Raw genomic sequence first — 57,671 nt, 5'->3', positions numbered from 1 at the left:
CAATAAATGATTATTAGGAACTAATTCAGAGATAGAAATTATTTCATATTGATCTCTTTTATCAATTGATTTATCCAACATAACAAACACCACTGCTATTTAATTTATATATTATAATATTTTTGCAGTAATGTTATCAGCGGTTTATGCCGACTCCTGCGGGAATAGCACTAGCCGAAGACTACAGGCTAAGGCAGTGCCCGCGGAAAGCGTGCATAAAAAAACTGCCAACAAAGTCGGAGACTCTGTCGACAGTCTAGACTAATTCATTTAATAAATGGATTAGTCCTTTTTGATCTTGTTTTTATATCCCAATATCCTTAACTTCAAGCTTTTTCAAGAAATTTTTAGATAAAGCGTCCAATACGTTTATCTGAAATACCTGCTTCATCACTATAAATTTCTTGCCCTCTTAAAATTGTACGTGTTACTTGGGCACCAATTTCACGCCCAATATATGGACTCATTTTGTTACGATAAGCTAAATCTTCAGCTTTTAATGTATACGGTGCGTCAGGTTTAATAAATACGAAGTCAGCATCTTTACCAATTGCAATACTGCCTTTTGTATCTAAGCCAAAGCGTTTAGCAGGTGCTGTCGCAATAATGTCAGCAAATTTTGTTAATGACATTTGACGTTTTTGAACACCTTCATCGAATAAAATATCTACGTTGTTTTGTAATCCAGCGATACCTCCCCATGCTTCAAATGCATTGTCTGTATCTTTTAAGTCTGGCGTACAAGGTGAATGATCAGATGTTACAAAACTAATATCACCGTTTAATACACGATCCCACATTCCTTCTAAGCGAGATTGTTCACAGATTGGTGGAGAACATTTAACAACTGGTCCAATGTCATCTAATTCTTCTTTGTAGAAGTACAAGTAGTGTGTACATGTCTCACAAGTAATGTCTACGCCTTCTTGTTGTGCTTTGATGACTTCATCAACGCCTTCTTCACAAGCCACGTGTACGATGTGCACACGACAACCCGTTTCTTTAGCAAATAAAATAATTTTGCGAATTGGTTCAACTTCTGTAAATACTGGACGACTATCCACGTAAGCGCTTAATGTCGTTTCACCATTTTCTTTTGCGATTTCACCTAATCGATCAGTGATTGTCGCATTTTCAGAATGAATTGATAAAATTTTACCAGTCTTAGCAATTTGCTTCATACCTTCATATAATGAATAATCGTCAACATTTTCAAAGTCACCTTCGATAGAACGGTCACCACAAGTAGCTAAGAAAGCTTTATAAGCCACAACACCCGCTTCATCTAATTCTTGAATACCGCCGTTTAAGTTATATGGTACTAAACCACCATAACTTGCGACATCCACTGATAATTCATCTTTCCCAGCGTCAAATTTAGCTTGGATAGACGCTTTGTCAGTTGTAGCTGGAACTTGGTTTAATGGCATTTCCACAAATGAAGTTACACCACCTTTAGCAGCAGCATTTGTTCCTGTAACATAACCTTCCCAACCGTCACGATAACCACCACCTGGTTCAGTAATATGCACATGTGCATCCACCATTCCAGGTGAAACAATTTGATTTTGTGCGTCAATGACTTGCTCAGCCTCTCCCAATGCTTGACCAATTGCGGCAATTTTACCGTTTTTAACACCAACTTCAACTTGTTGCTCCCCGTCTTCTAAAATGACTAAACCATTTTTAATAATCAAATCATACTTCATTATATTCTGCTCCTCCTTTTTTACTTTTATCTGCATGGAATACATAATGTAAAATTAAGTAAACACCACCGGCAATGATAAAGCCTATAAACCAAGAAAAGTCTGATATCACTGTGAATGCTGGTAAAAACCCTAGTATTGAAACGATGACACCAGCAATCGTTCCGATGTATGCAGAAACATTAATACGTGGTATTTTTTGTTCTTTATCTTTTAAGTCAAAATACAACTTATCTATATCAATGTGACATTTAGACACAATATAGAAATGAACAATCATTACACCTGCTACCGGGCCAAGTATAGCACCAATCGCGTTTAGGAATAAGAAAATACTGTCCTCCTCTTCCATCATCTTCCACGGCATAATGACTACACTCAATACTGAGGCAATAATTACACCGCGACGGTAATTAATCCATTTTGGTAAAAGTGCAGTGAGTTGATATGCTGCTGGAATGATATTACTTGTCGCATTTGTCGAAATCGTCGTCATCAATAACACGCCAGTAGATATCAGAATCGCCCAGAAGTTGCTCCATTCATTAATAATTGTTAAGATGTTCCATTCTTGATGCCCGAGATAAATCGAACCACCAATAATGATAAACACACTCGCAATCGCGAATAAAATGTGCGCAACAACGATACCTGAAATTTGACCAATCACCTGTGTTTTAGTAGATTTTGCGTTTTGTGTAAAATCAGAGACACTTGCACCTGGCCCTGCCCACACGCCTAAAAGCGAGTTGAATATTAAAATAAAGGATAAAATCGCTGGGTAAATGATACCATTTGATTTTGTAGAAATTTCATAATTTAATATATTTCCAACGCCACCAGCAGCCATAACGCCCCAGATAGCCATACCACCAAATACAATATAAATAAGTGGATTTAATATAGCTGTGAATTTATTTAAAATATCGCCACCGCCAAATCCAATCGCAAAACTAATAGCCCAAAATATTAAAAATGCAATGAGACCTGGAACAGAGATACCAAGTATTGATATACCTTGTCCAATGTCAGCAAAGCCTGGGAATATTTTATTTAATAATATTAATAATGCTTGTGATCCAGCAAATGTTTGTAGACCAAACCAAGCAATACCTGCTACAACACCACGTAGGATACCAGGTAGCTTCGCTCCTACATCACCATATGTATGACGTAATTGCATAGCAAATGGAATACCATATTTCGAGCCAGCATAACCATTACCTACCAATAATAAAGCGATTACAAAAGAACTTAATATTAATGCAAATATTACTTGTAATGGCGATAGCCCTATTAATAAAAATCCCCCAACTGCAGTATAGTTAGGTATATTATGTACAGCGCCCATCCATAGTGTAAAAAAGTTGAATGCGGAGTTATTTCTTTGTGCCGGTGTCTTTGGCATTATATCTTTATTATAACCGCGCTTTTCGAAAACCGCTTGTGATAATGCCGCATTGTTTTCCTGTCTTCCCATTCTATTTATATCTCCTTTACTTTAATAAGCTAATAACTAAATGTATAATCCTCAGTTATAAGTGTAGTATGAGTGTAAGCGTTTTTCTTTGTTATTAATGACATTTCTATACGATAAAATTATAGGAATCGGACAAAATAAGTGTATAATTAACGATATACATTAAATTTTTTGAGCACTTTGAACAATCGTTATCACAAATCGACAAAAACACTACTTTTTAAGATAAATACAGACAAATAGAATTTATTATTATATATTTTTTATGCATTTTCATAACGAGTGATTGTGTAAATTAGAAGCGGAGGACATAATTATGACTACTCTAAACGAAATTTTATCCGTTCCCCAATTTAAAGGCTTAAAATTGTTAAACAGCAACGGAGATTTATCAGCAGAAGTGACAAATTTGGACATTACTGAGAATAATGATATTAAGCATTTCACTTCAAATAATTCATTTATCTTAACAACTGGTGTCTTATTTCAAGATAATCAAGATAACTTGAAAAAGTTAATTAAAGATTTGAATGATATACACACTGCTGGACTTGGCATCAAAGTTTCAAGATTTTTACATGAAATCAATCAAGATGTCATTGATTTTGCGGATGCTATTGAATTCCCTTTAATTGAAATACCAGAAAGTTGGAATCTAGGTGAAATTACACATGAGATTTCTTCATTTATTTCAGATTCTGAAACAGGAAAGCTAAATTACGCATTACAAGTACAACAAGAATTAAACCAATTATTAATCAAAGGTTTCAGTATTGATACAATGATTGATCGCATGAGCAAATTACTAGGCGTACCTATCATCCTATTTGACCCATTCAAGGCACCTGAAGCATACAGTCGTCATTATAGACAAGGTAATGCCTTAATGACTGAACACACCAAATATTTCATGAACCATTATCAAGATGCGCTAACATATGATAAAAATAACCTCGTCTTTGAAAATAAAGACCATGTAATCTTCAAAGTATTAGGCTACACATACTTCCCTTACTATTTAATGGTTTCTCAAGTTAATAAGCTTTCCTATCCATTTAGCTTATTAACACTGGAACAAGTAGTCAGTGTGTTGAGTTTCGCCTTATACAAAAACACCAAAATACAAGAGGCCGAAGAAAATGATATTAATCGATTTTTCGAATCATTGGTCAATAATCAAAATGATCAAACCCTTTCGATTAAAAAGCATGCTGATTTATTAAGACAATATTATATTTATCCTTCTGACTATTATCAAATTATCATTTGCGGTATTGATACTAAAAATAATTTAGAAAATAGTTATTACCTAAATGAACGGCACCATCTCACATTCCTTTGGTTAAAGCATAAATTAACTGATATTGATTCTTATATAAGTATTTATAAATTACCTAGTAACAATCGTTTTGCGATACTCATTCAAAATCGTCACGAATATTACTTTGAATACCTTAAAAAAATACAGCAAAGTTATAGCGAGTACTTTGATGATACGATTTCATTTGGCATTGGAAATGAAGTAACAGAATTCACACAGTTACCATCTTCCTTTTTTGAAGCAAATGAAGCCTTTGAAAATGAATTGTTAAATAACGCAAAAGCATTTATCTCACAATATCATTCCAAAGATATCCAAGAATTATTACAGCTTATCCCTCAAGAAAAGTTATTACCTTTCGTTAAACATACTTTGGGCCCGCTGAGTTATCCAAAACAAAAAAAAGATTTAGAATTAAAACAAACTTTAAAAGTGTACATGGATAATCAATGCGATATAACTAAAACGGCAGATAAAATATTTATACACAGAAATACAGTGAAATATAGAATCAATAAATGTAGTAATATGATTGGCACAAATATTGAAGATCCTGTTCATTCTTTAAATATACGTATTGCTTTATATGTATCTGAAATGATTAGTTTCGATTAAGTGCTCAATCTATTTCAAAAAGCTACGTTGTTTGCATGGTTGTGCAAGCAGCGTAGCTTTTTCATTAATTGAACAACACTGACTTGTGCCACCTTTAAAACGATGTATTCCGACCTATATCATCTATCCATTATTTTTTTCTAGAAATCCTTTGTAAAAAATATTAATTTTTTAAACCGAATGGTTTGCTTTGCTAACTTAAAATAATTAAAATTTATCGATGGGATGTTATAAAAAGGAGATGCGTTTATAATGTCGGAGAATGTTATATCTAACAAAAAAAGAAATACGATTATATTAGTTATGCTAAGTAGTGCTTTTGTAGCAATGCTAAATCAAACATTGCTTAATACCGCACTACCAGCAATTATTACGGGATTAGAAATAACTGATACAACTGCTCAATGGTTAATTACAGGTTTTATGTTAGTGAATGGCATCATGATTCCACTAACAGCCTTTCTCATGGATCGATTTCATACAAGACCACTCTATATTTTTTCTATGAGTGCGTTCCTAATTGGTTCGATCATCGCAGCACTTTCGCCTACATTTGGCTTACTCATGTTTGCACGTGTGATTCAAGCTATTGGCGCAGGTATACTCTTACCGCTTATGCAATTCACTGTTTTCACACTGTTCCCTTCTGAGAAACGTGGATTTGCAATGGGACTTACCGGTATAGTAGCACAATCAGCACCAGCAATCGGACCAACCTTAACTGGGTTTTTAATTGATACATTTAGCTGGCGAGCACCATTTATTGTGGTAGCTTTTATTGCGATTATCGCATTTATTGTAGGTGCGATATTTGTAGAAAGTAATAACGAAACCAAACATACACAATTAGACAAAACCTCTGTTATATATTCAACATTAGGCTTTGGTTTAATGCTTTACGGCTTTAGTAGCGCAGGCAACTTAGGTTTCACATCACCAATCGTTATTATTTCACTTATTGTGGGAATCTTAATTGTTACCATTTTCGTAACAAGACAAATTAGAATCGATAATCCGCTATTAAATATGCGCGTATTTACAAATCGTACATTTTCACTATCTGCATTTGCATCTATGGTATTATTTATCGGAATTGTAGGCCCAGCATTATTGATTCCAATTTATGTCCAATCAGGCTTAGGTCTATCTGCAATTCTGTCAGGTCTTGTTATCTTACCAGGTGCAGTAGTCAACGCATTCATGTCCGTCTATACAGGGAAAATATATGATAAATATGGCTTGAAAGTATTGGCGATTCCTGGATTTGTACTGTTAATTTTTATGACAATACTACATTGTTTCTTAACATCAGAGACGCCTTATTGGTATATTGTCATCATTTACGCAATAAGAATGTTTGCTGTAGCATTGATTATAATGCCACTGAATACAATTGGTATTAACGCATTAGAAAGCAAAAATATTTCACACGGTACTGCGATTATTAACTCTTTAAGAATTATTGCAGGTGCGATTGGTACCGCCATTATGATTACAATTATGGCAATTATTCGTACAAATTATGTTCCAAGTGAAAATCAATCTAAAACAGACATTGCACAACAAGCGACCGTACAAGGTGTTGACGCAGCATTTGCATTCACTACACTTTTATTAATTATTGGTTTTATATTAACACTACTGATAAAAACAAAAAATAAAGCGGAAAATACGCGTGAAGTATAATATTAAATCTATTTAAGTGAAAGTAGCAACGTTTCAACAACTTGAACGGTGAAAAAACATACTAAGATTAGCTATGAAGAAATCTATGACGATAGATTTTTTCATAGCTATTTTATTATTCAATATTTCGTATTGTTGGCTCACTTTCTTTGGGGACAGCTTCAGCCTATAGTCTTCAGCTTGTCCTATTCCCTCAAGCGTCTCGCCAAAATACAACGTATTCATATGTAATTTCTCATTGAAGCACTTTAAAACAAGGCTCTATTTCAACCCAAAATGATGTTAAAAATTATTCTACATGCATACACCCAAAATTAATTTTTATGTTGCTGTTAGTGGCTATTACCATTCTTTTATAAGTTTAGCTTCAAATGATGTATTAATGCTAAACAACCTTTCGCAGGTCGTTAATATTTTATTGGTAATAAAAAACAAAAAAATAGGTGCAAATCCCGAGTCATAACTAGCAAGCTGACTTTGAATTTGCACCTTTAAAAGTGAATACACACATATAATTTCAATTATTGATTTTAAGACAAATAAAAAAAGACGAGCGTTGCTCGTCTTTTTTTATGCGTTATTATAATTTAATAACGTTAGCTGCTTGAGGTCCGCGGTCGCCTTCAACGATTTCGAATTCAACAGCTTGTCCTTCTTCTAATGATTTGTAGCCGTCTTGGTTAATTGCTGAGAAGTGTACGAATACATCGTTTCCGCCTTCTACTTCGATAAAACCAAAACCTTTTTCTGAGTTAAACCATTTAACTGTACCGTTATTCATAATAAAAATCCTCCAAGTGCTTTTGCACAAAAATTTGTAATCTGTCTAAAAAATCAAAAGGAGTAAATTCAAAAGAATAAAACTACAAATCAATTTCACGAACTAAATTACTTAATACCTAGTATAACGAATAATCCGACTTTTGTATACCCCTATTTTCAAAAAAATATATTTTGCACTTTATTTTTAGTAATATAATCCATTGGTGAATATATATCATTTAATCACATTTGAAAAAATGACAAAATCGTTATATTAAAATGCTTTTTTGTAACTTAAAAATATAGCAAACGAATCAAATAACTTTTACATTATAGATAGTTACTTTAAGGAGGTAATAAATATGAACAGATTAATAAAAGTACTTCTAAGCATCTTTATTATCATTATCATTGTTCTTATCGGCCTTTTTGGCTGGAAAGTTTACGCAGAAAAAAACTCAGACAATACTGATATCGTTAGTTTTGCCAAATTAAACCCACTCATTACTAATGAAACATATTACGTAAAAACTCAAAAGCCAACAAAAGTTGAGCACAATAAAGATGATAATGGAGAAGTCTTTGTCACATATAATTATAAGCAAGATGGATATAATAAAAAAGGTGAAAAAAAACACTTAGATTTCAATGGTTTTGGTGAAAAACCCTTAAAAACAGATCATTTCTTAAAATTAGATACCGAACTTGGTCATGTCCAAAGTTATGAAGAAGTAGCTAAAAATAAAGTGCCCAAAAAAGCATTAAATCAACTTCAATAATCACCTGATTATTTAAAATAATCCACTTAATAACAATGTTATTTTAATGTGCTAATAATATAATAAACGCGCAAGTTAGAAATATTTATTTGCAAAATATAACTTTCTAACTTGCGCGCTTTGTTTGTAATGATTCAGCAACTACGACTTAGTTATTCATTCTTTTGACTATTTCATGCTTAATAATCATTAATGCTTGGCTGTACTTAGAACTTGTATTTTCTTGAGTGTTAATAATCAAAATGTCTACTAAATCATCATTATTCATTTGAACTAATTCTTGTCGAAATTGATCAATATTTTCTACTAATCTCTTATGGTTGGGCTGATACTTATCTATAACATAATACTGGTCAGCACCAAGTCCACCCTCTTCAATCATTTTAGAAATTTCATCTGAACGCATTTCATCAGTTCTATCTATTTTTATATCTTTATTGTAATTATTAACCATTCTGATCCCCCATTTCATTCACCAAATCCATCTCAAATTAAGACTACATGCTAACAAGTTAACTTTTTGACACTAAACTTAATACAATAAATCAAGTCGTACCACCTACAATAAAATAAAATTACTCCAAAAGTTATATATTACATCTATACCCTGAAATTATATTTTAAACTTTGATTTAGATAATTCTTATTTATACTTATAATTTAATAAAACGATATAGAAAATCGATAATATGACACCGATTTTCTATATCGCCTCTAAAAACACCGAAACCATATACCTCATCCCCTTATAATGAATCTCTTTTATATCTATCCTTTTAAAAATTTTTCAAAACATTTCATTATTTTATACTATTATAATGCATTATATTCTTTGGATATAAGATGATATTGACTAACAGTTCATTATTTCATATTGAATTGACTATGCATGAAACAGATTCATAAGTTTTGAGAGCAATATCACAACAATAGCATCCATAAATATAAAAATCGCTGAATGATAAAGTAAAGACTGAGACAACATTTGCCTCAGTCTTTAATACTTCTAATATTTTCTATCATTTTAACGCTCATAATCGCTTTTTTGCTTCGATGCCAATCCATATATTTGTTACTAAACCGACAACACCCATAACTAATGACGGTATCAAAGCATGATTACTAGTATAAAACGTTACTAAAAACATAAGTAAACCAGTTATAATACTGATTAATATAGATGAAAGTTTCATTGGATTGCTCCCTTTTCGCTATATTAATTTACATTATTCCTATACTGAAATTCATTTAAAAAGAAATAAAGACAGTCTGTTGTAGAGTTTTAAAAAATTTGGCGTCACAAATACAATAACTTTTTATTTATAAAATATGGAAAATTCCACTTAAGCACATCTTATTGTTTTTCAACTCAATATGTATGCAATCACAAATAATATAATCGAAATAATGAGTGACATTAACCAAAACGGAGAACTCACTAAATCTTTATACGCTTGATCTGGTGCATTACGCATTTTCAACCGAATAAATTTGACTCCTAAATACAACGCTTCAACAAAATTAACGATCAAAACAATGCTTAACAATATAATAGCCATGGTTCGCCCTCCAAGATATCATCTGATTTATTCCACATCGTACCACAAGTTTTTTAAAGAATAAATATTGAAATAAATTTTAATTTTTATTACAAACTAAAAACATGTGTGTTATTTTATAATTAACATTGTACATGGTTATTTTTTAAAAATTTTATGGATTAAATATCATAAAGTTGGAGGGGTAATGTGCAACTATTTTTACTTACACTTTTGGGTATTATTTTTGTTTTTGTATATGCTTCAAATTCAACAATACTTTTACATATCAAGCTTATTAAACGGGCTGAAAATGAGGGCACGGCAACAATGAATGGTAAACAATGCCACTTTATGTGGTGTTTGTTTGCAGTTATGGCAACAGGCTTTTATCTATTATTACTCAATTCAAATTTGTTTTAATAAATTTGAATTGAGTAATAATCAAAATAAGATGAAAGATTTAATTATTATGTAAATAAGACAGTAGGTAGCCTATCCATCCTGATTCTTTTGATACCACTTTAATGCTTGACTCTCTATGCGTTTGATAAAAGGCGATTTGCCATTTGAATACGCACTTCTATTATTTGAATACTTGTTAGCGAGTGTGATTTTTAAATTTTCATATTCTTTCGCAATAGCTTTATTAGCATTTAAATAATCTCTAAACGCTAAATGTCTGTCAATATTTTCATAGTTATCAAATTGAAATATATGGACATGATAAGTTCTAGTATCCGCACCTTTTATATAAAACCTTCTACCACTGATACCATTTTCTCCTTGAGGTTCATAGCCTAATTGTCGCATCGCATTATTGTAACGATCCATAAACATTATATTTTTTACGACTACCATGATATCAATAACAGGCTTAGCATAAATATCTTTTATAGCTGTACTGCCAATGTGATGCATTTCTATGATTTCTTTACCAACTACTTTTAACAATAGATCTTTTTCTTTAACAAATTGCGCTTCCCATTTTTCATAATCTTTTTTTAATATAATTTCCATCGTTCAATTTCCTACTTTCTTTTATCCTCATTAATATTAAAAAGTGACATAAAATTCATCTCAACTAAAACATTTTAAAATAAGGTGACTTTTTACCATAAATGAGAAATGATATAGTTGAATTAAAACTCGAACTGTAAAAAGTATGTTTCTAAAATACTGTATAATATAATAAAAATAGTAAAGGAGTCATCATATGAAATTTGTAAATTTAACAGCTATGACAGAAAAAGGCTTAAACAAGAAAGTTAATGAATTCTTAGAAGAAAATCCTTATATCGAAATCATTAAATTTGATTACCAATTAGGATATAGCAACTGTGGCGTAGGTATTCTTTACAATAAAGTTAAGTCTCAGTCCTAAGTTTAAAATCAAAGGAAATATGTTGAGACTTCTATATAACATTACTTATTTGTTCATTTACAAACTTAATTCACGAATGACTAATAAAATAATTGTAAAACGGTCGTAATTATAGTTAACAAACAAGCTAATAACATAACATTTTGAGCTTTATGAGTGCCCTGATTTCCATTTTTGTATTCTTTCATTACAAATAGCCAAGAAAGAATAACTAAAATCCCTAAAATAATGCCAACCGTTTTCATTTTACCTCTCCTAAAATGTACTGTATAACTTATTATTATTCGCTCAAGTTCAAAAGATACTTCGACTTATATTTTTATAATATCATACATTTTAAAACGTGAATTGTTTGTAAATAATCCAACTTATTGTAATTGAAAATATCCCAATTCAACTATACTTGTAATAAAAACAAAAGCTGAAACATAATAATGTTTCAGCTTTGAATATCTTATGGAAAGTAAATGCTTGTGACTTCATCCACATCATAATATTTAAATTTTTGTTAATGTTATTCAGAATGACATCACTGTAAGATTACGACAATAGCAATACCTAAAATGTCTTATTTTTGAAAAACTTTAAAATTAACACGTTTACATAATAATAAACTACCCACAATCAATGAGATACTCGCTAAAAAAATGGTTAGTGTTCTATTATCTGAAATCATGCCTGTATCAGGTAATTCTTTTATTGCATTGTGCTTCACGCTATTTTTTGAATTTTTTACTTCAGTCTCAACTTTTGAGAAATCATTATATTTTGAAGCATCTAAGTTCTGATTTTTATTAAATCGATCACTTTCTCCTCCTGAGTTTCTAGAGTTTAAAACACCTTCATCTTTTAATTTTTCATTTACTGCATTATTGTGCAATGACGTCTCACTATTAGATTTATGATTAAATTCTTTCGTAGCATCTTCTAATTCTTTCGGCTCTTCAACCTCTGCTATATCCTTGTGCGGAAACACATTTGGTTCTGTAAAACTTCCATCCTTATGCAAAATACCATGAGGAATTTTCTTCGTACCATCCTTTAACTCTATCGGTTTTTCAACCTCTGCTATATCTTTGTGCGGAAACACATTTGGTTCTGTAAAGCTTCCATCCTTATGCAAAATACCATGAGGAATCTCTTCACCATTTACCTCTTGACTGCTAAATTGTACAATTGTCATTAATAAAGCTGTAGATAATAGTAACTTTTTCATTTCGAAACTTCCTTTCTAATGGAGTTATTGTAATATTAATATCTCACTCACTTTTACTGTTAAAGTGAATTTTCGTAATATAAAATTTTCCTTAACTACCAAGAAGTTATCTGTTGTATGTATACAATATATTTTATAAATTAATAACGAATATTTATGGATTCATTACTAATCACTATATTATTGCATTTAGTCGTGTATTAGAGGAATATTTCCAATTAAGTAAAAATATAACTAGAAAATAGTAATAATATGCAAGTTTTAAATTTAAATATCGGTAATATCGATTCTGTCAAAATGTAAAAATCAAAATAAAAAGAGCTGGAAACTGCACCTTAGCAATGTTTCCAGCTCTTTTTATATGATTAAATATTATTCGATATTATTTTAAAATGTCATTTCAGGTGTTTATAATTTTTCATAACATTGATTTTCAAATTTTATTAGTATATTCCAATTGTTTTTTTAAACAAAAGTTCCACTCTTCGTTTTATCAATAGTAGGTATACGTATATTCAAACGTATTATTCACCTGATTTTGCTTTTTGAACTTTCAAAATTGTAAATATAATAACTATTGTTATGGTAATGAAATCAAAAGAATGTGTAAAAGCTTCTCCAAATTCTTTATCTTGCCAGAAGTAACGAATGATGAATAAAAACGTTGAATGAGCAAACAATGCAATAAACATGTATATAACTGGTTTATCAAGTAATAGACCAAAAACAAATACAAATAACAGCATTATTATAGTAAGTATCAGCATGACTATGTTTGACATAGACATATTAAAACTCCGATCGTATAGTTTTTTTCTTGCACTGCTAGAAACCTTTACGTTTAATTTGTCTATATGTAAAAATACCAAAAATTATGACAAATGCGAATTGTACTGCTTTAATTAAAGGTGAGCTAAATTCTAATATTTCAATATGCATCATTGTTCCAATAATAGGTGCAATGAAATTAAAAATAAATAATATTAGCCATATACCAACCAATACTTGTTGTGATTTAGGCATATTAAGTACTCCAATTTATAAAGTTATAGTTACAAATGTTGATGCTTCCACTGAGGGTGGCCCATTATTTAATGATGTAACAATATCACCATCACTAAAAATACAGCACTAAATTCCATAAAATATTTTCTGATTTATACCAATGTGTTTATGATCAAATTGATACTTTTTTCTTAATGAAAGTACTTATACATTTAGTTGGAGTATATTGTTTTATAAAAAATAACCGCACTAATTAAGATACGGTTATATAGATATATGACTGCTTGATAAAATTCCAAAAAATTCTATTTAGCTTTTTGCATCACTTTAATTAACGTTAACAGTAATTTCAATATCAATACTGTGTTTAAGTGCTTTCGAGTACGGGCAATAATTATGCGCTTTTTCAACGAACATCTCCGCTTCTTCTTGGCTGAGATCTTTAAGTGTTACATCTAATTCAGCAGCCAATTTTACACCGCCATCAGATTTATCTGGCAATAAGTAAGCAGTCGCACGGACTTCTGGCTCAATCATACCCTTGTCTGCACCTTTCAAAATATGCATTAGTGCATTGTTAAAACAAGCGCTGTAACCAGCTGCAAATAACTGTTCAGGGTTTGACTCAGTAACGCCGTTGCCACCCATTTCTTTTGGAACAGCTAAGTCTTGATAAAATGTATTATCTTCACTAAAAACTTTTCCATCTCTTCCGCCATTACTTATTACAGTTGTTTCAAATAATGGTTTTGCCATGAAAATCACTCCAATAATTTTTGAAATTCAATAATAATGATTAATTAATCATTTTACATATCAAATTAAGCTTAATCTAATTGTATTTTATCATTAGTTTTTAGATATTTAAAATCATAAGTGTTAAATTGTCATTTATGTCTACTCATAAAAAAATAGGACAAGTACATAAGTAAATGTCCTATTTGGCTAAAATACTTTCAATTAATTTAACGTATAATTTATTTTATTCATTTAACTCACCCGTAAGACTGCCAGTTTAGCCATTCCCTCAAATTCTCAAACCCACAAAACACCCCCTTAAGCCTATGCTCAAGGGGGTGTTCATCATTCTATTCTATTATTCCCACTCTATGGTACTTGGGGGCTTAGATGTAATATCATAAACAACACGGTTCACGTGGTCTACTTCATTAACAATTCTGCTTGAAATTTTTTGTAAGACTTCCCAATCAATACGTGCAAAGTCACTTGTCATACCATCAATAGATGTCACTGCGCGAATACCTACAGTGTGGTCATATGTCCGGTAGTCTCCCATGACACCTACGGATTGAATACCAGGTAACACTGTGAAATACTGCCATATATCACGTTCAAGACCTTCTTCACGAATGACTTGTCTTAAAATCGCATCTGATTCACGTACGATTTCAAGTTTATCTTCTGTAATTTCACCCAGCACACGAATACCTAAACCTGGACCTGGGAAAGGCTGTCTCCATACTAAGTGTTCTGGAATACCTAATTCGATACCTAATTCACGCACCTCATCTTTGAATAATGTATTAATAGGCTCAATTAATTGGAATTCCATATCTTCAGGTAATCCGCCTACATTATGGTGTGATTTAATCGTTTGTGCTGTTTTTGTACCTGATTCAATAACGTCTGTATACAATGTGCCCTGCGCTAAGAAATCAACACCTTTTAGCTTAGATGCTTCATCATCAAAGACATAAACGAATTCATTACCAATGATTTTACGTTTTTGTTCCGGATCTGACACACCTTGCAGTTTATTCATAAAACGTTCTTGAGCATCGACACGAATGATGTTCATGTTGAAACCTTCACCAAATTGTTCCATGACCATGTCGCCTTCACCTTTACGTAGTAAGCCGTGGTCTACGAAGATACATGTTAATTGGTCGCCGATCGCTTTGTGTAATAATACTGCAACTACAGATGAGTCTACACCACCGCTCATTGCACATAGCACCCTGCGATCACCAACTAGTTCGCGAATTTTTTCAACTTCGATATCTATAAAGTTTTCCATTGACCATTCGCCAGTACATTCACACACGCGACGTACAAAGTTACGTAATAAGTCGTTACCAAATTCAGTGTGACGTACTTCAGGATGGAATTGAACACCGTAGATACGGCGTGATTTATCTTCAATTGCTGCATAGTTCGTACTTGGACTGTCTGCAATCACTTCAAAACCTTCTGGGATTTCAATAACTTTATCTGAATGACTCATCCAAACATTTTGTTCTTCAGGTAATCCGAAGAATAATTCGTCAGTTTTCGCATTAATCACGGCTTTACCGTATTCTCTTTCATTGGCACGTTCAACTTTCCCGCCTAACAATTTAGTTGTTAATTGCATGCCATAACAAATACCTAGAATAGGAATACCTAAATTGTAAATTTCTGGGTCAATCGTAAAAGAGTTCTCTTCATATACTGAATTTGGTCCTCCTGAAAGGATAATCCCTTTCGGATTCATGCGTTTAATTTCTTCAATGCTGATTTCATGGTCGTGCAGTTCACTATACACACCCATTTCACGTATACGACGTGTAATTAATTGGTTATATTGGCTACCAAAATCTAAAACAAGTATGAGCTCTTGCTCTTTCGCCATTTCCATAACTTTAAATCTCCTTTAACTTAGAATGAATAATTTGGTGATTCTTTTGTAATTTGCACATCATGTGGGTGACTTTCTGCTAAACCAGCAGGTCCCATACGTGTAAATTGTGCTTCTTCTCTTAATGCTTCTAAGTTTCTTGAACCAGTGTAGCCCATGCCTGATCTCACACCGCCCATAAGTTGGTAAATCGTATCTTGTAATGGACCTTTGTAAGCAATACGACCTTCAATACCTTCAGGGACGAATTTTTTAGGAGCTTTATCTTCTTGGAAATAACGGTCGTTAGAACCACTTTCCATTGCACCTAATGAGCCCATACCTCTATATACTTTATATTGTCTACCTTGGAATACTTCTGTAGCACCAGGACTTTCTTCAGTACCTGCAAGTAAGCTACCTAACATCACAGCATGTCCACCTGCAGCTAACGCTTTGATAATGTCTCCTGAGAATTTAATACCACCATCAGCAATAATAGACTTTCCTTGCTTACGTGCTTCTGTTGCACAGTCATATACAGCTGTAATTTGTGGTACACCTACACCAGCAACAACACGAGTCGTACAAATTGAGCCAGGTCCGATACCTACTTTGACAACATCTGCACCTGCTTCATATAAAGCTTTAGTGCCTGCAGCAGTTGCCACGTTTCCGGCAACTAATGTTACTTGTGGGAATTTTTCTTTAATGTGTTTAACTTGTTCTAAAACGCCTTTAGAATGTCCATGAGCTGTATCAATAACTAAGGCATCTACACCCGCTTCAACTAATTTTTCAGCGCGAATATCCGTATCTTTTGCGATACCAATTGCTGCACCTACTAGCAATCTGCCAAGTTTGTCTTTAGCAGAATTGGGGAATTCAAGTACTTTTTCAATGTCTTTGATTGTGATTAAACCTTCTAATTTACCATCTTTAACTAACGGTAATTTTTCTATTTTATGTTGCTGTAATAGTTCTTCAGCTTCATCTAAAGTAGTGCCTACAGGTGCTGTAATTAAGTTTTCTTTAGTCATAACATCTGAAATCTTAATAGAGAAATCTTCAATAAAACGTAAATCACGGTTTGTTAAAATACCGACTAATGTTCTCTCTTCTTCATTGTTTACAATAGGTACACCTGAAATACGATATTTACCCATCAATGCTTCCGCTTCATACACACTTTCTTCTGGCGTTAAGAAGAATGGGTTTGAAATAACACCGTTTTCTGAACGTTTAACTTTTTGAACTTCATCTGCTTGATCTTCAATATTCATATTTTTATGAATAACACCTAGACCACCTTGTCTAGCCATTGAGATCGCCATTTTGGATTCAGTTACAGTATCCATACCTGCTGAAATAACAGGGATATTTAATTTAATACCTTCTGATAATTGAACACTTAAGTCTACTTCTTTCGGCAATACATCTGATTCTGCTGGTAACAATAACACATCATCAAAAGTTAAAGATTCTTTTTCAAACTTATTTTCCCACATATGAATACAGCCTCCTAATATTTGTTTTATAGCTCCATTATTCCATAGTTTCTATGTTTTGTTGATTCTTAATGCCGTTAAAAAAGAAATTCAAAACAATTGCTGAAATAGCACCGAGTACAATACCATTTTGAGTTAGCCATGCGAATTGGTCTCCTAAAGCTTGAAACGCTTGAGGTACTGCACTTATACCCGTTCCTAGTCCAACTGATACCGCGATTACCAACAAATTATTTTGATTTTTGAAATTAATATTACCTAATATACTAACACCATATGCCATAACCATGCCAAACATTGCTATCATCGCACCACCTAATACTGGTAATGGAATCATATTTGCTAAGGCACCCAATTTAGGGATACATCCACAAATAATAAGCAAGATAACCATGCCATAGATAACTTTGTTCTTTTTAGCACCAGATAAAGATACTAATCCCACATTTTGAGAATAAGCGGTATACGGGAACGCATTAAAAATGGATCCTAAGATAATCGCGATACCTTCAGCAGTATAACCTTTACGAAAATCTTTTCTCTCCAATTTCTTACCTGTAATTTCACTTAATGCATGGTAAACACCTGTTGATTCTATCAGACTGACTAATGCAACAATAAAGAATACTAAAGTTGCACCAAAATCAAAGCTGAATGTTGAAAATCTGAATGGTTGTGGTAATGAAAACCAATGTGCTTCACCAACTTGTTTCACATCAACAATGCCAAATATTGACGCTAATACAGTACCTACAATTAAGCCAATCAATATGGCAATTGATTTTAAGAAACCTGTTGTAAAACGTTGCACAATTAATATGACTATTAATGTAATTACACCAAGTAAAATGTTTTTGGCATCACCAAAATTTTTAGCACCTTCTCCACCTGCTAAATAATTCATCGCTACTGGCATCAAATTGATACCTATAATTGTAACGACACTGCCTGTCACAACTGGTGGAAAGAATTTAACTAAATATGAAAAAAATGGAGCAATGATGACAACTAATATACCTGATAAGAAAAGGGAACCGTATAAATCACCGATACCTTTAGTTTGCCCGATTAAAATCATCGGTGCAACGGCTGTAAATGTACAGCCTAAGACAATGGGCAACCCAGTGCCTGTACCTTTCCAAACTTGTAAAAATGTGGCTACACCACACATGAAAATATCAACAGTGACTAAGAAGGCAATTTGTTCTGGAGTAAAATCTAGGCTTGTCCCTACAATAATTGGTACGAGTATAGCGCCTGCATACATCGCCAATAGATGTTGTAAACTTAAGATGAATGCCTTCATGATTGTTCCTCTAAAAATGTCACTTTGTTACCACTTAGAGAAGCAACTTTACATAAAGACGATACTTTCAATCCTGCTGTTTCTAAACGTTCTCTGCCTGGTTGGAAACTCTTTTCAACTACAATACCTATGCCAACAGTTTCAGCATTGGCTTGTTGAACAATTTCATTTAAACCTAATGATGCATCACCATTTGCTAAGAAATCATCGACGATTAATACGCGATCATTTTCGTCTAAAAATTCATCTGAAACCACTACAGTACTCGTCGTATTTTTAGTGAATGAATGGATATCAGCTTGATAAGTATTTTTCGTTAACGTGCTAGGCTTTGCTTTTTTAGCAAATAAACACGGCACATCAAAGTGCATTGCTGCCATGATTGCTGGTGCAATACCAGATGCCTCAATCGTTAATACTTTAGTAATCCCTTCATCTTTAAATTGATTATAAAACGTTAGTCCTACGTCGTGCATCAGCTTTGCGTCTATTTGATGATTTAAAAACCCATCTACTTTCAAAATTTTCTCATCAATGACGACACCGTCTGCCTCAACTTTCCGTTTTAACAAATCCACTCAAAAAACCTCCTCATTTTTTATACAAAAAAAATCCTAAACTAACTTAGTTTCAGGATCTATGAGTGAACGTGCAATACTATAAAGAACTGATGTTTAACTTACAACATGTACGTTGCAAATTAAGTCTTCAACATTCATTTCCCTAATTATGTAAAAATTGAAAACACTACAATTGTTTTAGAAGATTATATGTATAACTTCATTTCCCTAATAAAGCTTTAAAACGATTGGAGTTGAATGCTTTTTGTATTGTATTGGTTACCCATAGTCATGTCGTTAATGGCAACATGGTAGAAACTTCTAGAGCCATATCCTCTAGATTATATGAGTTAGATAAATTATTAACTGATGATAGCAAATTTCAGCATGATTTTCAATACGAACATTATAAGTAAGCGCTTTAAATAAAGAGATTTAATAATAACCAACGCTTCTAGTAACCGTTTTCTTTACTTTAAAATCAAGATTGTCAGATACGTCACTTCATTATATAATAAAAATATATTCGTTTTACCTAGTGGTTAATAGGGAAAGTATTAGATAAACAATAGAAAAGTGGACGGAGGGACAAGACAATGGCTGATTTTACAATTGTACAAAGCAAAGATGAAATACTACCAACTATCCAACAAAAATTGTCAGAAGGATATGTTGAATCTGAAATTTCAGTATTAAGTAAGACAAAACTTCATTTTGATGAGTTACATGATTCTGAAGTAAACCTAACAGCAACGAGTGGTTCATTCAGTGACAAAATGGCAAAAATTTTAACTGGAGAAGACGGTGAAGAAACTGTTTTAGCTTATTACGATATTAATGATTATGACAAAGAACGTTATAAAAAAGAACTTCTTGATAATAACTTTCTAGTTGTTGCAACTAGAGATAACTCTTCTCATGAAGAAGTTCAAGAAGCAAACGCTGCATATGCACGTAATACTGTTGAAGATAAGCATTACGCAGAAGAAACAAACGGACCAAAATCCTAATCTTCGCTTAATCAAATTGTGATTTAATGTAATTATTTAAAAATGGTCACAACATACTTTCAAATTATTGCTTAACATATAGACAACCTTTATCAGGAGCGAACACAGAAAATCACTATGTATTTTGTGGTTTCTGTCTCGCTCCTATTTTATTTCTATTACAAATGATACATACAATATTTTCACTGATTTCCATTAATTTACTATGTTATAATAAACGCATTATTATTGGGGGTGCATCTATTCATGGATTTTAAGACTATCAAATCAATTGATGATCCATTATTTAAAGCAGCATTAAAACTATACGATGGACAATTTGACATTGATTTATCTGAAGATGAACAAATATTTAAACAATCTTTAAAAAATGAACATACCAAAGATGACTATATCTTTTTAGTAGGCTTACAGTCAGATAAAGTTGTTAGTTTAGCAACTGCACATTATGAAGCGACGACAAATTCTGCATTTTTAATCTATCTGATTGCAAATGATCAACCGGATCACGATGAATTAATTACAAATACTTTGGCACGTATTGAAAAGGAAATTAATTATTTATCCAATCAATTACATGAACACGATGTAAACTTTATTATGCTAGAGGTACCGAAAGAACCAGAACTTGTTTCAGAAGATGAGCAACAAGTGCTCAGTAATAGACGTGAATTTTTATTTAGTCATGGCTTTGAAAAGCAATATGATTTAGATTATCTAGCCCCAAATTTAAATGGATATTCAGAGGGATCACCGAAAGATTTATTTATCAAATCTAATATAGAACTGACAAAAGACATATATGGACCATGTATTAAATCAAACTATATATTAAAGTATGTATTTGCAAATAGAATTTCTAGAAGTATTATTTACCCACTGTTAGAAGAAATGGATTTACGTAAATCATAGTGTACACCACTTGAAATCACTGTTAAAACAGTTTAGACTAACATAGAGGTAAGACTGACGTTTCACTAACCGAAGACAAACGTCCGTATACATAAAATCATTTATGAAAGGACTCATTTCTATGTTAACTAAAGAATTTGCACAACGTGTTGAGCTAAGTGAAAAGCAAGTCCGTAAAATCGTTCAACATTTAGAAGAACGCGGTTATCAACTTAGTAAAACTGAATATCGTGGCCGCGAAGCTACAGATTTCCAAGAAGAGGATATTGAACTCTTCCAAGATATTGCTGAAAAAGTTAAACAGACAAATAGCTATGATTTAGCTTTTGAAGAACTCGAAAAGGAAAAAGATTTTCTACAGGTGTTAGTCAAAGAAGATGACAACAATCTACCTTCAGACCAAAATGTATCTCTACTCGTAGAGGACTTACGTACTGAAATTCAAAATATGCGTGACGAGCGCCAAATGCTAGGACAAATGATTAATCAAGTACACCAACAACAGCAAGAATTGCATAAAATGCAAAATCAGATTACTTCTAAATTAGAAGAAAATACAGAATCACTTAAAGCAATTCAATCATCTACAGACGAAATTAAATCTACACAAAGTGTCATTCAAGATTCTCAAAAAGAACAAACTGAACTTGTGAAATCTAATGTCGAATCTGAGCATGTGTATACAAATCAAAGTTCAACAGATAACGACGCAAATGCGTTCACTGAAAATACAACTGAACAAGCTAATACTAAAGTAACACCTGAAAAAATGGCTGACACAACAGATCCTCATACAAATGAAGTTTCTGAAAATGTATCAGCAGAAACTGTTGATGAAGAAATCACACAAATTAGTGAACAACCTACAGCACAATCAGCAAATTCAGAAGCTGAAAAACAAACTTCCAAAGCAAACACGGCTGATAAATCAGATGCCCCTGTTGAATCAGGTACTCACAAAGAAACTTCTGAAGTTGAGCAACAAACAGATAATAATAAAGAAGACGCATCAGCGTCATCTACTACAAATGAGTCAGATTCACAGCAATCAAATGCATCTCAAGAGGCTACTTCATACGCTTCGCCACTTGCTAAAGAAGAGCACAAAGAAGAACGTAAAGGATTTTTCGCACGCCTCTTTAATTTATAAGTGACAGATGATTCCAAGGCATAAAAGCTTTTGGTTAAAAAGAAACGTCAATTTCTATTGAAATAGTATAGAAATTGACGTTTCTTTGTTTTGCATGAAATCTCGTAGCTTGTTGTGTAACTATTTTCCTAATATTCAGGGCTACTACGACTTATTAAATCCTCGTTTAACTATCATATTGCTCGAATCGAATCCCTTCTAAGAATGGCCACCAGCATTTCTAAATCAAAATTCCCCTTAATTTCATCTTAGCTGTATTGCTAATTAATTTAGCCACAAACGCCTTGACACCACACCCTACCTAGGTTTATAGCTTCTCCAATTCTGTTTCAAAAATAAAGTCATGTAAATTTCATAATTTTTTTGAGTAATTGACTTGAATATTATTCGTTTTGCTACTATCCTTAGTATGCGTATCGGATTTAACAAAATAAATTAAATAATAGAAAGTGTAGGTCTTGTTTTTATGTTACTAACAATTTTAAACATCATTATTTTTGCGGCCTTCCTTATCGGATTATATGTAATGGCAAGAAGACATGTTTCATTTCCTAAACGTGTCTTTACAGCATTAGGCATGGGGATTGTCTTTGGAATTGCTATTCATTTAATATACGGTGTGGACTCAAAGGTCACTAAACAAACCACAGATTGGTTTAGTATAGTTGGAGATGGCTATATTTCATTCTTACAAATGATTGTTATACCTTTAATCTTTATTTCAATCGTTTCAGCATTTACTAAAATTAATATTGGAGAAAAATTTGCTAAAATTGGCATCTATATCTTCATTTTCTTAATTGGGACTGTAGCAATTGCAGCAATTATCGGTATTATCTCAGCACTTGTCTTTGGTTTAGACGCATCTACAATTGATTTAGGTAGTGCCGAAAGCTCAAGAGGTAGTGAACTCGCAAGTCAAGCTAAGGATATGACAGCGAACACGCTACCACAACAAATCTTAGAATTATTACCAAGTAACCCATTCTTAGATTTCACTGGTCAACGTACAACATCAACAATCGCTGTTGTAATCTTTGCTGCGTTTGTTGGCTTTGCATTCTTACGCGTTATGCGTAAACAACCAGAAAGCGGTCATTTACTTAAACGTGGTATCGATGCAATTTATAATATCGTTATGGCGATTGTGACATTTGTACTACGTCTAACACCATATGGTATTTTAGCTATAATGGCGAATACAATCGCGACTAGTGATTTTGGTGCAATATGGACGTTAGGTAAATTTGTTATCGCATCTTATGCGGCATTAATTGTAATGTATATCATTCACTTACTCATTGTAACTGGTATGGGACTAAACCCTGTTACATTTGTTAAGAAAACATCTGAAGTATTGTTATTTGCATTTACTTCTCGTTCAAGTGCTGGTTCATTACCACTCAATGTCCAAACTCAAAAAAATCGTTTAGGTGTACCGGATGGTATTGCAAACTTCTCAGCTTCGTTTGGTCTTTCTATTGGTCAAAACGGCTGTGCTGGTATTTATCCAGCAATGTTAGCAATAATGGTAGCACCAGCAGCTGGTGTTGAAGTTAATTTACAATTTATATTATCTGTCATCGGCATTGTCGTGATTAGTTCATTTGGTGTTGCTGGTGTTGGTGGTGGCGCAACATTCGCCTCTATCATTGTATTATCTACTTTAAATTTACCTGTTGCATTAGCTGGTGTGCTGATTTCAGTAGAACCACTTATCGATATGGGCCGTACTGCATTAAATGTTAACGACTCTATGCTTGCTGGTACAGGTACAGCTAAATTGACAAACAACTTAGATACTGACACTTATCATTCAAAAGAATACGGTGAAATCACAAGTTCATAATAACAAGACAACACATACTATGAACTTTGGATATCTTTTATAAATGTAATTAAAGGTTGGAACGCTTGTCGTTCCAACCTTTTTTCATTTCTATACTTTCAATATATTTTCAATTCTATTTTAATCATATTACTATTTTTGTCGTTTTATCGTTATCATTAGTTTTACGTAATTATAAATAAAGACAATAATCAAACTTAGCGACAATGATTTCAACAATAGGTTGACCCATGTACCGTCTGTAGTTAAGTAATACGTTACGATACTATTTATAACAAACACAATAAAAATAAGCCCTAGCTTCAGTAACATGTCTCCCACCTCTTTTAATTCAGTTTAGTGGGAAACATGTATTTTTTCAATTCAATTTTTTATGCTAGTAATTTATATGTCCTTAGTTATTTAAGTTTCAACACTTGTTTCTCCAAATATCTTTTTCTTTATCGCTTCTCCAGTAGGCGTTCCAGCTAGACCTCCCAATCCAGTTTCTCTTAACGATGCTGGCAAGTTACGTCCTACTCTATCCATCGCCTCTATCACTTCATCAACTGGTATTCTGCTTTTTATTCCCGCTAATGCTAAATCAGCTGAAATTAGTCCGTTACCTGAACCTATAGCATTACGCATAACACACGGTATTTCAACCAACCCTGCCACAGGATCACAAACCAATCCTAATAAATTACTGATAGCTAAAGCCATCGCATGACCACTTTCTTCAGGTGTTCCACTAAATATCTCAACTGCTGCCGCTGCTGCAATTGCGGATGCTGATCCCACCTCTGCCTGACAGCCACCAATGGCACCCGCAACACTTGCATTGTTTGCGATGATTTTGCCACATAGTGCGGCTGCAAATAAAAAGTCGATCATCTGTGCTTGTGTTAATCCATGTGTCTTTTCTAACTTGAATAGTATTCCTGGTATTGTACCTGATGAACCAGCAGTTGGCGTTGCACAAATGATTCCCATCGCAGCATTTACTTCATTTGTCGATATTGCGCCTTTTAAAGCTTCTACCATATCATGTCCAGATAAAGCATGGTAATGCTCATTATATCGATCTAGTTTCACGGCATCTTGTCCTGTATAGCCCGTAACACTTTTTACGCCTTCTCCAGAAAGTCCCTTTTCTAAAGCTTCTCTCATAACATCAAGGTTTTGTTTCATTAATGCACGAACTTCATCCCTTGAAATCCCTTTTAAATCCATCTCCTCACGAATCATCATTTCAGCAAATGTTGTGTTGTGCGTCATTGCATAATCTATAATTTCTCGCATTGAATGATACATATTGCCACTCCTCTAACAGATATATGAAAAATTTAATTCTTTATATTTCTCGCGTAACCTACTTAAACTATCTATATTTAAAGCTTTATTTAAGTGTAATGCCAATAAACACTTGTCATCATTAATTGTTTTTATCTCTTCATTAATATCTACTTCATACTCAATCAAGTCATTAATCAAATGGTTAATTAATGAAATATTGGCTGCTCCATCTACAACCAAAATAGGTAATGCGTGATGCATAAGGATACAAAGACCGTCCACGTGAATACTTTTAATCTTGATTGTACCTCCACCGATTGAAATACCATTAATTTCCACATGTCGTTCGTTGCCATCTAATTTAATTAATGCGCAGTTAGGATGCTCACCTAAGCTAGCACTTGTTTCTTCTATAATTTCTATATCAATATTTTGAGCTTCAGCAAATGAAATAGCGTCTTTAATACGTTCATCAAATGTACTGAAACCCAATGATCCACCTATAATTGCTAAATCTGTTCCATGCCCCTTGTGCGTGGAGGCAAATGATTCATAATAATGAATTACAATTTTTTGAGGTTCACATTGTAGTACTGTGCGTGCAGCATTACCTATTTTTACTGCACCTGCCGTGTGAGAACTAGAAGGCCCCATCATAATTGGACCAATCACATCAAAAGCACTTTGATAATCTTGTTTTCTTGCCATTCTTCTCTCTCCTTAATTTGTCTGTTTTTTCATTCTAGGTAGATTGAAATTTAAGCTTGTCATATTAAATTTATTAATCATTTTTCCTATAACTAGACTTAATAAAATACTAGTAATTGATACTGTAACAATCGTTATTACAGACCTAATTGGATCATTGAATCCAAACAATACAATAGCACCGGCAATTGGCGTCGCCATACCTGTCACATTGATTACTAATCCACTAAATGTGACGATACATGCGTTTACAACACCAATAAGCGCATTTGTACCATAGAGTTGTAAAGGATACTTCGCAATAATATCTATTTGGGTTAATGGTTCAACTGCAACAGCAAAAGCTTTAGAAGCGTTACCTATTTTTAATTGTTTAAACATAATGAAATTGACAAATGAGCTACCCGTACATGTCAGTGCACCAATTGCCATTGGCAAACCAGTTAGTCCTAATAAACTTGTTAATACCATAGAACTAAGTGGTGTCATACCTGTAACAGGAATAATGAGACCTAAAATAATTGCTAAGACATAGGGATTGTTATCACCAACAGCTGTCACGGCACTACCAATTTGTTTTAATAATGCGATAACACCCGGGCTCATAATACTTGCAAGAAGGAATGAAACAGCAGGAGCAAATAAAATTACAGTAATTAAATCTAAGCCTTCAGGGACTTTCTTTTCTAAAAATTTAATAGCAAAAAAAACTAAATAAGCAGCTAAAAAAGCAGGTAGTAATTTAAAATCATGAAGTACTAAACCAACGATTACGGCAAAAACTGGCGAGACACCTAATTTTAAACAAGTAAGAAAGCCGACTGCCACACCACTTAAACTACCGGCTAAGTCACCAATCTCTTGCAAAAATTTAATGTCAAAGACACCGCCAATGGCATAACTTAAAAATGCTTGCGGTAAGAAGGTTGCACAGGCAGCGCCCGATAATGCTTGTAGTCCTTTCTTACCATAAGGTGCAAAGTTTAAAAATAGCGTCATAGCTAACAAAACAATGAGTAGCGTTCCTACACCTAAAATAATATCCATTTCCTCAAACCTCTTTCTATTTTCATTGATATCTATCACTTTTTTATTTCCAACCACATCATAAAACTTTGTGAAAGCACTTACAATGGCAAAAAACAGACTTTTATGAAATATTTGTGAATAAATTCACAAAATAGAGAATTTTATATAATATAATAAACAATTTAACAAATTGATTATTATATTAAGTTAATGGATTTATGAAAACGAATAATCATTAAACCTGGATATACGTTCAAAAGCTATTAAAAGTTATACAAACACTTGAATTTTCTTTATTATCATAAAATATTAAGCACTGTCATTGCGCAACAAACTCAAAAATTCCATAAAAAAACGCCAATTTCTATATTGTTACAATAGAAATTGACGTTTACTGTTTAAGCCAAACTGTTGAAATTACAAACGCTTAAAGCATTGACAATATTGAGTTAATCAACTTAATAACTCTATTTAATATGAAAATGTTTCATGCTTAATTATTTTTCTTAACGACGTCTCTTCTATAATTTCATTAAAGATGATTTTATCGTCACTTTTTAATATTTGCTATCTTGGTTTGAAGGGGCCCCAAGTGATTTTCTGTTTGCCATCTAACGGAATGGTGTCAATCGTATTCGATACATCATCAAACCACTTTAAAAATGCAGGGTTTTTGTCTAGATGCGCTTCGGCACTATCTTCACTAATATCGTGTAAATACCATGCCTTGCTTTCAAATTCATATTGAATCTGTGAATATGCGAGCCGAGTTAAATCAACACTATCATATAAACAGTTCACATGTTTCACGAGATTCGGTGCTTGTGAAATTAAACTATTAGATATGGTTTTTTTATGCGTTTGATTATCTAAATCATTCCACATTCTTAACTGGCCGTCCATTTGGAAGAATATATCTATCGTAGAATCATCTTCGTTAAATGAAATAAGAATAAATATACGTTCTGCTGTGTGATCAACGGAATTAATTGCTCCGACAACTAACTTTTGGGCCATTTTCACCCAATAAGCTTGAGCTTCTTGAGGGGTTAGTTTACTGCTAGAAGAATAAATATATTGCTCATTAGCTTTATGATTTCCATGCGTTTTCTTACCAAAAAATTTATCAAACATGCTCAACATAACCAACCCCTTTCTTAGATATGGCCTATCCATCATAAATGACACGCAACAGAAGTTGTCAGTGAATTATTTTTTAATAAAACCTGATTTATTCAATTGTTCTAACATATCTAGTCTCTGCTTAGCACTCATAAAATTAGAAATTTGTTCCGACCATGTTTCATTACGTTCGCCATTTGTACGAGATGCATAATATTTACTTACGGTTTCATCGTAATCTACCAATGTTTTACGTTGCGTTTCTTTATCGCTGTCGTATTTATTGTGATGGAAGATATTTTCAAGTGGTAAGCGTGGCTTAGGATTTCCATTTTCATCATCTGCTGGCAGACCTAATGCCATACCAAATAATGGGAAAGTATGCTTAGGTAAGTCTAAAACTTCACGCACACGTTCAACATCATTTCTAAGTGATCCTAAATAAACCATGCCATATCCCATATCTTCAGCTGCAGCAGCAATATTTTGAGCAACTAATGTCGCATCAATCGTGCCGACCAATAAACCTTCTGCTGATTCAAATGATGTCGCCATATCTTTTTTAGTATTTTCATTTACAATTGCATGTCTGTAATAATCCATGACAAAAACAAATAAATAACCGTTTTCTACCACATAAGGTTGACCTGAGACTTCTTTCAAGTCTTCTTTAATTTCAGGATCATCTATGCCTATAATTGAATAAGCTTGTAAATACTTGACGTTGAAGCGCTTTGACCCGCCTCAATTAATTTTTTAATATGTTCTTCTGAAATAGGTTCATCCTTAAAGCTTCTGACTGAATGGTGTTTTTTCAATAAGTTGTATACATAATCAGACATGTATTATCCGCTCCTCTTTTATGTAAATGTTTATAGTATTTAAATGTTAACAAAGCTCGTAATGAATTGCTTGTTATTTGTTTACCCTTTTTTCACTCTAATTAAATGTTAATCCCCTATTAAATATTAGGTATTCATAAAATATATGAACAAAATAAAGCTCTAATGTAACGTTTATGTGACTCAAAAAATAAGTCATCTTAACACACATATGTCATAAATGAATATACAACACATACTTCTAAAAATTTTTCTCTCAGACTTCGCATAAGCACAAACATTTTTGCGTTTTGTAAAATACCTCGTTAAAAAAATAATAATGTTCAAAATTAATTCAAAAATTGAAATGTTTTTAAAATCATTAATGTGGAACGATAGTAATAAGGGGGTAATTCATTTGAGTAACAAAAAACAGGAACAATTAAAAAATGTAGAAAAAAACAATGACGATAAAGCAATGACGACGAATAATGGTGTTAAAGTTAGCGAGGATGAAAACACCTTAACTGTTGGTGAACGTGGTCCTAGCTTACTAGAAGATTTTCATTTTAGAGAAAAAATTATGCACTTTGACCATGAACGTATTCCTGAAAGAATCGTACATGCACGTGGTTTTGGCGCTCACGGTGAATTCCAAGTTTACAAAGACTTATCTGAATACACTTCTGCAGACTTTTTAACACATCCTGAAAAGACTACCCCAGTGTTTGTCAGATTCTCTACTGTCCAAGGGTCAAAAGGTTCTCCAGACACAGTAAGAGACGTGCGTGGTTTTGCTACAAAATTCTATACAGATGAAGGTATTTTTGATTTAGTAGGTAATGACATACCTGTTTTCTTTATACAGGACGCTATTAAATTTCCAGATTTAATTCACGCTGTTAAACCTGAACCGCACAATGAAATGCCTCAAGGTGGCACTGCACACGATACATTTTGGGACTTTTTCGCACAAAACCCAGAAACAATGCACACGGCTGTTTGGGCTATGAGTGACAGAGGAATCCCTAAAAATTTCAGACAAATTGAAGGCTTTGGCGTTCATACTTTCCGTTTAGTTAATAGTAAAGGTCAATCCTATTTTGTTAAATTCCATTGGAAGCCAGTTCAAGGTTTAGAATCATTGGTATGGGATGAGGCACAAATCTTATCTGGTAAAGATATTGATTTCCACCGTAAAGATTTATATGAAGCAATTGAAAAGGGAGACTACCCTGAGTGGGAATTAGGTCTCCAAGTCATACGACCAGAACAAGAATTTGATTTTGATTTTGATATTTTAGACCCAACAAAAATATGGCCCGAAGATGAGGTTCCAGTTGAAATTGTTGGCAAAATGACGTTGAATCAAAATGTATCTAATGTTTTTGACGAAACAGAGCAAGCCGCATTCCATCCTGGTCACATCGTACCTGGCATTGATTTTTCTAACGATCCTCTATTACAGGGACGTTTATTCTCATATACAGATACGCAAATATCAAGATTAGGCGGACCAAACTTTAATCAAATCCCAATTAATCGACCAGTTAACGAAGTACACAACAATCAAAGAGACGCTATGCATCAAATGAATATCCACAAAGGACAAACAGCATACCACAACAATGCTTTAAACAATAACGATCCTCACACAACACCTAAAGAAGAAGGCGGCTATGAACATTATCAAGAAAAAGTTGAAGGCCGTAAAATACAAAAACGTAGTGAAAGCTTTAAAGACTATTACAGTCAAGCTAAACTTTATTTAAACAGTTTAACAGAGCCTGAATTTGACCATACCGTAGACGGATTTTCATTTGAAATTGGTAAATGTAAATCAGCTATGGTTAAACAAAATGCAGTAAATCAATTGAACAAAGTTGATCGTACTTTGGCAGAGCGTGTCGCAGCAAATGTAGGTGTCGAAGTTCCAGAAGAAAATGAAGAAGTACAAACTGATGCAAAAGATAGTAAGTTAACAATGGAAAAATTCGATATACCGTTACCTGGACATTCTGTAGCAGTACTAGTGAATGGTGAAATAAATGAGGAAACATTAAAATCATACGCAAAAACATTTGTCGACAACAAACTCAACTACGCTTTTGTAGGTAAGCAACCCAAGGATATCACTAAAGATTTCGGCATAACTGAGACGTATGATACTGCACACCCTACATTATTTGATAGTGTATTTGTAATTTCAGATGGTACACAATTATCACCTGATGCAGAGGCATTTGCTGAACTCACTTACAAACACAACAAACCGTTAGTAGTTAATCAAGCCGCATCAGAAAAACTATCAAGTGCAAAACTAGACTTGGACGCACCTGGTGTATTTATTTCAGATGATGCTCAAACAATTGTTCAAGCATTTGAACGCGCAAGATATTGGGACAGATAAACTTATAAAATTAAAATCATTTGTCCATTAAATGATATATTTAATTATACAAAAGGGCGAGAAAGAAATTTTTCATTGTAATTTAATTTCTTTCTCGTCTTTTTTATGTATATATGGGTAAATACATACTAAATATTTAAAGATTTAATTTTAAGCTCTATTCATTCCAAAATACCTCCAAATATGCAATCGCAACCACTAGTTGCACACTAAGAAACGATTAAGTGCGTGACATTACATGTTTATACAGTTAATTTCAAATAAAAGGAGTGATAACTATGGAAATTGGAACACAAATCAAAGAACAACGTGAACTCAAAAATTGGTCACAAGACGAACTTGCAGAAATATTAAATATTTCACGCCAAAGCATTTCAAAATGGGAACTAAACAAAGTCTATCCTAGTATTGACATGCTCATTAAAATGAGCGATTTATTCGACGTGTCTTTAGATGAACTCATTAAAGGAGATAAAGCATTAAAAAAGACGATTATTGAAACCTATCAACAACCTGTTTCTAATCAGAAAGATCGACCTATGAATGGTTGGGAATTTTTATCCAACTATTGGTGGTTATTCTTCCCTGTAGCGTTTATTATTTGGTGGATGGTACAGTCGTTTGTTTGATTATAAAAACCAATGCTTCCAAAAATTAAAATAATTACTCTATGCAATTTAATCATTCAATAAATACAGTTATCTATTTTTAGTATGAAACCGTTGAATAAATGTAAAAATGCGATGACAGTGTTGAACAATAAATCTATGAATTATCATTAAGAATGATGTAATATTCACTTATCATTACAAATTCCGAAAGCAGTAATTGCATTCACAAATTTGTGACAATTTTTATAAGCCCATCATATCAAACTTTCATAGCCTCCCTTCTCAATTCTTATGTTTAGTTGAGAATAGGAAGGCTATTTATTGAGTGTGAAAGAAAATACAAATAATGTATATGCTTTCATTTTTGAATGTAGTTGAATCAACTTTATTGTCTTCCAATGCAAATAACGAGCACGATTTATAACTATTGTGCTTTGAAGGTTCTAATGTTGACGAAACGATAGCTACATGCAATAATAGTAAACGAAAGATTAGAATTATTATAATTAAGAAATTATGATAATCTAATTCAATAATACTTAAACTAACACTAAGTTATTAAATAGGAGGATGTTTCACATGTCTTTAATCAACAAGGAAATTTTACCATTTACAGCTAATGCTTACGATCCAAAGAAAGATGAGTTTTTCGAAGTTTCTGATGAAAACTTAAAAGGTTCTTGGAGTGTCGTTTGCTTCTACCCAGCAGACTTCTCATTCGTATGCCCTACTGAATTAGAAGATTTACAAAATCAATATGATAAATTACAAGAATTAGGTGTAAACGTATATTCAGTTTCAACTGATACACACTTCGTGCACAAAGCTTGGCATGATCATTCTGAAGCGATTAACAAAATTCAATATACAATGATTGGTGACCCTTCACAAACAATCACTCGTAATTTTGACGTATTAGATGAAGAACTTGGCCTAGCTCAACGTGGTACATTTATCGTTGACCCTGATGGTGTAGTTCAAGCAGCTGAAGTTAATGCAGACGGTATTGGCCGTGATGCAAGTACATTAGTACACAAAATTAAAGCAGCGCAATATGTACGTCAACACCCAGGTGAAGTTTGCCCAGCAAAATGGGAAGAAGGTTCAGAAACATTACAACCTGGTCTTGACTTAGTAGGTAAAATCTAAGGAGGCATTGATTTGAATGCTTAATGATCAGCTAAAATCACAATTACAACAATTACTTCAATTAATGGAAAGTGATGTTGTACTAAGCGCAAGTCTTGGTACAGATGATAAATCAAAAGAACTAAAAGAGTTGCTAGATGAAGTTGCTGCAGCATCATCCCATATCACAATTGAAGAGAAAGACTTAAAACGCACCCCAAGTTTTACAGTGGATAAACCTGACGAAGATACAGGTATTACATTCGCTGGTTTACCTATGGGTCATGAATTTAATTCACTTGTATTAGCTTTATTACAAGTAAGTGGTCGCGCACCTAAAGAAGAACAATCTGTAATAGATCAAATTAAAGCTTTAGATCGCCCACTCAATTTTGAAACTTATATTAGTTTAACTTGTCAAAAATGCCCTGATGTCGTTCAAGCATTGAACTTAATGAGTTTATTAAACCCAAATATTACTCATACAATGATTGATGGTGCTATTTTCAGAGAAGAATCTGAAGATATCATGGCAGTGCCAGCTATCTATTTAGATGGTGAAGAATTTGGCAATGGACGCATGACAGTACAAGATATATTATCTGAACTAGGTAGTAAAGCAGACCCTTCAGAATTCAACGATAAAGATCCTTATGACGTGTTAATCGTTGGTGGTGGCCCTGCGAGTGGTAGTGCCGCTATCTATACTGCACGTAAAGGATTGCGCACTGGTATTGTTGCTGATCGCATTGGTGGTCAAGTCAATGATACTGCAACAATCGAAAACTTTATTACTGTCAAAGAAACAGACGGTCCTAAATTCTCATCTGCACTTGAAGATCATGTAAAACAATATAATGTGGATATCATGACAGGTGTCAGAGCAAGTGATATTGAAAAAACAGACAATGGTATTGTTATCACTTTAGATAATGATGCTAAATTACAAAGTAAAACTGTTATTATTGCTACAGGTGCACGCTGGCGTAAGTTAGAAGTACCTGGTGAAGAAGCCCTTATTAATAAAGGGGTGGCATTCTGCCCGCACTGTGACGGACCTCTATTTGAAAATAAAAACGTTGCTGTTGTTGGTGGCGGCAACTCAGGTGTTGAAGCTGCAATAGATTTAGCAGGTATTGTAGAACATGTTACCCTACTTGAGCGTAACGCTACGCTTAGAGCAGACAACGTATTACAAGAACGTTTAAGCTCTTTACCAAACGTTACAATTATTAAAAACGCACAAACAACCGAAGTATTAGGTGAAACTTCAGTTACTGGTCTTAAATATCAAGACAAAGCAACTGGTGAAGATCACACGATAGAATTGGAAGGCATATTCGTACAAATCGGACTACTTCCAAATACAGAATGGTTAGAAAATTACGTTGAATTAAACCAAGCAAATGAAATAATCATTGATCGTAAAAATGCTACAAGCATCCCTGGAGTATTTGCTGCAGGTGATGTCACAGACGATCGTAATAAACAAATCATTATTTCAATGGGCGCAGGTGCAAATGCTGCACTAAATGCATTTGATTATATTATTCGACACTAATCACTTCCCTATTCAAATAGATTATAAAGGAGGACCAAATTGGTTCTCCTTTTTATTTTTGTTGTTTTAGCTTCTATGTGATAGTAGAGACTTTTTTCACTGGTATGAAACGTATAGACTCGAATTTTCAAATTTTGTTCAAAAGATTGTGCGTTTAACTTTACGACATCTATATCAATCAATAGCTTGAAATGATAGTCTTAGGTTATAATTTCAAAAGCAGATAAATTAATATATAAATCGGACTATTATTAAAGGAGCAATACGTTTTATGAAAAAAAGTATACTTATAACATTAGTACTCATGCTAACTATGATACTCACAGCATGTGCTAATGGCGATTCAAATGGTGATAAGCAACACAGTGAGAGACACGCCCCTTCAAATGTAAAAAAAGTTACAGAAAATGATATCTTTGATACTAACAAAAAGGGAGAAAATATAAGCGAGGCGGAAATGAACAAAGCGATTAAAAAATATCTGGATGTTAATTCAGATATCCTCGACAATAAATATTTATTACAATATAAATTAGATAAACAAACCGGTACAGATACTAAAATTACTGATGCACAAGCAAAAAGATTATCTAATTTATCACACAATGCGGTTAAAAATGACGTACGTTTCAAAAAATTTGTCAAAGACAATCATCTACCTAAAGGTTATAAAGACGATGTTGATCGAATCATAAACTATTTCACAGCGTTAAATACCACTATTAAAGATGCTGATAAACAAATTGAAGAAGTAAACTATCAACCTCAAAATAAGCTAAACGTAGTAGACGTACCCGCAGAAAATGCAGGTAACGTAAATGGTAAAAAACAAGAAAAAATCAAAAAATTCCTTAAAGATAAGGGTATTAAAAGTGATGCAATAGATAAGTAAAATACAGTTTTATGGAACTACTTGAATTTGTGAACATTTTTTGAATAATCATCAAATCCACTTTAAATTGATATCAAAATAAACATGATGCATTACAAAATGATGACATCACCTATTTCCAGCAATATAAAGCCTTTTAAGCGCTTACTTAAGATTATATGATTCATATTGACTTATGTTTGTAAAAAACCTTACACGATTGTAAGGTTTTTTAATATAATATGCCTTTTTTTCTCAGAGAAGTATTTGTTATCCTATGTTATAAGATTGAACATAGTAAACGTAGGAGCACAGCCGAAAACTTTTTTAAGGAGGTCGCACTATGGTAATTACGATTTTACTAGGTGCTATGGCTGCTGTCTTCATAGCTTTTAATCTCTTTGAGAAAAAAGAAACTTATGGCGTAATTTCATATAAATCTATTGCTTTAAGTATTACTTACGTCATACTCGCAGTTATTGTTGGTAGTTTCTTAGACAATATCAACACTGTATTCCAAGGATTTCACGATAGCTTAACAGCAGCAAAAAAATATTAACCTGAACTGAGTAGATAAACAGTTCAGGTTTTTTTAATACATGATTTTATTGATACTATAGCTCAATTTCATAAGGTACACAATTTTCTATTTTCTTATCTATCACAGATATTTTATTTTCATAACCTAAATAAACGAAACAACACCTAATTACAACTTGGTGAGCAATGATTACAACCGTATCTAAAGATGTATCTAGTTCTTGTTTAAAGAATGATTCTACACGTTGTAACACATCTTCATAACTTTCCCCTGCTGGTGCTTTTTGAGTAAAACTGTGTCTAAACGAACTGTTTGGACCGCCGTTAAAATATGTTGCAAATTGAGTATCTTGTTCAATTTCACTCACTTTTCCGCCCTCAAACTTACCTAAAGAACGTTCTCTCAATAATGTCGTCACACTTGCCGGAATATCTTTATCAAAAATTGCATTATAAGTCTGTCTCGTTCTTGTTAAATCAGACATATAGATATGATCAATTTTTAATTTATTAAAATGGTGTTGTAATAATTGTGCGTCTCGAGCGCCTTTTTCAGTTAATGGAACGTCTAATTGACCACAAAAATAATGATTTCCTTCTTTTTTATCATAATTTGATTTTGATTCACCATGGCGAATTAAGTATAACTTCATATGTTTGTACTCCTTTGCATTTTTAAATAAGGTAACATTTTTGTTAGATGAGGTATAACTTCTATAAAACAAGATTTATTTTTGTTACTTTAAATGTGAGGTGATCAAAATGAATGAACAACCTTTAAAATCAGATACACAAGCCGGACGTGTCTTAGCTTCTGTAAGTTATTTTAGTATATTTTTCGCACCAATCATATTACCCATCATCATTTGGATTTTTGCTGACAAACCAGCATCAACACATGCTGCTAAATCGATATTCTATCATATCATCACATATTTAGGGCCAATATTTATTATTATCATTGCAAGTTTAGGTGGTATGCTAATCAATCAACAACATCAAACAATTATGGTGATAACGATTATTTTTGCAGTGATTTTAATTATACTCACGATTTGGTATACGATTAAAAATGTTTATCGTGGCATCAAAGTATTAATTTCTGAAAATGCTTATTTTAACCCCTAAGATAAATCGTTTGTTTTTGAATATTAGATAGCCATGAAAATATGCTAAAAAACAGCTTGGGAAGTTTTGACTTCCTCAAGCTGTTTTTAGTTAAATCTAGATTAACTACTTTTGCTAAATAATAAATTAAGCGACAGACCAATTAATACTGCTCCTACCGTATAGTCAAAAATAGCTTTAATCTTTCTGTTTGCAAAAAGTAATTTAATGTATTGAAAAATATATACACAGAAAATAAACCATAATAAAATAACCGTTGTTACAATCGCAGATAACACAGCTATTTGTGTTGTAACACCATCGCCCGCACTTAAAAATTGCGGCAAGATACTTATGTAATAGAGTAATGCTTTTGGATTTAAAATGGTACTAAAGAAACCTTGTCTATATGAGCTTAAATAACTTATTTGTTGTGCTTTCATTTGTGTGGTTGAAAAATTCATACTTTGACGTGCGCTAATAATACTTTTGATACCTAAATATATAAGATAGCAAGCGCCCAGTATTTTAATCAATAAAAACACATAATACATATTAGCCAAAATAAAAATAATACCAAATACCGCTAGTAGAGAGTAACAACATGGCCTGTCGTTATGCCCAATGCTGCCATTGCGCCATTACCTTTACCAGAAGTGATCGAATTTTTCATCACGACGAAAAAATCAGGTCCTGGAACGATAATAATCATTAATGTAATTGTTATAAATGCGGCTAATCCTTCCATTTTCTGCACCTCCACCTTAATTATGTTATCAAGATGCGCACGGTATCGCAACACACGAAATAAATCTTTTACCATCCGTTTGTTATAAAGTGAAAATAATAGATGAACTAAATTTAAATTTGGATCATTGGTCAATATTTGAAAAGCTTGGAACAGAAAATGAATTGTTGTGATTCAAATCAATTCGTTTTTAGCTTAATAATTTCAAACCAATCGTGCTACCCAATATAACAAGAATACAAATAATCCGTTTAATATCCGTTGATTCTTTATAAAAAACCATACCTAAAACTGCTCCTCCAACAGCACCAATACCGGTCCATACAGCATATGCAGTACTCATCGACAACTGTTGCATAGCAATAGATAATGTTAAAAAACTAATTGCAAAGAATGTTAACATCCAACCGAGCGATTTATATTTGCGACTATGTACATAAGCATTCAAAAATGTGATACCAAGCATTTCAAATACACCTGCACAAATCAATAAAATCCAAGCCATTATGAACGCCCTCCTTCATTTGTTGTTACTAATTTCAGACTAATTACACCTAGCAACAATGTTATGATTAATACTATTTTCCCTGGATTAAATGGTTGACCAAAGAAAATAAAATCAAATAACGTAACGCCGGTTGTACCAAGTCCTACAAAAACTGCATAAGAGGTACCCACTGGCAATACTTTTGATGCTTCAATAAGAAGATAAAAACTTAAAAACATAGCAATAACTGTCAAAATCCATTCAAATACTGATGAAGCATGAGTTAAACCAATCACCCAGCCCACTTCAAAGATGGCTGCAATAACAATTTTCAACCAATTCATATCAAAATCCTCCTTTAAAATTAAAAAAAGCCTGGGAGATAGTTATCTATACTATCTCCCAGGCTTTTATCCTTCCGTGTCACATATAAATATGTGCCTTTCTCTCGGACCGAACCAACACCATCGTTGTGGAACCCTAGAAAGGTTTATTCAATTATTGAGATCATATCAAATTACACTTAGAACTTCAAGTTCAGATGCTTCATTTTATAATACATTATATTAATTCTTATAAAGAAAGCGTTTTAAATTAATTTTTAGGCCAAAACGCTCTACTTTTTATGTATTTTAATGTATAATAAGGATTACATTATAATAATTATAATGTAATAGCGTCGTTAATGAAACTTATTCTCAATTGAGTACTTCCGTTAGCTAGACCAAAATATTGATAAAAGTGAGGGATTATTATGAAATTGTTAAATTACAAAATGCAAAAAAATGAACTCGTTGCTACTGTATTATCTGACAAGAAACAAGTATTCAAATATACGTTTGATGTAAATACTCCAGAATATGAAATTTTAGATGTACTTGAAGAAATCAACCATTACGTTGACAATGGTCATCATCCACTAGGTTGTTCTTTATTGAAAAACTATTCACATGAGGATGTGAGCCACAATATTTTATAATCTAGATTCTCGACCAAAAAGGTGAGTATAACTGATAGACATTAATCAGTATACTCATCTTTTAATTTTTGATTCGTATAAATAGCCATACTTCTTTTTAATTTTGAAAGCCTAATTTTTGATATAGCCTTTCTACACCATGTGTTGAAATTAAATGTACACACGACACCGACCTAATTGTATAATCATTCTACGAACACTGTCATAAATTGACGCGTTAAAAGCACCGCCTGATAAATATCGAACCGATTCTACGACACTACCATTATATTTTGCTATCACTATATGTGTTCAGCATTCATAACTGCTTTAATCTTATCCTTATTATGCCCAATCCAACCATTTGAGTGAAACATTTTCATAAAGTCTCCTAGTTTATTTGTATCCAATACATAAGTATGATCAATTCTCCTCATATTACATCCTCAAATTTATGTTTATCAATCTATTTCATAGCTTTCTATACCCGTACATTACATAATCATTTATAATATATTTAAATAGTTTTTTGATGTCACATCACATATTATGTGTAAAGAATAAGGAATGCGTTAATTTTAGTAGTTAACAGGGTAAATATATAGTAAAAGTGTTATTATTTTATCGATAAATGTAAGGAGGGACGCAAAATGTGGATTGTTTCAATATTACTCATTATCGTTGGTATTGTGTTGCTCATCATAAATAACCGCACACCAAAAAGTGAAGGTGTCGGCAAAAAACAAAGTTTAGTAAGCTTTGGCGTTGTTTGTTTAATCATTGGTATTTTCGGATTTATAGGTCAGATTATTAGATCAATCATATAACATATAATATAAAAAAGAGCAGGGTAGAAATCCAATTAAACCAGATTTCTTAACCCTGCTCTTTTTGATTCGACATTTTTTAATAAGTGTTAAAACTATTTGCTTTACATATTAAATAAGTCATTAAATGATTCAACCATTGTAGGATGTGTATAAATATTTTCTTTTAATACTTCATATGATAAGTGTTGGTCAATTGCTAATTTTACTAAGTTAATAATTTCCTCAGATTGTAAGCCGTATAAAGTAACTCCTAATATTTCATTTGTTTCTTTATTAACTACTGCTTTAAACAAACCTCTTGTATCATTGTTTATTTTATGACGCGGAATTGTGTTTACAGGTACTGCATTTTCTAAAATTTGATAACCTTGCGCTTTGGCTTCTTCTGCTGTTAAACCTACACGTGATAATGGCGGATCAATAAATACAGTGTATGGCACAGCACCGCGATTTTCAGTAGTACGTTCGCTATTACCAAATAATTGATCTTTTACAATTCTGAAGTCATCCAATGAAATATACGTGAATTGCATGCCACCTTTAACATCACCTAATGCATAAATATTTGGCACATTCGTTTGTAAGTTTTGGTTTACTTTGATTTCTCCACGTTCGCCAATTTCAACATCCGTATTTTCTAAACCTAAGTCTGTATTAGGTTTACGACCAGTGGCTAGCAATACCGCGTCCGCTTCATAGCTACCTTTCGTTGTGTGTACTGTCGTACCAGATGCATTATCTTCAAAACGCTCTGTATCAGCATTGAATACCAGATTAACACCTTTATTTTCAAGATCTTTTTTAACTTCTGCCACAACATCTTTATCTTCTTTAGGCATAATATCATCATGTTTCTCTAAAACTGTTACTTGTGTATCAAAGTTCGCAAACATAGAAGCAAATTCTAGAGCAATATAACCTCCACCCACAATAACTAAACGCTTAGGTTGCGTTGCCAATTCCATAATGCCAGTAGAATCATATAAATGTTGTGATGTTTCTATACCTTCAATAGATGGAATAATTGGTTGTGCGCCTGTATTAATCACTATATCTTCGGCAGTAATTGTTTCTTGCACCTCACCACTTTCATCTAATAATTCTACTTCATTATTAGACTTAAATGCTGCAGTATAATCTAATACGCTGATATTATCATCATCTGCTAAATTATGATAATTCTTATTGTTTAGCGCATTTACTACATCGTATTTTCTAGAAAAAGCTTGTTCAAATGACCCGTGCGCTAAACCTTCATGTACAAGTGTTTTTGAAGGAATACAACCTATATTAATGCAAGTACCACCATACATTTTTTGAGATTTTTCAACTATAGCTACACTTTTTCCTTGGCCAGACGCAAATTTCGCTAAAGTTTTACCACCTTTACCAAATCCAATAATTAATAAATCATATTTTTTCATAATTGTCCTCCTTAATCGTTTCATTTAAGACATCTTTAATCGTTACATTTTGATAATAATGAATTAATAACTCTTCTTCTTTTTGATGAAATTTAAACATCGTGTTGCCTATTTCTCTTGAAACTTCACAGTCACTGCCTGCATCACCAGTAAATAAGCGCCCTTCCGAACGGTCTTCTTTAAACATCACAAATAACTCAGACAAATTAACATTTGCTGTCATATCATTAGCTTGATATCCTCCAAATTTACCTCTTGAAGTTTCTAAATAATGATGTTGGTTTAACTTACGTGTTACCCTGCGTAATTGAACCGGGTTAATACAAATACGTTCTGCTAATTCATTGCTGCTAAAACGCTCATCATAGTGCTTTAGCAAAAAAGTCAGTAAATGAACTGCTATATTGAATTCTAAATTCATAGAAATCACCTTTTATTTTTAATTGAAACTTTTATAGTTACATTTAAACACATTAAACTATATTGTGCAAAAGTTTTGTTTTGATATTTGCAATGTGTATTAAAAAAGATTGAAAGAGCGTTCAATGTTAAACATTGGCCACACTTTCAATCCTTATTGGACAGTTACATTAATGCACCTCTTATTTTATTGCCATATTCTAAATATGATTTCAGACAACTAAGCATATATACCCAGCCTTCTTTTTGACCTAATAGACGTTCTACATCGTTTTCTTCAATATCTTTTTCTGTAGTAGTTACAATTGTATGGTTATCATCACCATCCAATTCAATAGTCACATGATTATTGCCCCACTTGAAATGAATTGATTCATTTTCAACAATACTTTCTATTAAAATATCGATTTCAGCATTATACTCTTCGTATCGTAAAGTAATCGTTTTACCTTCTTCCCAACGTTTAGAACTAGAAGAAAACCAAAATCCTCCGATATATTCTGGATTGACAAAAGCTTCAAATACTTGATCACTAGATACATTTACTTGCATTTTAGTTACTATATCCAAAATGCCCACAACCTTTCTTTTAAAGTTAAACATTTTATAATCATCTAATAATAAGAACATATAATTATATTGTCTTAAGAGATTCAGCGATTATTAACTGAACAGAAAAAGACTTAACCTTACATGATAAAGAAAACCAGAAATTATTAACATGTGTATCATAAAAACTCGACAAATATACATTTCATTTTCTATCTACTTGCTCTATATTTCATACCCCAAAATGTAAATTTCATTACACTGCTATTAACATAATTGTAAATAACATATAATCTATATAGTATTAATAAATTTGTTATACTTTACTAGTTAGTAAATATTTTTGTTCAGGAGCTAATTATGAAAAATATTCTAAGTACTTACGTATATTATTTAATTATGCTTGTTATTGTTGGCATAATACTGATTAGTCTATATTTTACATATATATGGAACAATAACCAGTCATCAAATCAGGATAAATATCAAAATTTCGCTCAATTAAAATCAGACACAGTGAAACAGCGTGATTGGCAAAGAAATATTAAAAAAACAAACAATAAAGATATACTCATCACTGCCATTCATGGTGGTGGTATAGAACCAGGCACCTCAGAATTAGCTAAAATCATTTCTAAAAAAGGCGACTTTAATTTATATAGTTTTGAAGGATTATTAAAATCAAATAACAAACAATTGCATATTACATCTACCAATTTTGACGATCCTAAATTGAACGAAATGACTAATCGTTCACAAGAATCTATTTCTATACACGGATTTCAAGGCGATAAAGATACCGTTTATATTGGTGGTCAAGATAAAAAAATGGCGCAATCCATAAAAAAAGAATTAGAAAAAGAAGGATTTAATGTAGAAAAAAGTCCAAATAATATTAATGGCCGTTCTTCTAAAAATTTCATTAATGAAAACGACTCAGGTTCAGGTGTTCAACTGGAAATATCTACATCTATTAGAAAATCATTTTTCAAAAAGGACAACTTAAACAGAAAAACGAGAGAAAATACGAATAAATACCGAGATTCAATTTATGATTTCGCAGAAGCTGTCACTAAAGGGATTCATTCACAAACATAAAATTTTATTTTTATCAGTTTACTTGTATCAATGGACTTGATTTTTTTAATAATGAGTATAAAATACTGATTATTAAAATACGAAGGACTTTAATAATGAGACTATTAAACAAGCCGTTATATATGTATTTAATGTTGTTTTCATTAACCACAATCGTTGGAACCTTATTGTTATATTTACCGGTCACAGGTGTAAAACCTTTAAACTTTATAGACGCATTTTTTATTTCTGCCAGTGCCTTCACAGTTACTGGCCTAGCCACTATAGATATATCTAGCCAATTTAATTGGTTAGGCGATACGATTATTTTATTACTTATTCAAATTGGTGGATTAGGAATAGTCACTGTAACACTTTTAACACTTATTCTAATGCATCGAAAAATCAGTTTAAGAAACCGCTATTTGATTATGACAACATGGAACATTGAGACACCTGGTGGCGTCATCAAATTGATTCTACAATTTGTCGTTTATAGTATCTTTACAGAATTCATTGGGGCAATATGTATCGCACTATCATTTATTCCAAAATATGGCATTGGTAAAGGAATATTTTTAAGTGTGTTCACTTCAATTTCTGCTTTTAACAATGCTGGTTTTTCATTATTTAATGACAATATGATGGGCACTGTTAATGACCCTATAATAACTATTATCGTCCCAATCCTTATAATCATGGGTGGCATTGGACCGCTTGTCTTTTTAGATATCGCTACAACTAGGAAGTTAACTAAATTAACCGTACACTCAAAAATTGTATTAACGACATCGGTCATACTGATATTCATTGGTTGGATTGTATTTTACTTTTTAGAATATAACAATTCTATGACACATTTATCATTTTTAGAAAAACTTGGCGCTTCATTCTTTCAGTCTGTTACTACGCGAACTGCTGTTTTTAACAGCGTCGATATCGGTCTAATCACACCACCCACTTCAGTATTATTAATGCTATTAATGTTTATTGGTGGTGCTCCTATCAGCGCTGCAGGTGGTATTAAAGTAACAACTTTAGTCTTAACGTTATTATTTATAAAAAGTACATTAAGAAACGAACAGCACCCTTCTATTTTCAAAAAATCTATAAATAACCATACACTAAAAACTGCTGTGGTCATTACATTTTCTGCCGGAGCATTTGTTATAATCGTCTCATTTATAGTAAGCTATTTAAATTCAGCAATATCTTATACTAAAGTATTATTCGAAGTAATTTCTGCTTTCGGCACTGTTGGACTATCGATGAACTTCACGACATTTTATGATAACCCTACGAAAATAGTTATTGTGCTAACAATGTTAATTGGTAAAATTGGTATACTTACATTTCTCCAATTATTTATTACTGAAAAAAACCAAAAATTTCATTATGCTAAAGAAAATGTGCATCTATAAAGAAATAAAAATAGACCAGAAATTAGCTTTTAATTTCTGGTCTATTACTATTTCACATAAATATTCGTTTCAGTATCGTCTAATCAAATCTTAATAACATTATTTCACTTTTCTTAAAATTGTAGATGTTGTCGCACAAATAATAGTCATTAATACCAAGGTAGTCATAATTACCATATGTGTACCAGATACATCGAATCCTATGCTAAAGTTCCCAGATTGATTATTGATAAAACCGTTAACAAACACAAGCACTAATACACTTATTACACATAAAATACCAATCACATCAAATAAAAATTTAACATATGGATATTTAATACCTTTAGTTAACATCTGTATCACCTCAACTTTTACGAACTTTCTATATAACACATTAACAATTCACTAATTTCGATTACATATAATGTATCACACTATATATAATCATAAAATATTTAGAATTGTTAATCCCATATAAGTCATGATTAAAATATTTCAAAATTGTTGTTATTTTAAGACTCAACTAATCAATCATTAACCAATTGTATACTTTGGGCCAACCTTTTAATTTGTGCGTTGTCTGTTGCATTAATTTCAACCGTTTCTATATCTTGTTCAACTGCATTTTTAGTGACTTGATAAATATCCTCAGGGTTCGAAGATGCGCTTGATTCCCATCTATAAGGTATTTTTTCATAAACATTAATAGTTCCATCCCCATTACTACTATAAGTGATTGAACCACCCACTTTCATTGGCGCTTCTAATTTAACGACATCCTCAGGATACATTGCACTCTTTTCCGCATTTTTATTAACGGGCGTTCCTTTTGGATATTTTTTGACATAAATATTTTTGACATCTTTAACCATACCTAGTTGATGCCAAATACGTGCGTATTCGATTTTTGAAGCACTTAAACCATTTAAATAACTTTTACTATTATCATTATTTTTCATTTTTAAAGCATTATCGTTTTTAGACGTTGGGTCTTTACCCTTGTCATTTTCAGCCGATGAATCTTTATGTAATGATTGATCCGTTTTCACTTCACTTTGTTCTGTAGATTGACGTTCCTCACGTTGATTATTATCTTCATCCTGTTTGTTTGTATCACTGCTTTGTTCAATGTCATTGTTGCTTTCTTCATTGTTCCCGCATGCTGTCAGAATCACTGATAAAAATAATAATGACAGTATTAAACTGAACTTTTTCATTATCTATACCCACCCATAATTTTATATTATTAAAGTAACACGAAATTATGACGTTCACAATTATATTAATAAAAAACAATTTTTGATTTATTAAAAAAACGAGCGCCGTCTAATTAGACGATGCTCGTTCTATGCAACACTTCTATTTTATTTTTAGAATTTGCCCAACTTTTAAACTATTAGAACTCAACTTGTTATCTTTTTTAATTTTATCTACAGTGGTACCTTGATTTTTAGCGATGCTGTATAATGTATCACCTTTTTTAACCGTATATGTCTTAACTAGATATAAGATTTGTCCTTTACTAATATTATCCGACTTTAAATGGTTCCATTTTTTTATGTTTGCCACACTAACTTTACTTCGTTTTGAAATATTATATAGTGTGTCTCCTTCAACCACTTTGTGCGAATCGCCAGTAATGGAATCACTTGGTGTGCTTGGATTTTTCAACTTTAGTACTTGCCCTACAGAAAGCGTGTTGCTCGTTAATTTATTCCATTTCTTAATATTATCTATTGAAACGCCACTTCTTCTCGAAATGCTATACAGCGTATCACCTTTTGATACTTTATATGTGCTGCCAGTAATTGCTCCGTCACTACCTCCACCTGATAGAGATTTATAGTGTTTCTGTACTAAACTGTAAAACTGGTTCATGTTATAACCCCATTGTCCGAAATAGCCAACCGGATCTGAATGATCTGAACCACCCCAATATTGGCTTACCGCATTGTGACTTATAATTGTTCCTGTTCCTTGATTATTGTCAGCAAGCGAAGGTTGTAGCCCATTGGCTTTCAACATTTTTGCAGTTAAATATGCTTGGTTATTAACAGATCTGGCGAACCCATCAAATGTGTTAGATCTTGTTAATTCAATTTGATAAAAATATGGATTGGCATTAGCACCTGCGCCCCAAGCTAAATATTGACTTGGCGCAGTTTGAACAATTTTATCACTACCCGCATACGCATGCACAAACGCACTATTATAATTGTTGTACATGTAATTTACTTCACCATCGATTGTACTGTTCGGATTTGCAGTTTCATGTATTACTACACCAATATATTTACCAGATTTATAATTATACTTTGGTAAGTTATTCATTCTGGAATCTTGTACGATTTTAGCTGGTTTTATATTATTATTTGCTATGTATGTATTTACATCTTGATACGCTCGATTTGCCGAAAAACTTCTCATTTCAGTATTTTGACGTTCACCATCTTTATTATGTAACTTTAAATCTCCTGGTGTTAATGCATTTTTCAATTGCTGTGGACTCATTTTTTGAGCTTTTTCATAATCAATGGCTTTGCTCGTATTTTCTTTGTTTTGTGTATCATTTTTCTTCGTATCTTGCGTGTTTTTATTTTCTTGTGCTGCAATTGCAGTTTGTGACAGTAGCAAGCTCGATACTAATAACAATGAAACACTAAATCTAAACTTCATAACGACATCTCCTTAAATAAAATATTAATACGGTTAATATTAGGTAACCAAAAATTTCACTTACAAAACTTCTTTAATTCATTCTATATTAATATTGAATTAATTACAAAATGAAATATTATTTTATACTTCATATTAATGATGCTTTACCTTTCCAAACCAAAATTAAAATGTCGTCACTCATTTGAGCAACGACATTTTATTAAATATCTGTAAAAACACTAGACAGTATCGCAATCAAAGCCACCACTAACACAAGTACTAAGATGGAATCTATTTTTCTTTGATTACGTTGATTCATAGGTTTTCTGAACTCTTTTAATGCTTTAAAACCTGCGATTAAAACAATAATTAAACAGACTAAATGAAATAACAACGCAAACACAGCCATCACAATCACCCCAAGTCATATTAATAAGATTTTCAAAGCGTATCATTACATAAAAATATAAATCTCTTATGAAAAGGTAATATAATTTATTTATCCATACCCTTTCTATACATTAAACTAACAACCACTTATTTTTCCATTCGAAACTTTGGTTTTGGTTCTATTTCTATAATAAATTATTAACTTATTTTAAAATACCATCGTTTGGCTTTAAACATAATTATTTCAATATCAATTGATAAAAAGCTAAGTCCAACCATCTGCCAAATTTGTAACCGACACTTTTTATATTTCCACAAAATTCAAAGCCATATTTTTCATGTAATTTAATACTAGCGGTATTTGATGCGTCAATACCTGCAATAATCGTCTTATAATTGCTGTTTTTGATATCTTCAATTAATTTAAGTAACAGTTGTGAAGCTATACCTTCATTTCTCGTTTCTGGATCAACATAAATCGAATGTTCTACAGTGTGTTGATACGCTGGCCAATTTCTAAACGAGCCATACGTTGCAAATCCAACAACTTTGCCATCTTTTAAATATACAAAAATGGGTTCGTCTTGCGCTAATTTTTTATGAAACCAAGTTTCTCTTTCTTCAATAGTTACTGGCTCATATGTATAAACTGCAGTCGTATTTAATATTGCATAATTATATATAGTTAAAATCGATTGTAAGTCTGATTGTCGTGCTTGTCTGATCATATCGCTTCACCTCAGGTTCATTGTATATTTAAAGCAAATCTTCAGCAAATCTATGTCATAAAACATAACAAAAACACTCACCATAACCTTTAAGTTATCAAATGAGTGTTTTTCATAAAATGTTTATATATATGCACAAAGCACAAAGTGTATTATTTATTAATAAATTGTAATTCATAAAGTTCTTTTTCATCATACGTATTAAATCTATCTAATTTACCATTGAGCATAATTGTTTTTACTTTTCTACTAACGTTATGGTAATAATTAATTCTAATATTTAAATTAGATTCATAACCATTATTTTGAATTGTACTTTGCAATTCATCAAAAACGTCTTTATTAATTGGTAATAAATAACCTTCTTTACTTGGTAATATACTTACATATTTCTTTTGAATTACGTTATCTTCATTAAGAATAATTTCAATCTCAATATCTTTTGCTGCCCCGCCACCTAGATTAAACAATTTTAAATAATCTTGATGTTCAACAGAATCAGAACTTGTATTAATCATTTGTAATTGATTATCTTTGTCTAAAGAAAGTAAAATTTGATTAAATCCGAGCGCAGGAATAAAACTTATTTTCATTTGGTACAGTTGTATTGAAACTGAAACAAAATAAAATAGCGCCATTATAAAAGTTCCGATAGAACCAATAGCTGAAATAATGTTTATCATACTAAACCACCTTTATATTATCATTGAGAGATGGTTGTTGATTATCGTAATATTTTTACAAAAAAGATCATAATTTCTACCCGTTATAATAAAAATTTTTTCTAACTTTTTGTAAGTCGATTTAACTTAATTATTTTTTTCTAAGTAACTTAATGATAAGAGAAACGATAAATATTAGTACAATTGAGCCAATCAATGCTGGGAAAATTGGTACGCCGCCCCATACTGGGCCCCAAGTACCTAGCAATCTACTACCAATCGCAGAACCAACTAGACCTGCAACAATATTACCAATGATACCTCCTGGGATATCTTTACCTACGATAGCGCCTGCAATCCAACCGATTAGGCCACCTACAATGATCATTATTATAAAACTCATATGCATAAACTCCTTTTTATTTGTATATTTTCAAACACATGAATATTACGATAACCAACATGAAAATACAATACCACAATTACTTTATTTACGTAAATAGTAATTAATATTTTTAAATACAAAAAGACCCCTAATAAAAGGGGCCTTATAACGGGAGTTATGAATCTTCTGCATGCCCAAGGGCACACAGAAAACCCATCTCCTCATTTTCGCACACCCGTGGGCATGCAAAACTAATTATAAAACTACGTGACGCTAATGTAAATCTTAAATTTGTATATTTTAACACTTACTTGATTTCATCTTACAATTTTAGTGATAAATTTCATGCATAACCCCTTATAAATTATAAAATATAATCGCTATTATTACGATAAAGAGAATATCAAAAAGGATTATCTTGATATTTTTTTCCATAACGTGCGGTATCGCACCTATGATTAAGCTTAGTATAATAAGTACGCCAGACCCGTTAACAACATAGTCTAGAAATTTCCATTCAAAGATCAAAGCTAGAATCAATGAGGCAAATACTAATATCAAAGCTGCTATGCCTAATGTGTTTGCTATAACTTCTATTTTCTGATATTTTTTCTTATTATTTTCATGATTCATAAAATTCCTCCAAAATGCTATATGAATATTCATTTTAAAATACTTAAGATTAATATTTATGTTTTTTAAATTTCTGTTAGTGGATTATATAGTGTAGAAAATACTTTAGTTAAGGCTTTTAATGGTTATTTTTCTTTGAAATTTCGATACTTTTATAAAGTAAAAAGCCTGCATTTAAAACAGTTATTATTGCAAAAATCACTGTAATAAAACTATTAAGGTGATTAAACGCTCCAAAAGCAAATAATAGTACTAAAATTACATTCATAAAATTAGCAATTATAAAACTCGTATCCATATTATTTTTCAAATTTCTCACTCCTGTTGAACTAATATTTTTAGAAAAATACCTCACTCATATTTACATAAACTTATATATTAATTTAATTTATTAATAATGTGCTGAATTATCCAGATGTCTGTATAATTATTTAATACAATACCTACACTTAGTAATTATCTTCTCTTTCTTTTCTTTTGTCTCTCAATGCTTGAACCATGTAATAGATATTTCCTGTAGTCACAATTAAAGCACCAATACCTGCTGTAATAGAATTAATGTAAAATGAATAAACAGCAAATATGAGCGCACCTACAAATATAATAAATGAAACAACTATCTCCATATTATTCCACATATAAATACCCCTTTTTGTTATAATAATATTTCCATGCTAACATACTTTTTATAAAATATATGTTGTATCCATCCAAATCATTCTAGGAGTTGACATAATTTGAATAGATTAATTGTTGATATGGGCTTTTGGTATGAAGGACATACACTTTCTTATCCTTTGATATTTTCAGATTGTACAGTTACATATAGTATTTTGGAATTAAAAGTACTTTTAGAATATTACGAAAAGGATTCATGATGGAAGAATTATACAATTGCATTAATGGATTTCGAGACAAAATACAATAATGCTAGATAGTTAATTACATATTTTTGATTCCAAATGTTAAAAAGCAGAGGATTAATATTTGAGGAGTGGAGAAAATGAATAAGAAAATGGCTATACACCATACAATTAATATCATTTTAATGATAACACTCATTATTTTTAATTATACAAATATTGGTGGATTTACCACTTCATTAATATTAGCAGTATTTTTTATGGCTAATGCAATTTTATTAATACGAGCAAGTACGAAAAAAGTTAAAAAAGATGGCGTTACGATAGATGACTATAACAAGAAGTAATATAACTTTATGAGGAGTGATATGATGAAATTTGGCAAATATAAAATTGATGAGTTTTATCTAATCATGATTGGTAGTTTTTTAATAACATCTATTTTTGTACCATTCATGCTCATTTCAGCTGTGTTAATGGTTATTTTAGGATTAGAAAAAGATGAATAATATAACAAAGGGGTTTTTAGATGGATGAACAAGCAATTCAACACTTTTCTGAATCTTTAAGCGGGCTGATTAATTATATCAACTGGGGTTCTATGCTTTCATTTATAGCAACTCTAATTGTCACTATTAAAAAGCTTTCACCTATGGATTCTTCTGTAGACGTAAAAATCATAAAAAATATCAAGCCTGCGATGTTTCCAATTGCCCTCATCATAATAACAACTATTATGATTGTTGTATTAAACGCATTAGCTGTATCATTTTTTAATGAATTTTCAATAAAACCTTATTTTTATTTATATGTTAATTTAGGAATTTTCGTTATTTGGTTTATAATTTATTTCCTCTTAGGATTTCAATCAAAATTAAGGACCTCTTTGATATCCTATGACATGACTGAATATCAAAAACACCTATATGCTCATAATAAACAAAAAAGAAAAACTGAACTTAAAGTTTTTTCTAGGGTCAGCAATAAAAAGTTGCTTTCAAATTTCAAATTTAATTTTTATAGAAAAATGATTGAAAAACGTTATCCTAAAACAAAACAATACTCGCGTTTAAAAATCACAATCCTTTATAGATATATTATTTTAATTTTTATTTTTTTAGGTAGTCTTATAAATGGTTTTTTAATCTTTATACTTTCACTTGCTGGCAAAGATCCTATGATTATCCTTATCTATGCCTTTATAATACTTATATTATCAATACAATTTTTCTATACATACAATTACAGTATTACTATGAAAAACTATGACCACTTAAAGCACTATAGAGAAAATAATACTGAATCCGACAAGAAAAGATAACATATGGCATGAGCAAATTCACTAATAAGTATAATCAAACTCAATATCGGTTCTATGAGAAGAACAAAGACCCATACACAGACAAATGGGAACGTGTAATCGGTTGTCTAAATAAAATGAAGAACATTCGCATAAAGAATCTCATTGCTCTTAAATGACCGTATAGAGAACAAGTTAGATGATAAGTATATAGATAGGTTATATATTTACCAACACTGCTTGTAATCCTTTTGACTTAAACAAGGTGAACAATATAATTAAGTTAGTTCAATTAGTATGCGTGTCACAACACACACTACGTCATACGCATATATCTACACTTGCTCAATTAGGAATAAACCTAAAAGCTATACAAGATAGAGTTGGTCACAGTGATTATAAAATCACACTAGAAATATACACCCATCTTACAGATCAAGTGGCTAAAGATATGATGAACATATTAGAAAGGATGTATATATAGTGAACACTAAGAACTTTAAATTTACCAATCTTATATTTTACATTATTATAACTTGTCTTATTTTTATCATTTCAACTAACACTCCTCAGTTACTAGACAAAACGAATTTACCTAATGACATACCACAATTATTTAGCGGTTTATTGTTCACATTACTTACCATTAGTTTTATTCTATTTATCTACAAGCAAACAAATAAGAATATCATAACTGATATAGGTTTATTAAAAAAAGCTAATAGACCATTAATTATTACTTTAGTATTACCGATAATCTTATTCATGCTATCAATCCTTTTAGGTTTTGCAACCGGAACATTACATAACTTATCTTTGAGTTCCGATGGCAGTGCTTGGTATGCTTTTCTTTTAAATATTTTAGTAGCTTTTTTATATGAAGCTTTCCCAGAAGAGTTACTAATGCGAGGCGTTATATTTAGCGAGTTACGAAAAAAGCTTTCTTTTTTCTCCACATTATTTTTATTACCTTTTATATTTACAATAATTGGATTTCTAAGTCACTTAATTGGTACACTTATTACCACAGGGAACTTAACATTCCCTCCTTTGGTATTATCAATACAGTTATATATTTTTGGAATAACATTACAATTATACAGAGAATATTCAAACTCGATCTGGCCTAGTGTACTATTCCATTTAATTTGCTTAGAACTAACGAGATACGTTTTCAACCAACAAAATAATCCTATCATAGTATTCAATGAATCTTTTACAGGTAGTATGTTATTAATTGGTTTATTCTTAACTATGTATCTAGGTAGTATTATCACATTATCTATATTACTTATATTTAAAAGAAAAAGTAAAAAGTGCCCTTTTCACAAATAAAAATCCACAAAAATAACCCCGTAGGTATATGCCTACGGGGTTTTCAGATACAATATCTATTATTGTTCTTCTTTAACATATCACCATTCCATAAGTTACCACCAACGCTCAAAACCCTGACATTTCAGCATTTACAAACATACATTTTTGTTTTGAAAGTCTATGAACATTCATATTATTTCGCATCTTTGCGAAATTTTTGCGAAATTTTAATTTCAAGTTAATCATTTTTCTGCCATTTCAATTTAAAACGAAATTATGTTACTAACATTAGTATACTTGCAACTATCTTTTAAACAAAAGTAATCATGCTTTTTAATTGCTTTTATCAAACTGTTTTAAAGCTAAAACTTTCATCAATTTTCCAAATGTTTTCTTTATACTCACAATATTAATCCTATATAAGTATGGTAAATATAATTATCCATCTTATAACTTCTCAACGCAACACAGACCTTCTCTCAGAACGTGAAATATATCCCTACCTTTTATAAAATAGAGAGGTATGGAATTTACAAACTTATTATTACATTTTATTTATTACCATTTTTATATTACTAAACATAACTTCATATATATATAGATACATAAACAATATTAAAACTTGAGTTTTTTCATTAGTACATACTCTTTTTTTGAGGTCTTATTTCATTAATCACTATCTCAAATGTGTTGTTATAACTACGATTGCCCATCACAACTCTGACATTCGCTCTGTGCTGCATCGAGAAATGAATTAATGTATAGTTGTTCGTAAAATGTTCCATAATCTCCTATAATTTCCATCGAATTATAAGTGTTTTATAACTTAATATCTTTAATCATAACTTTTTGTTATCACTATTTATTTTTAAATGTAGTACAATTAAGTTAATAATTTATTTTTAAGGGAGACTATTAAATGAAAAAGGTTTTATTTTTATTATTAGCAAGTTTTTTAGTATTAGCTGCATGTGGGAACAAAGAAGAAAGTAAGTTGGAAGATAACAAAGAAACAAAATCATCTAGCAAAGAAAGCAAGAAAGATGATAAGAAGTCTGATGATGATAAAGAATCAGATAAAGAAAAAGATAAATCAGATGATACGTCTAACGGCTCTGATAAAGCAAAAGAAGCAGACAATGTGCAAAATAAACAAACAAATGAGAATGAAGAACAAACAACTAGTGAAAACGAATCACAAAACAGAGCGTTAACTAAAGAAGAAATATCTCAACAAATGAAAAATGGCGTTAATGTTAATGGCATGGTAGATGCTGATGGTGATACGTGGTATCAAGCACCTGGCAATGGCGATGTTGTTGGTTATACCAAACCCGATGGCACACAATGCACAGTTGGTGGATGTGTAACACCTGCTCAACAAGAAAGAATGGATGCAGAACAAGACAATGAAGAACAATATGATGAAACAGATGATGTCAATGCTGAAATAAATTCTGCTGAAACGGAAGATGAACAGGTAGAGGCTTTACGCAAAAAATATAATGGTGGTTTATCTTCTGGAGAATTACAAACTAAAACAGCAATTGAGCAAGGTTATTATGATGGAGATGATGCTGATGAAGTTTATAATAAAATAGAAGAACGCGAAGCTGAAATTGAATCAGGAAAATATGATCAATACAAAAACTAATTACTTGGGCGCCTTACCGCGCCCTATATATTTTATCTCTTAGGGTCGAAAATAATTTATAAAATTTGTTAAAATGATGTTTAAGATGGTTCATTATGGTTATATATTAATTAGGCAAAGCGTCAATTCTTTTACATTAATTTTGTATATTGATATTTTCCCTACAGCCTGCACTTTATTTAGTGCAGGTTATTTTATGTCTACAATATCCATCAAGCTAATTTTACTTAACTCATCTTCTACATGGATGTATAAGCATTCCTCTAAGTCACCCACCTTGTGAATGATACCCTTTACATTTTCAATATATCCATTTTTATAATAACTTACAATAATCGATGGATCATGAAACATCTTATATACTAATGTATCATTTAACTCGTTTAATTGATCTTCACTTAATATAGGTCTCTCAATTTTATTTTGGTCTAGTATGTATTGCTCTAATCTTTCGTATTGCTCAGGCATTGTCTTGAAAGGTTGCCATTTAACCATGCCACGTCCTTGTGGTATGCGTGGATTAAGATATTCACGTGGTATTTTACGATAGTCTGTTTCATTTTTATATTTATCTGGCATCATAGTATCACCTCAATAAATATAATAGAACTTATGTTCGTTATTGTAAATAAAAAAAAGACAGACTAGACCGTCTGCCTTATAAATTAAGAGTTATAATGCTAAAAACTGATAAATACATTTTAACATGACATTGAACTATCAAGCAAATAACCGCCCCGTAACATACTTTGGCAATTGGTATGAGCAAAAATTAATAATTATAAAATAATATATATAGCTGTATGTAAGTTTACTATAGCATTAAATATCAGAATAAGCCTATTTTATACTCACTCTAATGTGATTAAAAGAAAAAATTTAGTTGTATAATAACCAAATAAAAAAGACGACTTTAAAAGTCGTCTAGTGTGTATTCGTTTGAAAGTGATAAGTGAGTCCATTACCTATTATATACAATTTTAGTTATATTGCAAATATTTAATCATTTTAACTATTAACTTGTCTAACATCTGCTTAACTCTCTGCTCGCCTACTTCGAATATACGAGCCATATCTTTGTAAGTTTTCCCCTCTACCATCAGTAAAAACAAATTAAACTCTTTGAATGTTCCTACTGTTTCGGCGGCCAATTCTAGCTCGTTTAAAAATATCGCATCTTCTGTATTCATTTGATCTATACGCTTATGGCCAACTTCAGCACCTAACTCAAAGAAATCATCTGTTTCAATGGGTTTATCTTCATAATCATCGTTAATATGCTCGTGACAACTCAATATAAACTGTTTAATCGTCTTTTTATCATACATAGCCGATTTCACTCGCCAATCGATCTAATATAGACGTTCTAGCACGCAACAATGCCCTTTGTTTAATACCGATGATGTCGCAAATAACGTCATCTGATAAGTTTTCCTTGTCCCACCACGTCAACTTGATAACTTGTTGCTTTAATAAAGAAGAATCATTATATACAGCAGTAATCCCTTTAGCTATATCGCATATATTTCGATATTGAAGGTCATTAACGCTATGAGGTCGGTTAATATACCAGTCACACAATCTGTGATAGTTCA

Annotated in this window: 68 protein-coding genes, 4 pseudogenes and 2 riboswitches (1 of these 74 running past the window's edge); of the genes and pseudogenes, 28 read left to right on the top strand and 44 right to left on the bottom strand. The window is 31.9% G+C overall.

All coding sequences use genetic code 11. From position 1 onward, the window contains the following. From KA856_RS13865 to allW, 3 genes are all read right to left on the bottom strand, one after another. Positions 1-81, bottom strand: partial view of a hypothetical protein gene (locus KA856_RS13865; RefSeq protein WP_226952041.1) — the 5' portion only. It extends 63 nt beyond the left edge of the window; the window shows 81 of its 144 coding nt (coding positions 1-81); it begins with the start codon at positions 79-81; the stop codon falls past the left edge of the window. Positions 82-347: 266 nt separating this feature from the next. Then, a complete protein-coding gene (gene allB / locus KA856_RS04925) occupies positions 348-1,709 on the bottom strand; it encodes an allantoinase AllB (RefSeq protein WP_245336617.1) in 1,362 nt (453 codons plus the stop codon). Next, positions 1,699-3,189 (bottom strand): allantoin permease, encoded by a 1,491-nt coding sequence (gene allW / locus KA856_RS04920; protein WP_107385108.1) that lies wholly within the window; start codon positions 3,187-3,189, stop codon positions 1,699-1,701. Before allW ends, allB begins: the two co-directional genes overlap by 11 nt. Before the next feature lie 316 nt (positions 3,190-3,505). Between allW and KA856_RS04915 the strand changes: the two genes are divergently transcribed. Beyond that, positions 3,506-5,125 carry a PucR family transcriptional regulator gene (locus KA856_RS04915; protein WP_107385666.1) on the top strand — a complete coding sequence of 540 codons (1,620 nt, stop codon included), beginning with the start codon at positions 3,506-3,508 and terminating at the stop codon, positions 5,123-5,125. Between the two features lie 252 nt (positions 5,126-5,377). Then, a complete protein-coding gene (locus tag KA856_RS04910) occupies positions 5,378-6,811 on the top strand; it encodes an MDR family MFS transporter (protein WP_107524083.1) in 1,434 nt (477 codons plus the stop codon). Between the two features lie 580 nt (positions 6,812-7,391). On the opposite strand, the gene cspD is transcribed toward KA856_RS04910, so the two are convergent. Further along, positions 7,392-7,592 (bottom strand): cold-shock protein CspD, encoded by a 201-nt coding sequence (gene cspD, locus KA856_RS04905; protein WP_019469926.1) that lies wholly within the window; start codon positions 7,590-7,592, stop codon positions 7,392-7,394. A gap of 343 nt (positions 7,593-7,935) precedes the next feature. Between cspD and KA856_RS04900 the strand changes: the two genes are divergently transcribed. Beyond that, complete coding sequence (locus KA856_RS04900; protein ID WP_107385663.1) at positions 7,936-8,352, top strand: YxeA family protein; 417 nt, start codon at positions 7,936-7,938, stop codon at positions 8,350-8,352. 148 nt (positions 8,353-8,500) lie between these two features. On the opposite strand, the gene KA856_RS04895 is transcribed toward KA856_RS04900, so the two are convergent. The 3 genes from KA856_RS04895 to KA856_RS04885 all read right to left on the bottom strand — a co-directional run bounded on the left by KA856_RS04895 (position 8,501) and on the right by KA856_RS04885 (position 9,911). Beyond that, positions 8,501-8,806, bottom strand: coding sequence for a hypothetical protein (locus KA856_RS04895; RefSeq protein WP_107383879.1), 306 nt, complete (start codon positions 8,804-8,806; stop codon positions 8,501-8,503). Positions 8,807-9,383: 577 nt separating this feature from the next. Next, the gene (locus tag KA856_RS04890) at positions 9,384-9,545 is read right to left on the bottom strand and encodes a hypothetical protein (RefSeq protein WP_154409607.1); all 162 of its coding nucleotides are present in this window, start codon (positions 9,543-9,545) and stop codon (positions 9,384-9,386) included. Between the two features lie 171 nt (positions 9,546-9,716). Beyond that, the gene (locus tag KA856_RS04885; protein ID WP_107385662.1) at positions 9,717-9,911 is read right to left on the bottom strand and encodes a hypothetical protein; all 195 of its coding nucleotides are present in this window, start codon (positions 9,909-9,911) and stop codon (positions 9,717-9,719) included. 189 nt (positions 9,912-10,100) lie between these two features. Here KA856_RS04885 and KA856_RS04880 point away from each other — a divergent pair, with 189 nt between their 5' ends. Continuing rightward, positions 10,101-10,313, top strand: a complete 213-nt coding sequence (locus KA856_RS04880) for a hypothetical protein (RefSeq protein ID WP_107385661.1) — start codon at positions 10,101-10,103, stop codon at positions 10,311-10,313. Between the two features lie 72 nt (positions 10,314-10,385). On the opposite strand, the gene KA856_RS04875 is transcribed toward KA856_RS04880, so the two are convergent. Next, the gene (locus tag KA856_RS04875; RefSeq protein WP_107385660.1) at positions 10,386-10,910 is read right to left on the bottom strand and encodes a GrpB family protein; all 525 of its coding nucleotides are present in this window, start codon (positions 10,908-10,910) and stop codon (positions 10,386-10,388) included. 196 nt (positions 10,911-11,106) lie between these two features. Here KA856_RS04875 and KA856_RS04870 point away from each other — a divergent pair, with 196 nt between their 5' ends. Then, positions 11,107-11,274, top strand: coding sequence for a hypothetical protein (locus tag KA856_RS04870; protein WP_181187401.1), 168 nt, complete (start codon positions 11,107-11,109; stop codon positions 11,272-11,274). Positions 11,275-11,354: 80 nt separating this feature from the next. Here the strand turns inward: KA856_RS04870 and KA856_RS04865 are convergent, their stop codons facing one another. From KA856_RS04865 to xpt, 9 genes are all read right to left on the bottom strand, one after another. Continuing rightward, positions 11,355-11,519 (bottom strand): hypothetical protein, encoded by a 165-nt coding sequence (locus KA856_RS04865; protein ID WP_182478557.1) that lies wholly within the window; start codon positions 11,517-11,519, stop codon positions 11,355-11,357. A 323-nt stretch (positions 11,520-11,842) separates the two neighbouring features. After that, on the bottom strand, positions 11,843-12,490 hold the full coding sequence (locus KA856_RS04860; protein ID WP_107386694.1) for a hypothetical protein: 648 nt from the start codon (positions 12,488-12,490) through the stop codon (positions 11,843-11,845). Between the two features lie 524 nt (positions 12,491-13,014). Further along, positions 13,015-13,278: a hypothetical protein gene (locus KA856_RS04855; protein ID WP_226952043.1), complete on the bottom strand. Its 264-nt coding sequence runs from the start codon at positions 13,276-13,278 to the stop codon at positions 13,015-13,017. Positions 13,279-13,315: 37 nt separating this feature from the next. Next, entirely contained in the window at positions 13,316-13,513 is a 198-nt protein-coding gene (locus KA856_RS04850; protein WP_107385935.1) for a hypothetical protein, read from the bottom strand. Positions 13,514-13,822: 309 nt separating this feature from the next. After that, positions 13,823-14,251: an organic hydroperoxide resistance protein gene (locus tag KA856_RS04845; protein ID WP_107383873.1), complete on the bottom strand. Its 429-nt coding sequence runs from the start codon at positions 14,249-14,251 to the stop codon at positions 13,823-13,825. Positions 14,252-14,591: 340 nt separating this feature from the next. After that, entirely contained in the window at positions 14,592-16,133 is a 1,542-nt protein-coding gene (gene guaA, locus KA856_RS04840; RefSeq protein ID WP_107383872.1) for a glutamine-hydrolyzing GMP synthase, read from the bottom strand. Positions 16,134-16,153: 20 nt separating this feature from the next. Beyond that, a complete protein-coding gene (guaB, locus tag KA856_RS04835; RefSeq protein ID WP_107383871.1) occupies positions 16,154-17,620 on the bottom strand; it encodes an IMP dehydrogenase in 1,467 nt (488 codons plus the stop codon). A gap of 37 nt (positions 17,621-17,657) precedes the next feature. After that, positions 17,658-18,926, bottom strand: coding sequence for a xanthine permease PbuX (pbuX, locus tag KA856_RS04830; protein ID WP_107385936.1), 1,269 nt, complete (start codon positions 18,924-18,926; stop codon positions 17,658-17,660). After that, a complete protein-coding gene (gene xpt, locus KA856_RS04825) occupies positions 18,923-19,504 on the bottom strand; it encodes a xanthine phosphoribosyltransferase (RefSeq protein WP_107383870.1) in 582 nt (193 codons plus the stop codon). Before xpt ends, pbuX begins: the two co-directional genes overlap by 4 nt. 248 nt (positions 19,505-19,752) lie before the next feature. Next, positions 19,753-19,855: riboswitch (purine riboswitch) on the bottom strand. Positions 19,856-20,082: 227 nt separating this feature from the next. On the opposite strand from xpt, the gene KA856_RS04820 reads away from it, so the two are divergent. The 4 genes from KA856_RS04820 to KA856_RS04805 all read left to right on the top strand — a co-directional run bounded on the left by KA856_RS04820 (position 20,083) and on the right by KA856_RS04805 (position 24,407). Continuing rightward, complete coding sequence (locus tag KA856_RS04820) at positions 20,083-20,496, top strand: general stress protein (protein WP_107383869.1); 414 nt, start codon at positions 20,083-20,085, stop codon at positions 20,494-20,496. Positions 20,497-20,742: 246 nt separating this feature from the next. Beyond that, complete coding sequence (locus KA856_RS04815; RefSeq protein WP_107385937.1) at positions 20,743-21,408, top strand: hypothetical protein; 666 nt, start codon at positions 20,743-20,745, stop codon at positions 21,406-21,408. Between the two features lie 121 nt (positions 21,409-21,529). Next, positions 21,530-22,558, top strand: a complete 1,029-nt coding sequence (locus tag KA856_RS04810) for a hypothetical protein (protein ID WP_107385938.1) — start codon at positions 21,530-21,532, stop codon at positions 22,556-22,558. 466 nt (positions 22,559-23,024) lie between these two features. Next, a complete protein-coding gene (locus KA856_RS04805; RefSeq protein ID WP_210138535.1) occupies positions 23,025-24,407 on the top strand; it encodes an L-cystine transporter in 1,383 nt (460 codons plus the stop codon). 132 nt (positions 24,408-24,539) lie between these two features. Here KA856_RS04805 and KA856_RS13860 read toward each other — a convergent pair whose 3' ends face one another. From KA856_RS13860 to nfsA, 6 genes and pseudogenes are all read right to left on the bottom strand, one after another. Further along, entirely contained in the window at positions 24,540-24,719 is a 180-nt protein-coding gene (locus tag KA856_RS13860; RefSeq protein ID WP_107383865.1) for a hypothetical protein, read from the bottom strand. 90 nt (positions 24,720-24,809) lie between these two features. Next, positions 24,810-25,700 carry an L-serine ammonia-lyase, iron-sulfur-dependent, subunit alpha gene (gene sdaAA / locus KA856_RS04800; protein ID WP_210138534.1) on the bottom strand — a complete coding sequence of 297 codons (891 nt, stop codon included), beginning with the start codon at positions 25,698-25,700 and terminating at the stop codon, positions 24,810-24,812. Between the two features lie 12 nt (positions 25,701-25,712). Beyond that, entirely contained in the window at positions 25,713-26,390 is a 678-nt protein-coding gene (sdaAB, locus tag KA856_RS04795; RefSeq protein WP_107383863.1) for an L-serine ammonia-lyase, iron-sulfur-dependent subunit beta, read from the bottom strand. A gap of 12 nt (positions 26,391-26,402) precedes the next feature. Beyond that, positions 26,403-27,437, bottom strand: a complete 1,035-nt coding sequence (locus KA856_RS04790; RefSeq protein WP_210138533.1) for a PTS sugar transporter subunit IIC — start codon at positions 27,435-27,437, stop codon at positions 26,403-26,405. 549 nt (positions 27,438-27,986) lie between these two features. Further along, positions 27,987-28,553: a hypothetical protein gene (locus KA856_RS04785; protein WP_107383882.1), complete on the bottom strand. Its 567-nt coding sequence runs from the start codon at positions 28,551-28,553 to the stop codon at positions 27,987-27,989. Between the two features lie 75 nt (positions 28,554-28,628). Then, positions 28,629-29,383, bottom strand: a pseudogene (nfsA, locus tag KA856_RS04780) (oxygen-insensitive NADPH nitroreductase). Between the two features lie 397 nt (positions 29,384-29,780). Between nfsA and KA856_RS04775 the strand changes: the two are divergent. The 6 genes from KA856_RS04775 to KA856_RS04750 all read left to right on the top strand — a co-directional run bounded on the left by KA856_RS04775 (position 29,781) and on the right by KA856_RS04750 (position 36,502). Next, positions 29,781-31,772, top strand: a complete 1,992-nt coding sequence (locus tag KA856_RS04775; RefSeq protein WP_107505027.1) for a catalase — start codon at positions 29,781-29,783, stop codon at positions 31,770-31,772. A 278-nt stretch (positions 31,773-32,050) separates the two neighbouring features. Continuing rightward, positions 32,051-32,401 (top strand): helix-turn-helix domain-containing protein, encoded by a 351-nt coding sequence (locus KA856_RS04770; RefSeq protein WP_107385943.1) that lies wholly within the window; start codon positions 32,051-32,053, stop codon positions 32,399-32,401. 561 nt (positions 32,402-32,962) lie between these two features. Next, positions 32,963-33,532: an alkyl hydroperoxide reductase subunit C gene (gene ahpC / locus KA856_RS04765; RefSeq protein WP_107383858.1), complete on the top strand. Its 570-nt coding sequence runs from the start codon at positions 32,963-32,965 to the stop codon at positions 33,530-33,532. 16 nt (positions 33,533-33,548) lie between these two features. After that, positions 33,549-35,072, top strand: a complete 1,524-nt coding sequence (gene ahpF, locus KA856_RS04760; RefSeq protein WP_210138532.1) for an alkyl hydroperoxide reductase subunit F — start codon at positions 33,549-33,551, stop codon at positions 35,070-35,072. Positions 35,073-35,343: 271 nt separating this feature from the next. Continuing rightward, positions 35,344-35,964: an NDxxF motif lipoprotein gene (locus KA856_RS04755; RefSeq protein WP_107383856.1), complete on the top strand. Its 621-nt coding sequence runs from the start codon at positions 35,344-35,346 to the stop codon at positions 35,962-35,964. 322 nt (positions 35,965-36,286) lie between these two features. Next, positions 36,287-36,502 (top strand): hypothetical protein, encoded by a 216-nt coding sequence (locus KA856_RS04750; RefSeq protein WP_107383855.1) that lies wholly within the window; start codon positions 36,287-36,289, stop codon positions 36,500-36,502. A 55-nt stretch (positions 36,503-36,557) separates the two neighbouring features. Here KA856_RS04750 and KA856_RS04745 read toward each other — a convergent pair whose 3' ends face one another. Next, positions 36,558-37,136 (bottom strand): histidine phosphatase family protein, encoded by a 579-nt coding sequence (locus KA856_RS04745; RefSeq protein WP_107383854.1) that lies wholly within the window; start codon positions 37,134-37,136, stop codon positions 36,558-36,560. 109 nt (positions 37,137-37,245) lie between these two features. Between KA856_RS04745 and KA856_RS04740 the strand changes: the two genes are divergently transcribed. Next, positions 37,246-37,611: a DUF4870 domain-containing protein gene (locus KA856_RS04740; RefSeq protein ID WP_107385945.1), complete on the top strand. Its 366-nt coding sequence runs from the start codon at positions 37,246-37,248 to the stop codon at positions 37,609-37,611. 101 nt (positions 37,612-37,712) lie between these two features. Here KA856_RS04740 and KA856_RS04735 read toward each other — a convergent pair. The 3 genes and pseudogenes from KA856_RS04735 to KA856_RS04725 form a co-directional block, all read right to left on the bottom strand. Next, positions 37,713-38,338: pseudogene (locus KA856_RS04735) on the bottom strand (LysE family translocator). Between the two features lie 190 nt (positions 38,339-38,528). After that, positions 38,529-38,843, bottom strand: coding sequence for a DMT family transporter (locus KA856_RS04730; protein ID WP_107383852.1), 315 nt, complete (start codon positions 38,841-38,843; stop codon positions 38,529-38,531). Beyond that, complete coding sequence (locus tag KA856_RS04725) at positions 38,843-39,169, bottom strand: DMT family transporter (RefSeq protein ID WP_107383851.1); 327 nt, start codon at positions 39,167-39,169, stop codon at positions 38,843-38,845. Before KA856_RS04725 ends, KA856_RS04730 begins: the two co-directional genes overlap by 1 nt. Before the next feature lie 53 nt (positions 39,170-39,222). Then, positions 39,223-39,320: riboswitch (guanidine-I (ykkC/yxkD leader) on the bottom strand. A gap of 259 nt (positions 39,321-39,579) precedes the next feature. Here KA856_RS04725 and KA856_RS04720 point away from each other — a divergent pair. Further along, positions 39,580-39,804, top strand: a complete 225-nt coding sequence (locus tag KA856_RS04720; protein ID WP_107383850.1) for a hypothetical protein — start codon at positions 39,580-39,582, stop codon at positions 39,802-39,804. 281 nt (positions 39,805-40,085) lie between these two features. Here KA856_RS04720 and KA856_RS14000 read toward each other — a convergent pair whose 3' ends face one another. After that, the gene (locus KA856_RS14000; RefSeq protein WP_258230505.1) at positions 40,086-40,220 is read right to left on the bottom strand and encodes a hypothetical protein; all 135 of its coding nucleotides are present in this window, start codon (positions 40,218-40,220) and stop codon (positions 40,086-40,088) included. A gap of 213 nt (positions 40,221-40,433) precedes the next feature. On the opposite strand from KA856_RS14000, the gene KA856_RS04715 reads away from it, so the two are divergent. Then, positions 40,434-40,610 (top strand): hypothetical protein, encoded by a 177-nt coding sequence (locus tag KA856_RS04715; protein ID WP_181187406.1) that lies wholly within the window; start codon positions 40,434-40,436, stop codon positions 40,608-40,610. Between the two features lie 104 nt (positions 40,611-40,714). Here the strand turns inward: KA856_RS04715 and merA are convergent, their stop codons facing one another. From merA to KA856_RS04700, 3 genes are all read right to left on the bottom strand, one after another. Beyond that, positions 40,715-42,037, bottom strand: a complete 1,323-nt coding sequence (gene merA / locus KA856_RS04710) for a hypothiocyanous acid reductase MerA (RefSeq protein ID WP_107383849.1) — start codon at positions 42,035-42,037, stop codon at positions 40,715-40,717. Continuing rightward, on the bottom strand, positions 42,024-42,458 hold the full coding sequence (gene hypR / locus KA856_RS04705) for a redox-sensitive transcriptional regulator HypR (RefSeq protein WP_107383848.1): 435 nt from the start codon (positions 42,456-42,458) through the stop codon (positions 42,024-42,026). The genes merA and hypR overlap by 14 nt, the downstream gene beginning before the upstream one ends. A 164-nt stretch (positions 42,459-42,622) precedes the next feature. Beyond that, positions 42,623-43,027 (bottom strand): SRPBCC domain-containing protein, encoded by a 405-nt coding sequence (locus tag KA856_RS04700; protein WP_107383881.1) that lies wholly within the window; start codon positions 43,025-43,027, stop codon positions 42,623-42,625. 339 nt (positions 43,028-43,366) lie between these two features. Here KA856_RS04700 and KA856_RS04695 point away from each other — a divergent pair, with 339 nt between their 5' ends. Next, positions 43,367-44,104 (top strand): poly-gamma-glutamate hydrolase family protein, encoded by a 738-nt coding sequence (locus tag KA856_RS04695; RefSeq protein ID WP_107383847.1) that lies wholly within the window; start codon positions 43,367-43,369, stop codon positions 44,102-44,104. A 95-nt stretch (positions 44,105-44,199) separates the two neighbouring features. Next, a complete protein-coding gene (locus KA856_RS04690) occupies positions 44,200-45,504 on the top strand; it encodes a TrkH family potassium uptake protein (protein WP_210138531.1) in 1,305 nt (434 codons plus the stop codon). 99 nt (positions 45,505-45,603) lie between these two features. On the opposite strand, the gene KA856_RS04685 is transcribed toward KA856_RS04690, so the two are convergent. The 10 genes from KA856_RS04685 to KA856_RS04640 form a co-directional block, all read right to left on the bottom strand. Further along, complete coding sequence (locus KA856_RS04685) at positions 45,604-45,840, bottom strand: hypothetical protein (RefSeq protein WP_107383845.1); 237 nt, start codon at positions 45,838-45,840, stop codon at positions 45,604-45,606. Between the two features lie 173 nt (positions 45,841-46,013). Then, the gene (locus tag KA856_RS04680) at positions 46,014-46,703 is read right to left on the bottom strand and encodes a hypothetical protein (protein ID WP_210138530.1); all 690 of its coding nucleotides are present in this window, start codon (positions 46,701-46,703) and stop codon (positions 46,014-46,016) included. 142 nt (positions 46,704-46,845) lie between these two features. After that, positions 46,846-48,162 (bottom strand): peptidoglycan recognition protein family protein, encoded by a 1,317-nt coding sequence (locus KA856_RS04675; protein ID WP_107383843.1) that lies wholly within the window; start codon positions 48,160-48,162, stop codon positions 46,846-46,848. A 202-nt stretch (positions 48,163-48,364) separates the two neighbouring features. Then, a complete protein-coding gene (locus KA856_RS04670; protein WP_046207074.1) occupies positions 48,365-48,553 on the bottom strand; it encodes a hypothetical protein in 189 nt (62 codons plus the stop codon). Between the two features lie 220 nt (positions 48,554-48,773). Then, positions 48,774-49,262 carry a GNAT family N-acetyltransferase gene (locus KA856_RS04665; RefSeq protein WP_107385947.1) on the bottom strand — a complete coding sequence of 163 codons (489 nt, stop codon included), beginning with the start codon at positions 49,260-49,262 and terminating at the stop codon, positions 48,774-48,776. Between the two features lie 152 nt (positions 49,263-49,414). Beyond that, positions 49,415-49,945, bottom strand: a complete 531-nt coding sequence (locus KA856_RS04660) for a hypothetical protein (protein WP_107383841.1) — start codon at positions 49,943-49,945, stop codon at positions 49,415-49,417. A gap of 130 nt (positions 49,946-50,075) precedes the next feature. Further along, positions 50,076-50,327, bottom strand: a complete 252-nt coding sequence (locus KA856_RS04655) for a GlsB/YeaQ/YmgE family stress response membrane protein (RefSeq protein ID WP_107383840.1) — start codon at positions 50,325-50,327, stop codon at positions 50,076-50,078. A 339-nt stretch (positions 50,328-50,666) separates the two neighbouring features. Then, positions 50,667-50,942, bottom strand: coding sequence for a hypothetical protein (locus KA856_RS04650; RefSeq protein WP_107383839.1), 276 nt, complete (start codon positions 50,940-50,942; stop codon positions 50,667-50,669). Positions 50,943-51,060: 118 nt separating this feature from the next. After that, positions 51,061-51,261, bottom strand: a complete 201-nt coding sequence (locus KA856_RS04645; protein ID WP_233431507.1) for a hypothetical protein — start codon at positions 51,259-51,261, stop codon at positions 51,061-51,063. Positions 51,262-51,391: 130 nt separating this feature from the next. Further along, complete coding sequence (locus KA856_RS04640; protein ID WP_107385948.1) at positions 51,392-51,580, bottom strand: hypothetical protein; 189 nt, start codon at positions 51,578-51,580, stop codon at positions 51,392-51,394. A 99-nt stretch (positions 51,581-51,679) separates the two neighbouring features. On the opposite strand from KA856_RS04640, the gene KA856_RS04635 reads away from it, so the two are divergent. The 8 genes and pseudogenes from KA856_RS04635 (at position 51,680) to KA856_RS04605 (ending at position 56,076) form a co-directional block, all read left to right on the top strand. Beyond that, positions 51,680-51,820 carry a hypothetical protein gene (locus tag KA856_RS04635; RefSeq protein WP_154409604.1) on the top strand — a complete coding sequence of 47 codons (141 nt, stop codon included), beginning with the start codon at positions 51,680-51,682 and terminating at the stop codon, positions 51,818-51,820. Positions 51,821-51,945: 125 nt separating this feature from the next. After that, positions 51,946-52,152 carry a hypothetical protein gene (locus KA856_RS04630; protein ID WP_107383836.1) on the top strand — a complete coding sequence of 69 codons (207 nt, stop codon included), beginning with the start codon at positions 51,946-51,948 and terminating at the stop codon, positions 52,150-52,152. A 24-nt stretch (positions 52,153-52,176) separates the two neighbouring features. Next, positions 52,177-52,314, top strand: a complete 138-nt coding sequence (locus tag KA856_RS04625) for a hypothetical protein (protein WP_181187407.1) — start codon at positions 52,177-52,179, stop codon at positions 52,312-52,314. A 20-nt stretch (positions 52,315-52,334) separates the two neighbouring features. Further along, positions 52,335-53,126, top strand: a complete 792-nt coding sequence (locus tag KA856_RS04620) for a hypothetical protein (protein WP_107524090.1) — start codon at positions 52,335-52,337, stop codon at positions 53,124-53,126. 8 nt (positions 53,127-53,134) lie between these two features. Next, a pseudogene (locus tag KA856_RS14110) lies at positions 53,135-53,242 on the top strand (hypothetical protein); the annotation flags it as partial. Between the two features lie 28 nt (positions 53,243-53,270). Further along, positions 53,271-53,589, top strand: a pseudogene (locus tag KA856_RS04615) (tyrosine-type recombinase/integrase); the annotation flags it as partial. Continuing rightward, positions 53,589-54,440: a CPBP family intramembrane glutamic endopeptidase gene (locus KA856_RS04610; protein ID WP_157947966.1), complete on the top strand. Its 852-nt coding sequence runs from the start codon at positions 53,589-53,591 to the stop codon at positions 54,438-54,440. The pseudogene KA856_RS04615 and the gene KA856_RS04610, both read left to right, overlap by 1 nt. Before the next feature lie 901 nt (positions 54,441-55,341). Next, positions 55,342-56,076, top strand: a complete 735-nt coding sequence (locus KA856_RS04605; RefSeq protein ID WP_040030192.1) for a hypothetical protein — start codon at positions 55,342-55,344, stop codon at positions 56,074-56,076. Between the two features lie 189 nt (positions 56,077-56,265). Here KA856_RS04605 and KA856_RS04600 read toward each other — a convergent pair whose 3' ends face one another. From KA856_RS04600 to KA856_RS04590, 3 genes are all read right to left on the bottom strand, one after another. Further along, positions 56,266-56,658, bottom strand: coding sequence for a YolD-like family protein (locus tag KA856_RS04600; protein ID WP_107525553.1), 393 nt, complete (start codon positions 56,656-56,658; stop codon positions 56,266-56,268). A 398-nt stretch (positions 56,659-57,056) separates the two neighbouring features. Continuing rightward, positions 57,057-57,404, bottom strand: coding sequence for a hypothetical protein (locus KA856_RS04595; RefSeq protein WP_150822751.1), 348 nt, complete (start codon positions 57,402-57,404; stop codon positions 57,057-57,059). After that, a partial coding sequence (locus tag KA856_RS04590; protein WP_210138529.1) for a hypothetical protein occupies positions 57,397-57,671 on the bottom strand: 275 nt, incomplete at its 5' end. The genes KA856_RS04590 and KA856_RS04595, both read right to left, overlap by 8 nt.

This window comes from Staphylococcus sp. GDB9P120P (assembly GCF_017893435.1).
Classification (GTDB): domain Bacteria; phylum Bacillota; class Bacilli; order Staphylococcales; family Staphylococcaceae; genus Staphylococcus; species Staphylococcus cohnii.
This window is presented reverse-complemented; position numbering and strand designations above follow the sequence as displayed.

Excerpts from the sequence above, each read along its gene's own strand:
- allB (WP_245336617.1), bottom strand. The coding sequence starts at position 1,709 with ATGAAGTATGATTTGATTATTAAAAATGGTTTAGTCATTTTAGAAGAC.
- allW (WP_107385108.1), bottom strand. The coding sequence starts at position 3,189 with ATGGGAAGACAGGAAAACAATGCGGCATTATCACAAGCGGTTTTCGAA.
- KA856_RS04915 (WP_107385666.1), top strand. The coding sequence starts at position 3,506 with ATGACTACTCTAAACGAAATTTTATCCGTTCCCCAATTTAAAGGCTTA.
- KA856_RS04910 (WP_107524083.1), top strand. The coding sequence starts at position 5,378 with ATGTCGGAGAATGTTATATCTAACAAAAAAAGAAATACGATTATATTA.
- cspD (WP_019469926.1), bottom strand. The coding sequence starts at position 7,592 with ATGAATAACGGTACAGTTAAATGGTTTAACTCAGAAAAAGGTTTTGGT.
- KA856_RS04900 (WP_107385663.1), top strand. The coding sequence starts at position 7,936 with ATGAACAGATTAATAAAAGTACTTCTAAGCATCTTTATTATCATTATC.
- KA856_RS04895 (WP_107383879.1), bottom strand. The coding sequence starts at position 8,806 with ATGGTTAATAATTACAATAAAGATATAAAAATAGATAGAACTGATGAA.
- KA856_RS04890 (WP_154409607.1), bottom strand. The coding sequence starts at position 9,545 with ATGAAACTTTCATCTATATTAATCAGTATTATAACTGGTTTACTTATG.
- KA856_RS04885 (WP_107385662.1), bottom strand. The coding sequence starts at position 9,911 with ATGGCTATTATATTGTTAAGCATTGTTTTGATCGTTAATTTTGTTGAA.
- KA856_RS04875 (WP_107385660.1), bottom strand. The coding sequence starts at position 10,910 with ATGGAAATTATATTAAAAAAAGATTATGAAAAATGGGAAGCGCAATTT.
- KA856_RS04870 (WP_181187401.1), top strand. The coding sequence starts at position 11,107 with ATGAAATTTGTAAATTTAACAGCTATGACAGAAAAAGGCTTAAACAAG.
- KA856_RS04865 (WP_182478557.1), bottom strand. The coding sequence starts at position 11,519 with ATGAAAACGGTTGGCATTATTTTAGGGATTTTAGTTATTCTTTCTTGG.
- KA856_RS04860 (WP_107386694.1), bottom strand. The coding sequence starts at position 12,490 with ATGAAAAAGTTACTATTATCTACAGCTTTATTAATGACAATTGTACAA.
- KA856_RS04855 (WP_226952043.1), bottom strand. The coding sequence starts at position 13,278 with ATGTCTATGTCAAACATAGTCATGCTGATACTTACTATAATAATGCTG.
- KA856_RS04850 (WP_107385935.1), bottom strand. The coding sequence starts at position 13,513 with ATGCCTAAATCACAACAAGTATTGGTTGGTATATGGCTAATATTATTT.
- KA856_RS04845 (WP_107383873.1), bottom strand. The coding sequence starts at position 14,251 with ATGGCAAAACCATTATTTGAAACAACTGTAATAAGTAATGGCGGAAGA.
- guaA (WP_107383872.1), bottom strand. The coding sequence starts at position 16,133 with ATGGAAATGGCGAAAGAGCAAGAGCTCATACTTGTTTTAGATTTTGGT.
- guaB (WP_107383871.1), bottom strand. The coding sequence starts at position 17,620 with ATGTGGGAAAATAAGTTTGAAAAAGAATCTTTAACTTTTGATGATGTG.
- pbuX (WP_107385936.1), bottom strand. The coding sequence starts at position 18,926 with ATGAAGGCATTCATCTTAAGTTTACAACATCTATTGGCGATGTATGCA.
- KA856_RS04820 (WP_107383869.1), top strand. The coding sequence starts at position 20,083 with ATGGCTGATTTTACAATTGTACAAAGCAAAGATGAAATACTACCAACT.
- KA856_RS04815 (WP_107385937.1), top strand. The coding sequence starts at position 20,743 with ATGGATTTTAAGACTATCAAATCAATTGATGATCCATTATTTAAAGCA.
- KA856_RS04810 (WP_107385938.1), top strand. The coding sequence starts at position 21,530 with ATGTTAACTAAAGAATTTGCACAACGTGTTGAGCTAAGTGAAAAGCAA.
- KA856_RS04805 (WP_210138535.1), top strand. The coding sequence starts at position 23,025 with ATGTTACTAACAATTTTAAACATCATTATTTTTGCGGCCTTCCTTATC.
- KA856_RS13860 (WP_107383865.1), bottom strand. The coding sequence starts at position 24,719 with ATGTTACTGAAGCTAGGGCTTATTTTTATTGTGTTTGTTATAAATAGT.
- sdaAA (WP_210138534.1), bottom strand. The coding sequence starts at position 25,700 with ATGTATCATTCAATGCGAGAAATTATAGATTATGCAATGACGCACAAC.
- sdaAB (WP_107383863.1), bottom strand. The coding sequence starts at position 26,390 with ATGGCAAGAAAACAAGATTATCAAAGTGCTTTTGATGTGATTGGTCCA.
- KA856_RS04790 (WP_210138533.1), bottom strand. The coding sequence starts at position 27,437 with ATGGATATTATTTTAGGTGTAGGAACGCTACTCATTGTTTTGTTAGCT.
- KA856_RS04785 (WP_107383882.1), bottom strand. The coding sequence starts at position 28,553 with ATGTTTGATAAATTTTTTGGTAAGAAAACGCATGGAAATCATAAAGCT.
- KA856_RS04770 (WP_107385943.1), top strand. The coding sequence starts at position 32,051 with ATGGAAATTGGAACACAAATCAAAGAACAACGTGAACTCAAAAATTGG.
- ahpC (WP_107383858.1), top strand. The coding sequence starts at position 32,963 with ATGTCTTTAATCAACAAGGAAATTTTACCATTTACAGCTAATGCTTAC.
- ahpF (WP_210138532.1), top strand. The coding sequence starts at position 33,549 with ATGCTTAATGATCAGCTAAAATCACAATTACAACAATTACTTCAATTA.
- KA856_RS04755 (WP_107383856.1), top strand. The coding sequence starts at position 35,344 with ATGAAAAAAAGTATACTTATAACATTAGTACTCATGCTAACTATGATA.
- KA856_RS04750 (WP_107383855.1), top strand. The coding sequence starts at position 36,287 with ATGGTAATTACGATTTTACTAGGTGCTATGGCTGCTGTCTTCATAGCT.
- KA856_RS04745 (WP_107383854.1), bottom strand. The coding sequence starts at position 37,136 with ATGAAGTTATACTTAATTCGCCATGGTGAATCAAAATCAAATTATGAT.
- KA856_RS04740 (WP_107385945.1), top strand. The coding sequence starts at position 37,246 with ATGAATGAACAACCTTTAAAATCAGATACACAAGCCGGACGTGTCTTA.
- KA856_RS04730 (WP_107383852.1), bottom strand. The coding sequence starts at position 38,843 with ATGGCTTGGATTTTATTGATTTGTGCAGGTGTATTTGAAATGCTTGGT.
- KA856_RS04725 (WP_107383851.1), bottom strand. The coding sequence starts at position 39,169 with ATGAATTGGTTGAAAATTGTTATTGCAGCCATCTTTGAAGTGGGCTGG.
- KA856_RS04720 (WP_107383850.1), top strand. The coding sequence starts at position 39,580 with ATGAAATTGTTAAATTACAAAATGCAAAAAAATGAACTCGTTGCTACT.
- KA856_RS14000 (WP_258230505.1), bottom strand. The coding sequence starts at position 40,220 with ATGAGGAGAATTGATCATACTTATGTATTGGATACAAATAAACTAGGA.
- KA856_RS04715 (WP_181187406.1), top strand. The coding sequence starts at position 40,434 with ATGTGGATTGTTTCAATATTACTCATTATCGTTGGTATTGTGTTGCTC.
- merA (WP_107383849.1), bottom strand. The coding sequence starts at position 42,037 with ATGAAAAAATATGATTTATTAATTATTGGATTTGGTAAAGGTGGTAAA.
- hypR (WP_107383848.1), bottom strand. The coding sequence starts at position 42,458 with ATGAATTTAGAATTCAATATAGCAGTTCATTTACTGACTTTTTTGCTA.
- KA856_RS04695 (WP_107383847.1), top strand. The coding sequence starts at position 43,367 with ATGAAAAATATTCTAAGTACTTACGTATATTATTTAATTATGCTTGTT.
- KA856_RS04690 (WP_210138531.1), top strand. The coding sequence starts at position 44,200 with ATGAGACTATTAAACAAGCCGTTATATATGTATTTAATGTTGTTTTCA.
- KA856_RS04685 (WP_107383845.1), bottom strand. The coding sequence starts at position 45,840 with ATGTTAACTAAAGGTATTAAATATCCATATGTTAAATTTTTATTTGAT.
- KA856_RS04680 (WP_210138530.1), bottom strand. The coding sequence starts at position 46,703 with ATGAAAAAGTTCAGTTTAATACTGTCATTATTATTTTTATCAGTGATT.
- KA856_RS04675 (WP_107383843.1), bottom strand. The coding sequence starts at position 48,162 with ATGAAGTTTAGATTTAGTGTTTCATTGTTATTAGTATCGAGCTTGCTA.
- KA856_RS04670 (WP_046207074.1), bottom strand. The coding sequence starts at position 48,553 with ATGGCTGTGTTTGCGTTGTTATTTCATTTAGTCTGTTTAATTATTGTT.
- KA856_RS04665 (WP_107385947.1), bottom strand. The coding sequence starts at position 49,262 with ATGATCAGACAAGCACGACAATCAGACTTACAATCGATTTTAACTATA.
- KA856_RS04660 (WP_107383841.1), bottom strand. The coding sequence starts at position 49,945 with ATGATAAACATTATTTCAGCTATTGGTTCTATCGGAACTTTTATAATG.
- KA856_RS04655 (WP_107383840.1), bottom strand. The coding sequence starts at position 50,327 with ATGAGTTTTATAATAATGATCATTGTAGGTGGCCTAATCGGTTGGATT.
- KA856_RS04650 (WP_107383839.1), bottom strand. The coding sequence starts at position 50,942 with ATGAATCATGAAAATAATAAGAAAAAATATCAGAAAATAGAAGTTATA.
- KA856_RS04640 (WP_107385948.1), bottom strand. The coding sequence starts at position 51,580 with ATGTGGAATAATATGGAGATAGTTGTTTCATTTATTATATTTGTAGGT.
- KA856_RS04630 (WP_107383836.1), top strand. The coding sequence starts at position 51,946 with ATGAATAAGAAAATGGCTATACACCATACAATTAATATCATTTTAATG.
- KA856_RS04625 (WP_181187407.1), top strand. The coding sequence starts at position 52,177 with ATGAAATTTGGCAAATATAAAATTGATGAGTTTTATCTAATCATGATT.
- KA856_RS04620 (WP_107524090.1), top strand. The coding sequence starts at position 52,335 with ATGGATGAACAAGCAATTCAACACTTTTCTGAATCTTTAAGCGGGCTG.
- KA856_RS04605 (WP_040030192.1), top strand. The coding sequence starts at position 55,342 with ATGAAAAAGGTTTTATTTTTATTATTAGCAAGTTTTTTAGTATTAGCT.
- KA856_RS04600 (WP_107525553.1), bottom strand. The coding sequence starts at position 56,658 with ATGATGCCAGATAAATATAAAAATGAAACAGACTATCGTAAAATACCA.
- KA856_RS04595 (WP_150822751.1), bottom strand. The coding sequence starts at position 57,404 with ATGTATGATAAAAAGACGATTAAACAGTTTATATTGAGTTGTCACGAG.